At 63.5% G+C, this 57,024-nt stretch carries 48 protein-coding genes, 3 pseudogenes and 1 riboswitch (2 of these 52 only partly in view); of the genes and pseudogenes, 24 read left to right on the forward strand and 27 right to left on the reverse strand.

The genetic code is table 11. From position 1 onward, the window contains the following. Positions 1-849: the 3' portion of a hypothetical protein gene (locus tag HNQ95_RS13915; protein ID WP_154386625.1), read on the forward strand. The gene continues 660 nt to the left of window position 1, outside the view; the window shows 849 of its 1,509 coding nt (coding positions 661-1,509); its start codon lies off the left edge, out of view; the stop codon is at positions 847-849. Between the two features lie 253 nt (positions 850-1,102). Next, positions 1,103-2,041, forward strand: a complete 939-nt coding sequence (locus HNQ95_RS13920) for a homocysteine S-methyltransferase family protein (protein ID WP_182574283.1) — start codon at positions 1,103-1,105, stop codon at positions 2,039-2,041. Positions 2,042-2,049: 8 nt separating this feature from the next. On the opposite strand, the gene HNQ95_RS13925 is transcribed toward HNQ95_RS13920, so the two are convergent. Together HNQ95_RS13925 and HNQ95_RS13930 are read right to left on the reverse strand one after the other, a co-directional pair. Then, positions 2,050-3,864: an ABC-F family ATP-binding cassette domain-containing protein gene (locus tag HNQ95_RS13925; protein ID WP_182574282.1), complete on the reverse strand. Its 1,815-nt coding sequence runs from the start codon at positions 3,862-3,864 to the stop codon at positions 2,050-2,052. Between the two features lie 3 nt (positions 3,865-3,867). Continuing rightward, positions 3,868-4,512 (reverse strand): thiamine diphosphokinase, encoded by a 645-nt coding sequence (locus HNQ95_RS13930; protein WP_067966047.1) that lies wholly within the window; start codon positions 4,510-4,512, stop codon positions 3,868-3,870. Positions 4,513-4,616: 104 nt separating this feature from the next. Then, positions 4,617-4,740, forward strand: a riboswitch (TPP riboswitch). A 44-nt stretch (positions 4,741-4,784) separates the two neighbouring features. On the opposite strand from HNQ95_RS13930, the gene thiB reads away from it, so the two are divergent. From thiB to HNQ95_RS13950, 4 genes and pseudogenes are all read left to right on the forward strand, one after another. Further along, entirely contained in the window at positions 4,785-5,789 is a 1,005-nt protein-coding gene (gene thiB / locus HNQ95_RS13935) for a thiamine ABC transporter substrate binding subunit (protein WP_154386628.1), read from the forward strand. A gap of 247 nt (positions 5,790-6,036) precedes the next feature. Then, positions 6,037-7,653 (forward strand): thiamine/thiamine pyrophosphate ABC transporter permease, encoded by a 1,617-nt coding sequence (gene thiP / locus HNQ95_RS13940; RefSeq protein ID WP_182574281.1) that lies wholly within the window; start codon positions 6,037-6,039, stop codon positions 7,651-7,653. Then, positions 7,650-8,410: pseudogene (thiQ, locus tag HNQ95_RS13945) on the forward strand (thiamine ABC transporter ATP-binding protein). Before thiP ends, thiQ begins: the two are co-directional and overlap by 4 nt. Positions 8,411-8,596: 186 nt before the next feature. Continuing rightward, positions 8,597-10,045, forward strand: a complete 1,449-nt coding sequence (locus tag HNQ95_RS13950) for a M48 family metalloprotease (RefSeq protein ID WP_182574296.1) — start codon at positions 8,597-8,599, stop codon at positions 10,043-10,045. Positions 10,046-10,105: 60 nt separating this feature from the next. Here HNQ95_RS13950 and HNQ95_RS13955 read toward each other — a convergent pair whose 3' ends face one another. Continuing rightward, positions 10,106-10,975, reverse strand: coding sequence for an RNA polymerase factor sigma-32 (locus HNQ95_RS13955; RefSeq protein WP_067956731.1), 870 nt, complete (start codon positions 10,973-10,975; stop codon positions 10,106-10,108). A 250-nt stretch (positions 10,976-11,225) separates the two neighbouring features. Here HNQ95_RS13955 and HNQ95_RS13960 point away from each other — a divergent pair, with 250 nt between their 5' ends. The 3 genes from HNQ95_RS13960 to HNQ95_RS13970 all read left to right on the forward strand — a co-directional run bounded on the left by HNQ95_RS13960 (position 11,226) and on the right by HNQ95_RS13970 (position 13,590). Further along, complete coding sequence (locus tag HNQ95_RS13960) at positions 11,226-11,999, forward strand: amino acid ABC transporter substrate-binding protein (protein WP_154386630.1); 774 nt, start codon at positions 11,226-11,228, stop codon at positions 11,997-11,999. A gap of 140 nt (positions 12,000-12,139) precedes the next feature. After that, on the forward strand, positions 12,140-12,820 hold the full coding sequence (locus HNQ95_RS13965) for an amino acid ABC transporter permease (RefSeq protein ID WP_067956726.1): 681 nt from the start codon (positions 12,140-12,142) through the stop codon (positions 12,818-12,820). Next, positions 12,817-13,590: an amino acid ABC transporter ATP-binding protein gene (locus HNQ95_RS13970; protein WP_182574279.1), complete on the forward strand. Its 774-nt coding sequence runs from the start codon at positions 12,817-12,819 to the stop codon at positions 13,588-13,590. The genes HNQ95_RS13965 and HNQ95_RS13970 overlap by 4 nt, the downstream gene beginning before the upstream one ends. 25 nt (positions 13,591-13,615) lie before the next feature. On the opposite strand, the gene HNQ95_RS13975 is transcribed toward HNQ95_RS13970, so the two are convergent. The 6 genes from HNQ95_RS13975 to HNQ95_RS14000 form a co-directional block, all read right to left on the reverse strand. Then, positions 13,616-14,173 (reverse strand): cysteine hydrolase family protein, encoded by a 558-nt coding sequence (locus HNQ95_RS13975; RefSeq protein WP_067956720.1) that lies wholly within the window; start codon positions 14,171-14,173, stop codon positions 13,616-13,618. Positions 14,174-14,494: 321 nt separating this feature from the next. After that, a complete protein-coding gene (locus tag HNQ95_RS13980; protein WP_067956717.1) occupies positions 14,495-15,079 on the reverse strand; it encodes a CarD family transcriptional regulator in 585 nt (194 codons plus the stop codon). 359 nt (positions 15,080-15,438) lie between these two features. Continuing rightward, on the reverse strand, positions 15,439-15,777 hold the full coding sequence (gene fdxA, locus HNQ95_RS13985; RefSeq protein ID WP_067956714.1) for a ferredoxin FdxA: 339 nt from the start codon (positions 15,775-15,777) through the stop codon (positions 15,439-15,441). Between the two features lie 148 nt (positions 15,778-15,925). Beyond that, positions 15,926-16,309, reverse strand: coding sequence for an RNA-binding S4 domain-containing protein (locus HNQ95_RS13990; protein WP_067956710.1), 384 nt, complete (start codon positions 16,307-16,309; stop codon positions 15,926-15,928). 5 nt (positions 16,310-16,314) lie between these two features. Continuing rightward, positions 16,315-19,563 (reverse strand): helicase-related protein, encoded by a 3,249-nt coding sequence (locus HNQ95_RS13995; protein ID WP_182574278.1) that lies wholly within the window; start codon positions 19,561-19,563, stop codon positions 16,315-16,317. A 135-nt stretch (positions 19,564-19,698) separates the two neighbouring features. Further along, positions 19,699-19,938 (reverse strand): hypothetical protein, encoded by a 240-nt coding sequence (locus tag HNQ95_RS14000; RefSeq protein ID WP_182585797.1) that lies wholly within the window; start codon positions 19,936-19,938, stop codon positions 19,699-19,701. A gap of 366 nt (positions 19,939-20,304) precedes the next feature. Between HNQ95_RS14000 and aqpZ the strand changes: the two genes are divergently transcribed. Beyond that, entirely contained in the window at positions 20,305-20,994 is a 690-nt protein-coding gene (gene aqpZ / locus HNQ95_RS14005) for an aquaporin Z (RefSeq protein ID WP_067956705.1), read from the forward strand. A gap of 72 nt (positions 20,995-21,066) precedes the next feature. Here aqpZ and HNQ95_RS14010 read toward each other — a convergent pair whose 3' ends face one another. After that, a complete protein-coding gene (locus HNQ95_RS14010; RefSeq protein WP_067956702.1) occupies positions 21,067-21,789 on the reverse strand; it encodes a beta-ketoacyl-ACP reductase in 723 nt (240 codons plus the stop codon). Positions 21,790-21,901: 112 nt separating this feature from the next. Next, the gene (locus tag HNQ95_RS14015) at positions 21,902-23,086 is read right to left on the reverse strand and encodes an acetyl-CoA C-acetyltransferase (RefSeq protein WP_067956699.1); all 1,185 of its coding nucleotides are present in this window, start codon (positions 23,084-23,086) and stop codon (positions 21,902-21,904) included. Between the two features lie 294 nt (positions 23,087-23,380). On the opposite strand from HNQ95_RS14015, the gene phaR reads away from it, so the two are divergent. Beyond that, positions 23,381-23,980 (forward strand): polyhydroxyalkanoate synthesis repressor PhaR, encoded by a 600-nt coding sequence (phaR, locus tag HNQ95_RS14020; protein WP_067966042.1) that lies wholly within the window; start codon positions 23,381-23,383, stop codon positions 23,978-23,980. Between the two features lie 342 nt (positions 23,981-24,322). Next, positions 24,323-24,751: a GlcG/HbpS family heme-binding protein gene (locus tag HNQ95_RS14025; protein ID WP_067956696.1), complete on the forward strand. Its 429-nt coding sequence runs from the start codon at positions 24,323-24,325 to the stop codon at positions 24,749-24,751. 32 nt (positions 24,752-24,783) lie between these two features. Here the strand turns inward: HNQ95_RS14025 and HNQ95_RS14030 are convergent, their stop codons facing one another. The 3 genes from HNQ95_RS14030 to mtgA form a co-directional block, all read right to left on the reverse strand. Beyond that, positions 24,784-25,197, reverse strand: coding sequence for a hypothetical protein (locus HNQ95_RS14030; RefSeq protein WP_067956693.1), 414 nt, complete (start codon positions 25,195-25,197; stop codon positions 24,784-24,786). A 171-nt stretch (positions 25,198-25,368) separates the two neighbouring features. Continuing rightward, on the reverse strand, positions 25,369-25,551 hold the full coding sequence (gene rpmF / locus HNQ95_RS14035) for a 50S ribosomal protein L32 (RefSeq protein ID WP_008834724.1): 183 nt from the start codon (positions 25,549-25,551) through the stop codon (positions 25,369-25,371). A 153-nt stretch (positions 25,552-25,704) separates the two neighbouring features. Beyond that, positions 25,705-26,415, reverse strand: a complete 711-nt coding sequence (mtgA, locus tag HNQ95_RS14040; protein WP_182574295.1) for a monofunctional biosynthetic peptidoglycan transglycosylase — start codon at positions 26,413-26,415, stop codon at positions 25,705-25,707. Between the two features lie 128 nt (positions 26,416-26,543). Between mtgA and HNQ95_RS14045 the strand changes: the two genes are divergently transcribed. From HNQ95_RS14045 to HNQ95_RS14060, 4 genes are all read left to right on the forward strand, one after another. After that, positions 26,544-27,461: a polyprenyl synthetase family protein gene (locus HNQ95_RS14045; protein WP_067956690.1), complete on the forward strand. Its 918-nt coding sequence runs from the start codon at positions 26,544-26,546 to the stop codon at positions 27,459-27,461. A gap of 119 nt (positions 27,462-27,580) precedes the next feature. Further along, a complete protein-coding gene (locus tag HNQ95_RS14050; protein WP_182574277.1) occupies positions 27,581-29,908 on the forward strand; it encodes a response regulator in 2,328 nt (775 codons plus the stop codon). A gap of 140 nt (positions 29,909-30,048) precedes the next feature. Further along, positions 30,049-30,234: a hypothetical protein gene (locus HNQ95_RS14055; protein WP_182574276.1), complete on the forward strand. Its 186-nt coding sequence runs from the start codon at positions 30,049-30,051 to the stop codon at positions 30,232-30,234. Between the two features lie 2 nt (positions 30,235-30,236). Next, the gene (locus HNQ95_RS14060; RefSeq protein ID WP_182574275.1) at positions 30,237-30,707 is read left to right on the forward strand and encodes a PTS sugar transporter subunit IIA; all 471 of its coding nucleotides are present in this window, start codon (positions 30,237-30,239) and stop codon (positions 30,705-30,707) included. Positions 30,708-30,719: 12 nt separating this feature from the next. Here HNQ95_RS14060 and HNQ95_RS14065 read toward each other — a convergent pair whose 3' ends face one another. Continuing rightward, positions 30,720-31,574, reverse strand: coding sequence for a transglycosylase SLT domain-containing protein (locus tag HNQ95_RS14065; RefSeq protein ID WP_182574274.1), 855 nt, complete (start codon positions 31,572-31,574; stop codon positions 30,720-30,722). A gap of 2 nt (positions 31,575-31,576) precedes the next feature. Continuing rightward, positions 31,577-32,827, reverse strand: coding sequence for a flavodoxin-dependent (E)-4-hydroxy-3-methylbut-2-enyl-diphosphate synthase (gene ispG, locus HNQ95_RS14070; RefSeq protein WP_182574273.1), 1,251 nt, complete (start codon positions 32,825-32,827; stop codon positions 31,577-31,579). 171 nt (positions 32,828-32,998) lie between these two features. Between ispG and HNQ95_RS14075 the strand changes: the two genes are divergently transcribed. The 6 genes from HNQ95_RS14075 (at position 32,999) to HNQ95_RS14100 (ending at position 40,479) form a co-directional block, all read left to right on the forward strand. Further along, positions 32,999-33,592 (forward strand): hypothetical protein, encoded by a 594-nt coding sequence (locus HNQ95_RS14075; protein WP_182574272.1) that lies wholly within the window; start codon positions 32,999-33,001, stop codon positions 33,590-33,592. A 119-nt stretch (positions 33,593-33,711) separates the two neighbouring features. Continuing rightward, positions 33,712-34,494, forward strand: a complete 783-nt coding sequence (locus tag HNQ95_RS14080; RefSeq protein WP_182574271.1) for a 3-hydroxybutyrate dehydrogenase — start codon at positions 33,712-33,714, stop codon at positions 34,492-34,494. Between the two features lie 45 nt (positions 34,495-34,539). Continuing rightward, the gene (locus HNQ95_RS14085; RefSeq protein ID WP_067956662.1) at positions 34,540-35,670 is read left to right on the forward strand and encodes a patatin-like phospholipase family protein; all 1,131 of its coding nucleotides are present in this window, start codon (positions 34,540-34,542) and stop codon (positions 35,668-35,670) included. Between the two features lie 242 nt (positions 35,671-35,912). Next, positions 35,913-37,046, forward strand: coding sequence for an efflux RND transporter periplasmic adaptor subunit (locus tag HNQ95_RS14090; RefSeq protein WP_182574270.1), 1,134 nt, complete (start codon positions 35,913-35,915; stop codon positions 37,044-37,046). A 2-nt stretch (positions 37,047-37,048) separates the two neighbouring features. Beyond that, positions 37,049-40,222 carry an efflux RND transporter permease subunit gene (locus HNQ95_RS14095; RefSeq protein WP_182574269.1) on the forward strand — a complete coding sequence of 1,058 codons (3,174 nt, stop codon included), beginning with the start codon at positions 37,049-37,051 and terminating at the stop codon, positions 40,220-40,222. 98 nt (positions 40,223-40,320) lie between these two features. Continuing rightward, positions 40,321-40,479: a DUF3309 family protein gene (locus HNQ95_RS14100; RefSeq protein WP_083948446.1), complete on the forward strand. Its 159-nt coding sequence runs from the start codon at positions 40,321-40,323 to the stop codon at positions 40,477-40,479. Positions 40,480-40,908: 429 nt separating this feature from the next. On the opposite strand, the gene HNQ95_RS14105 is transcribed toward HNQ95_RS14100, so the two are convergent. Further along, complete coding sequence (locus tag HNQ95_RS14105) at positions 40,909-41,865, reverse strand: NmrA family NAD(P)-binding protein (protein ID WP_154386639.1); 957 nt, start codon at positions 41,863-41,865, stop codon at positions 40,909-40,911. A 94-nt stretch (positions 41,866-41,959) separates the two neighbouring features. Between HNQ95_RS14105 and HNQ95_RS14110 the strand changes: the two genes are divergently transcribed. After that, positions 41,960-42,853 (forward strand): LysR family transcriptional regulator, encoded by an 894-nt coding sequence (locus tag HNQ95_RS14110; protein ID WP_154386640.1) that lies wholly within the window; start codon positions 41,960-41,962, stop codon positions 42,851-42,853. Here HNQ95_RS14110 and HNQ95_RS14115 read toward each other — a convergent pair. Next, positions 42,832-44,022 (reverse strand): MFS transporter, encoded by a 1,191-nt coding sequence (locus tag HNQ95_RS14115; protein WP_182574268.1) that lies wholly within the window; start codon positions 44,020-44,022, stop codon positions 42,832-42,834. The genes HNQ95_RS14110 and HNQ95_RS14115 overlap by 22 nt on opposite strands. A gap of 377 nt (positions 44,023-44,399) precedes the next feature. Here HNQ95_RS14115 and HNQ95_RS14120 point away from each other — a divergent pair, with 377 nt between their 5' ends. After that, a complete protein-coding gene (locus HNQ95_RS14120; RefSeq protein WP_182574267.1) occupies positions 44,400-45,230 on the forward strand; it encodes an SH3 domain-containing protein in 831 nt (276 codons plus the stop codon). 20 nt (positions 45,231-45,250) lie between these two features. On the opposite strand, the gene pyc is transcribed toward HNQ95_RS14120, so the two are convergent. From pyc to HNQ95_RS14160, 9 genes and pseudogenes are all read right to left on the reverse strand, one after another. Continuing rightward, complete coding sequence (gene pyc / locus HNQ95_RS14125) at positions 45,251-48,709, reverse strand: pyruvate carboxylase (RefSeq protein ID WP_067956648.1); 3,459 nt, start codon at positions 48,707-48,709, stop codon at positions 45,251-45,253. Between the two features lie 191 nt (positions 48,710-48,900). Further along, on the reverse strand, positions 48,901-50,016 hold the full coding sequence (locus HNQ95_RS14130) for a branched-chain amino acid ABC transporter substrate-binding protein (protein WP_067956644.1): 1,116 nt from the start codon (positions 50,014-50,016) through the stop codon (positions 48,901-48,903). A 136-nt stretch (positions 50,017-50,152) separates the two neighbouring features. Beyond that, positions 50,153-50,500: a DUF6867 family protein gene (locus HNQ95_RS14135; RefSeq protein WP_182574266.1), complete on the reverse strand. Its 348-nt coding sequence runs from the start codon at positions 50,498-50,500 to the stop codon at positions 50,153-50,155. Between the two features lie 11 nt (positions 50,501-50,511). Next, positions 50,512-51,240, reverse strand: coding sequence for an ABC transporter ATP-binding protein (locus HNQ95_RS14140; protein WP_067956640.1), 729 nt, complete (start codon positions 51,238-51,240; stop codon positions 50,512-50,514). Further along, positions 51,237-51,491 (reverse strand): annotated as a pseudogene (locus tag HNQ95_RS34170) (helix-hairpin-helix domain-containing protein); the annotation flags it as partial. The gene HNQ95_RS14140 and the pseudogene HNQ95_RS34170, both read right to left, overlap by 4 nt. A gap of 915 nt (positions 51,492-52,406) precedes the next feature. Beyond that, positions 52,407-53,273 (reverse strand): annotated as a pseudogene (locus HNQ95_RS34175) (ABC transporter ATP-binding protein); the annotation flags it as partial. Next, positions 53,273-54,868, reverse strand: coding sequence for a high-affinity branched-chain amino acid ABC transporter permease LivM (gene livM / locus HNQ95_RS14150; protein ID WP_067956637.1), 1,596 nt, complete (start codon positions 54,866-54,868; stop codon positions 53,273-53,275). The pseudogene HNQ95_RS34175 and the gene livM, both read right to left, overlap by 1 nt. Before the next feature lie 4 nt (positions 54,869-54,872). Next, entirely contained in the window at positions 54,873-55,775 is a 903-nt protein-coding gene (locus HNQ95_RS14155) for a branched-chain amino acid ABC transporter permease (protein WP_067956635.1), read from the reverse strand. A 345-nt stretch (positions 55,776-56,120) separates the two neighbouring features. After that, positions 56,121-57,024, reverse strand: partial view of a 4-hydroxyproline epimerase gene (locus HNQ95_RS14160; RefSeq protein ID WP_067956631.1) — the 3' portion only. Its footprint extends 98 nt past the window's final position; only the last 904 of its 1,002 coding nucleotides appear in the window; its start codon lies beyond the right edge, outside the window — the gene reads right to left on this strand; its stop codon occupies positions 56,121-56,123.

Consider the following 57,024-nt stretch of genomic DNA (forward strand, 5'->3'; position numbering starts at 1 on the left):
GCAGCCACTCCTCCGCCCGCCAATGGCGGCCAGGCAGCACAAGCGCCGGCAAGCGACGAGCCCGGCAAGTTCACCCAGCGCATGACCGCGGATGGCAAGGAGGTCGATCCTGGCCCGGCCAGCGGCAGCAACACCGTCGGCGAAGGCACCTCGGTTGCAGCACTGACCCAGCCGGCTCCGGCAACGCCACCGGCGACGCCCGAGACCGCGCCGGCAACCCCTGCCACGCCCGCGACACCCGCCGAGGGAACACCGGCGACGACAACGCCTGCGGCAGGCGAAAACGCACCCGTGGCCGTCGGCCAGAAGGCGATCTTCTACGAAGAGCGCACCAACGTCGCCCAAGGCTCGGCTGAGCCGGGTTCCGTCGTCTGGACGGTGGTACAGGAATCGCCCGGCGGCGACCTGCCGCCCGAGCCTGCCATCCGCGCCGAAGCGACAATCCCCGGCAAGGACATCCAGTTGCGCATGACCATCCGCCGCAACGCCGACAAGACGCTGCCGGCGAGCCATATCCTGGAAATGATCTTCCTGACGCCTCAGGGCTTTGACGGCGGCGGCATCGAGAACATCCTGCGCGTGGCGATGAAGAGCTCGGAACAGGACGCCGGCAATTCGCTGCTCGGCATTCCGGCCAAGATCGCCGACGGCTTCTTCCTCGTAGCGCTCAACGACACCAAGGCCGAGGTCGACGCCAATCTGAACCTCCTGCGTCGGCAGAGCTGGATCGACGTGCCGGTCGTCTACAAGTCGGGCCGCCGCGCGCTGTTCACGCTCGAAAAGGGCATCCCTGGCGACAAGGTGTTCGAAGACGCGATGAAGGCTTGGCAGGCCAAGGAAGCCGGCTGATCTGGAGCTTTCGCTGGCGCGGATGATCATCCTCCGCGTCAGTAGCCTTGGAACGGCGCGCCTGCAGGGCAACTATGACCGCCGCGTGCACGACGACCGAGATGTACCTTTCGGTCCTAACGCCAGAGATTCCAGCCGGCGGCTTAAAGTAGAAACCCCTGAAGTAAGATGTTAGGCTGAAGAACGCGTTCGGCCGCGTCCAGGCTGACGGATATGACCCAGCCGACGGAAAGCCGAACGCCTTCGGTACATCATGTGCGCTGCGACGACAGATCTTCCGCATCTCGGCGCTTCCGTCGCACTCACCGACGGCGGCCTCGAGACAACGTTGGTCTTCCTGGACGGGATGGACCTGCCGTGTTTCGCGGCGTTTCCGCTGTTGCTCGATGCGGCCGGCCGCGACAGGCTCGACGGCTATTTCAGGCGCTTTCTCGATATCGCCGAGCAACACGGGGTGAGCTTCGTGCTGGACACGCCGACATGGCGGGCCAATCCCGACTGGGGCGAGAAGCTGGGCTACTCCCGCACGGCACTTTCGGACATTAATCGTCGCGCCGTCGCCCAGGCGAAAGCGCTGCGGGCGCCTTACGTTGCCCGCGGCATGACGGTGCCGGTCAACGGTGTGGTCGGCCCACGTGGCGACGGCTACCGTCCCGAGATGAAGATGACGCCGGTCGAGGCCTCGGACTATCATCGCGACCAGGTCGTCGCGTTCCGCGACGCCGGAGCCGACATGGTCAGCGCCGTGACCATGAACTACCCCGAGGAAGCGGTCGGCATCGCCTGTGCCGCCATGGGCGAGGGCCTGCCATCGGTGATCTCTTTCACGGTCGAGACTGACGGGCGATTGCCATCGGGCGAAAGCCTGGCGGAAGCGATCGAGATCGTCGATGACGAGACCGACGGCGCGCCCGCCTACTTCATGATCAACTGCGCCCATCCCAGCCATTTCCAGAACGTGCTGGCGGACGCCGGCAGCTGGGTCCAGCGTATTGGCGGCGTGCGGGCAAACGCATCGACAAAAAGCCACGCCGAACTCGATGCCGCAACAGAGCTCGACCCCGGCGATCCTGACGATCTCGCCCGCCGCTATCGCGCAATGCGGGACGGCTTCGGCCACATCAAGGTTCTTGGCGGTTGCTGCGGCACCGACCATCGCCATATCGCGGCGATCTGTGAAGCCTGCCTTTAGGCCCCTGGCTAGCCTTCCAGTTCCTCGCGCAGCATCTCCAGCTCCAGCCATTCCTCTTCGAGAGCGGTCAGCGTCGCGCGCTCCTTGTCGAGCGCGGCTATGGTCTTCTGGAAGCCGTGCGGGTCGCGCTCGTAGAAGGCCGGATCGGCGATCTGGTTTTCCAGCCGCGAGATCGAAGCGGTCACCGCCTCCATCTTCTTGGGCAGGCTTTCGAGCGCGAACTTCTGCTTGAACGACAGCTTTTTCGACGCGGCCTTGGGCGCTTCGGCCTCACTGCGGCCGGCTGAGGCCTGACCACTGGCCGCCTTGCGCGACTTGCGGTCATCGAGCTTGGTGCCTCCGCGCTGGGCCAGCATGTCGGCGTAGCCGCCGGCATACTCGATCCAGCGGCCCTCGCCGTCGGGCGCGATGATGCTGGTGACGGTGCGGTCAAGGAAATCGCGGTCGTGACTGACCAGGATGACGGTGCCGGCGAAACCGGCGACCAGTTCCTGAAGCAGTTCCAGCGTCTCCATGTCGAGATCGTTGGTCGGTTCGTCGAGCACCAGAAGGTTTGCCGGACGCGCCAGCACGCGCGCCAGGATCAGCCGGGCACGTTCGCCGCCGGAGAGTTCGCGCACCGGCGTCCGCGCCTGCTCGGGCTTAAACAGGAAGTCCTTCATGTAGGAGACGACGTGGCGCTGCTCGCCATTGATGACGAGGTTTTCGCCACGGCCATCGGTCAGGTAGCTCGACAGCGTCTCGTTCGGATCGACCGCCTCGCGCTTCTGGTCGAGGGTGGCGATCTCCAGATTGACGCCAAGCCGCACGCTGCCGGCATCGGGCTCCATCTCGCCGGTCAGCATCTTGAGCAAGGTCGTCTTGCCGGCGCCATTGGGGCCGACGAGACCGACGCGATCACCGCGCTGGATGCGGGTCGAGAAACCCTTGACGACTGAAAGCTCGCCAAAGCTCTTGTCGATATTCTTGGTCTCGATGATAAGCTTGCCGGATTCTGCCGCCTCGCTCGCAACCATGGTTGCCACGCCCTCGGCACCGCGATGGCTGCGGAACGTCTGGCGCATCGTCTGCAGCTCGCCGAGACGGCGCATGTTGCGCTTGCGCCGCGCCGTCACGCCATAGCGCAGCCAATGCTCCTCGCGCACGATCTGACGGCCTAACTTGTGCTGCTCGCGCTCCTCTTCCTCCAGGATCTGGTCCCGCCATTCCTCGAAATGGGCAAAGCCGCGGTCGAGCCGGCGCGTCTGGCCGCGATCGAGCCAGACGGTGTTGCGGCTGACGCGCTCGAGGAAACGGCGGTCGTGCGAGATCAGGATCAGCGCCGAGGAGGTGCGGATCAGTTCCTCTTCCAGCCATTCGATGACCGAGAGGTCGAGATGGTTGGTCGGCTCGTCGAGCAGCAGGATGTCGGGCTCGGGCGCCATGACGCGGGCAAGTGCTGCGCGGCGCGCCTCGCCGCCCGACAGGTCGCCCGGAGGCTCCTCGCCGGTCAGGCCGAGATGGTCGAGCAGATAGGTGGCGCGATGCGGATCGTCAGCAGGTCCGAGCCCGGCTTCGACATAGGCGCGGACAGAAGCGAAGCCGTCCATGTCGGGCATCTGCGGCAAGTAGCGGATGGTTGCCGTCGGCTGGCGGAACACCACGCCGTCCTGCGGCTCGATCATGCCCGCCGCGATCTTGAGCAGCGTCGACTTGCCCGAGCCGTTGCGGCCGACAAGCGCGATCTTGTCGCCGGCAGCGGCCGTCAGTGCGGCGCCATCGAGCAGCGGCGTGCCGCCAAAGGTCAGACGGATGCCGTCGAGATTGAGAAGCGGAGGCGCCATGTTTCAGAAATCCGAGGCAGGAAAGGGATGAGCGAGGAGTAGGGCACGGCCGCTGCCGAGCGAAATCCGCAACGGACCCCGCACTTCATTGGAAAGGGTCAGCGACGAACCGAACGGCACGTCGACATTGTCGAGCGGCCACTTGGCGCCCTGTTCGGACAGCCCGGTCAGCTCGGAGAAGGCGAGCACCGAAAACAGCATGCCGTCTTCATAGTCGAAGCCTGCGCTGCCGGGCAGGAGCGGCAAAGCCTCCTGGCGCCCGCTGCTCAGCAGCACCTCGATGCCGGCTTCGGCAAGCCTGAGCGCAAGGGCGAAATGAAGGAAGGCGTGGTCGGCGCGGGCGCCGCCGAAGGCGCCGACAAGCACCAGCGAGGTCGCGCCGAGCCGAAGCGCGGCATCGATGGCCAGTTCACCGTCGGTCCTGTCCTTTTCGGCCGGAAAGGTCGCCCGCGGCAGGTCGGCAAAACGCGGGTCGAGATCTACCGGCACGGAATCGAAGTCGCCGAGCCACAGTTCCGGCATCAGCCCGAGCGTGGCGGCATGGCGGATACCGGCATCTGCCGCAATCACCCTGCTGCCCGCCACCTGGCGGTCGAGGCGCGGGGTGCGGAAAAGCTCGCCGCCGAGAAGTATGGTGAACCGGGTCATGGCATGCGCATTACCAGCCCGGCAGCCGAAACGGAAGGCCGCGACGCGGTCGGTGGCCGGCAAACTACCGCTTGCGTGGCCTGATGCGCGAGCCTATTTGTTGAACCGCTCTAACGGGGTGCCGGTCGCGCAATTGCGTGCCGGCTGAGAGGCATAGGGAACCGTCCCGGCCAACCCGCTGAACCTGATCCGGTTTGTACCGGCGGAGGGATTAGATGCTTCGGACGCCCGGCGCTTCAAATTCCCTTTCAACACCAATGAAGGAGGCGCCGATGCGCTCGTTGATCCTGTCCATGACTTCCGCCCTGGCGCTGGCCACGGTTGCTTTCCCTGCCGCTGCCGAAGGCAAGCTTACCGTCTACACCTATGAAAGCTTCACCTCCGAGTGGGGCCCCGGCCCGCAGGTCAAGAAGGCCTTCGAAGCCGACTGCGCCTGCACTGTCGACTTCGTCTCGGTCGCCGATGGCGTAGCACTGCTCAACCGCGTCAAGCTCGAAGGTGCATCGACCAAGGCCGACATCGTGCTTGGCCTCGACACCAACCTGACAGCCGAAGCCAAGGCCACCGGCCTGTTTGCACCGCATGGTGCCGCCGGCGCCGACGTCAAGGTTCCGGGTGACTGGAAGGACGACACCTTCGTTCCCTACGACTACGGCTACTTCGCCGTCGTCTATGACACCGAGACGCTGAAGAACCCGCCGAAAAGCCTGAAGGAACTTGTCGAGGGCAATCCGGAAGAAAAGATCGCGATCCAGGATCCGCGCACCTCGACGCCGGGCCTCGGCCTGCTGCTCTGGGTCAAGTCGGTCTATGGCGACAAGGCGCCGGAAGCCTGGGCCAAGCTCAAGGGCCGCGTGCTGACCGTCACCCCGGGCTGGAGCGAGGCCTATGGCCTGTTCACCAAGGGCGAGGCGCCGATGGTGCTGTCCTACACCACCTCGCCAGCCTACCACATGGTCGCCGAGAACACCGAGCGTTACCAGGCGGCGTCCTTCGAGGAAGGCCACTACCTGCAGATCGAGGTCGCCGGCATCACCACGACCGGCGCCAAGAACCCGCTGGCCGAAAAGTTCATGGCCTTCATGACCAGCCCAGGCTTCCAGGACGCCGTACCCGAAACCAACTGGATGCTGCCCGCCGGCAAGACCGACAAGCCGCTCAACCCTGCCTTCGACAAGCTGGTGAAGCCGACCAAGACGCTGATCTTCAGCGCCGACGAGGTGGCTGCCAACCGCAAGGCCTGGGTCGACGAGTGGCTCGGCGTGATGAGCAAGTAAGGCTCTGTCGACCTGCCATGGTTGCGCTTGAACATCCCCTTCTGGCCTGCCGGCCATCTCCCCCGCAAGGGGGGAGATTGGTAGTGGAATGGCTCTCGCCAACCCCAGAGGTTGCCGGTGGTGCGTGGGCATCCAAGCCGCTGATCTCCCCCCTTGCGGGGGAGATGGCCGGCAGGCCAGAGGGGGGTGGGACAGAGCGCGACCCATCGCGGCTGCCGCACCTGCGCCTAGCCAATCGCGGCCCTGCATGTCGGTGAGCCGTACAGACCCCCGCATCGCCGCCGGCATCATCGCGCTGGCGGCCATCGGCATCCTGATCGGCGGCGCATTTGCCGGTCTTGGCATCGAGGCCGCACGCAATCCACAAGGTGCTGCCGACGCCTTCGATTCCTATCTCTTCCGCATTGCCCGTTTCACCCTGTGGCAGGCGCTGCTGTCGACCTTGCTGTCGGTTGTGCCGGCGATCTTCGTTGCCCGAGCGCTCGCACGGCATCCCGCCTTTCCCGGCCGCGCGCTGATCCTGCGCCTGTTTGCCGTTCCCCTCGCCTTGCCGGCGATCGTCGCAGCCCTTGGCATCCTGTCGCTCTACGGCCGCGCCGGCTATTTCGCTGAACCGCTGGCGGCGCTGACCGGCGGCACCTGGCCCGGCATCTATGGGCTGTCCGGCATTCTCGTTGCCCATGTCTTCTTCAACCTGCCGCTGGCGACGCGGCTGATTCTGGAGGCGCTGCAGACGGTGCCGGCGGACCAGTGGCGGCTGGCGAGCCAGCTCGGCATGGGCGCACGGTCGAGCTTCCGCATGATCGATTGGCCGGCAATCCGAGCAGCCTTGCCCGGCATTGCGGGCCTCGTTTTCATGCTGTGCATCACCTCCTTCACCATCGTGCTGACGCTCGGCGGCGGCCCGGCCGCAACAACGCTTGAGGTTGCGATCTATCAGGCGTTGCGCTTCGACTTCGACCCCGCGCGCGCAGTCGCCCTGACCCTGCTGCAGATCGCGCTCACGGCAGTTGTGGTTCTGGCGCTGATGCGGCTCGGTGCCAACACGACCGGCGACGCCAATCTGCCGGTGGCCCAGCGCAACTACATCAAGGCAAAGACCGGCGAGAAGGCGCTCAACACCGCCATCATCGTTGTGGCGCTCGTCTTCGTCGGCGGGCCGATGCTGGCGACAATCGTCTCCGGGCTTGAGGCCAATCTCGGCCGCCTCGCCGGCGAAGCGGCGGTGCAGCGTGCGACACTGACCAGCATCGTGCTTGCGACGCTGTCGGCAACACTCGCAACCATGCTTGCGCTGTCCCTCGTCATGGCGCGCCGGGCACTGGCCGGCAGCAGGACAGGCGGCGAAAAGACATTGCTCGAACGCTTCACCGACACCGGCGCCGGCTTCGTATTGGTGGTGCCGCCGATCGTCATCGGTGCCGGCTGGTTCGTGCTGGTGCGGCAGTCGGTCGAGGTGTTTTCGCTGGCGCCATTCATGGTCGTCACCGTCAACGCCGTTATGGCCATGCCATTTGCCGTCCGCGCCGTCCGCCCTGCCTATGACGCGGCCAGCGAACGTCACGAAAGGCTGTGCGCCCAGCTCGGCATCTCAGGCTGGAACAGGCTGCGGTTGATCGACTGGCCGGTGCTCAAGCGCCCGCTTGCAACGGCATTCTCCTTTGCCATGGCGCTGTCGCTCGGCGATCTCGGTGTCATCGCGCTGTTCGGCAGCGACGCGGTGCAGACCTTGCCCTACCTTTTGCTCGCCCGCATGGGCAGCTACCGCACAGATGACGCGGCGGGACTTGCATTGATGCTCGGCCTGTTGTGCCTGGCGTTGACGATGCTCGCCGACCGCCTCGGTAGGGAGACTACGAAATGACCTCGACCAGTGCCGCGGTACGCCTCGACCATGTGGTGTTCAGCTATAGCGACACCATGGTGCGCTTCGACGTGACCTTTGCACCGGGCGAGATCACCGCGATCATGGGACCGAGCGGCGCCGGCAAGTCGACATTGCTCAACCTCGTCGCCGGCTTTGAGATACCGCGCGAAGGCCGCGTGTTGATCGGCGACGTCGACGTGACGATCGCACCGCCATCCGAGCGGCCGGTGTCGATGGTTTTCCAGGAAAACAACCTCTTTGCCCATCTCGACGTCGAGAAGAATGTCGGGCTCGGTCGCTCGCCTGCGCTGCGCCTGGCCACTGCCGACAGGCGGGACGTGGCAACCGCACTGACACGCGTCGGCCTCGCCGGCATGGAGAAGCGCCTGCCCCGCGAACTGTCGGGCGGCGAACGCCAGCGCGTGGCGCTGGCGCGCGTCCTTGTCCGCGACCGGCCGATTCTCCTGCTGGATGAACCCTTTGCCTCGCTTGGACCAGCATTGCGCGAGGATATGCTGGATCTCGTGGCGAGCCTTCATGCAGAACGCGGCATGACCGTGCTTTTCGTGACACACCAGCCCGAAGATGCCCGAAAACTGGCTAAAAACATGGTTTTCGTCGAGGCTGGCACTGTCGCGGCGGCTGGAAAGACTGCGGATTTCTTCACCAATGCTGGACCTGAAGCGTTCAGACACTATATCGGCGGTGAACGGTGATGACGCGATCACGCCGGGTTGCCCGGAAGCGGACATAATTTACAGCCAAATCGCCACATTGGCGGTATCGGCCTTATTGTGTCGGCGAGTCGTCAGTGGCTACGTCCATCTGGTCGGGCCCGCTTCTGCTTTGCCTGCCGCCTAAAGACTTCGAAAGGACGCGAGCTCTGCCCACCTGCCGCGACATGTTGATCGAGACGAGAACGCCCCGCTATGCGCGCCTGATGGTTGCCGTCGCGCTGTCGGCGCTTGTCTCGGGTTGCCAGATACTCAACCCCTCCGATGTCCGCGAGTCAGGCTTCCAGCCGTCCAACAATCCTGTCACCGTCGACAACGTCACCCGCAACGACAAGCTCGCCGAGATCGCCAAGGCGCAGCATCCGCGCATTCTGGCGACCTATGGCGGCGAGTATTCGGATCCCAAGCTTGAGCGCATGGTCGCCAAGGTTGTCGGCAGCTTGACCACCGTGTCGAGCAACCCGAACCAGACCTACCGCATCACTATCCTGAACTCGCCCAACGTCAATGCCTTTGCGCTGCCCGGCGGCTATCTCTACGTGACGCGCGGCCTGCTGGCGCTGGCCAATGATTCGGCCGAGCTTGCCGCCGTCATCTCGCACGAGATGGGCCACGTCACTGCCAACCACGGCATCCAGCGTCAGCAGAAGGAAGCCGAGGAAGTGTTGGCGACCAAGGTCGTCACCGACCTGCTCGGCGAAAGCCCGACCGCCAAGGCAGCGCTGATCCGCGGCAAGCTCCGGCTCGCCCAGTTCTCGCGCAATCAGGAGCTGGAAGCCGACGGCATCGGCATCAAGATGAGCGGCCAGGCCGGCTACGATCCGTTTGCCGCAGGACGCTTCCTGCAGTCGATGGCCGCCTACTCCGACCTGCGCGCGGTCAGCGGCGCCACCGACGCCAGCCTCGACTTCCTGGCGAGCCACCCCAACGCGCCGCAGCGCATCGACCTTGCCCAGCGCCACGCCCGCCAGTTCGGCGCGCCCGGCATCGGCCGCCGCGATCGCGATTCCTTCCTCGCCGGCATCGACGGCCTGCTGTTCGGCGATACGCCCGACGAAGGTTATGTGCGCGGCACCACCTTCATGCACCCCAAGCTCGGCATCTCGTTTGCCGTGCCGCAAGGCTTTGTCATCGACAACACGGCAGCCGCCGTCACAGCGACCGGACCTGACAATACGGCTATCCGCTTCGATGGCGTGGCGATCGACGCCAAGCTGCCACTGACCGACTACGTCAAGAGCGGCTGGGTCGCAGGCCTCGACCCGTCGAGCGTGCGCGCCGATACGATCAACGGCAACGAGGCGGCCTTCGCCCGCGCCAGCGCCGAAGGCTGGCAGTTCGATATCGTCGTGATCCGCAATGGCGCGCAGGTCTATCGCCTGCTGACGGCCGCTCCGACGGCCAGCACCGCGCTGGACCAGATCGCCCGTTCGGTCAGCTCCAGCTTCCGGGTCATGACGGCAGCGGAGAAGGCTGGTCTGAAGCCGTTGCGCATCCGCGTCGTCACCGTCCAGCCCGGCCAGAACATGGGCTCGCTCGCCGCCAGCATGGTCGGCGTCGACCGCAAGCTCGACCTGTTCAGGGTTCTGAATGCGCTGGCGCCCGGCGCCTCGGTCTCCGCCGGCGACAAGGTCAAGATCGTCACCGACCGGTAGCGCATCGGCCCGGAAATCGGGACGTTCGGCAAGCACGATGCAGGTCCAAGAGATCAGCGCTCAGGCGACCTGGAACGCCGAGTTCTTCCGCTCCAGCGCTGATTTCAGCTTTTCCATGGCGCGGGTCTCGATCTGGCGAACCCGCTCCTTCGAGATGCCGAGCGAGGTGCCGAGCTCTTCCAGCGTGGCACCTTCCTCCGTCAGCCGACGTTCTTCGATGATCTGCAGTTCCCTCGCATTGAGCACGGTGAGCGCGTCATGCAGCCATCCCGAGCGGCGCTCGATGTCGATCGCCTCGCCGACCAGCTCGTCCGGCAAGGGATCGTCCGAGACCAGCAGATCCATCCGTTCGCCCGAATCGCCATCGTCGCTGAGCGGCGCATTGAGCGAGGTGTCGGGCACCGACAACCGCATGTCCATCAGCGCGACGTCGGCTTCCGACACGCCAAGGGCTACCGAAATCTCCTGATAGGCTGCGGTGCCGCCGAGCGGGTCGCCGCCCTGGGCGAGCCGGGCGCGCATGCGCCGCAGGTTGAAGAACAGCGACTTCTGCGCCGAACTCGTGCCGCCACGGACGATCGACCAGTTGCGCAGGATATAGTCCTGCATCGAGGCGCGAATCCACCAGGTCGCATAGGTCGAGAAGCGGACCTCACGCTCCGGGTCGAAGCGTGCCGCCGCTTCAAGCAGCCCGACATGGCCTTCCTGGATGAGGTCGCCCATCGGCAGCCCGTAGCGCCGGAACTTGACCGCCATGGCGATGACGAGGCGCATATGGGCGGTGGTGATGCGGTTGAGCGCATCCTGATCGTGCCGCTCTTTCCAGCGGATCGCCAGCTCGAGCTCTTCGCCGCGCTCCAGATAGGGCGCGCGCGACGCCGCCCTCAGCATCATCTGCTCGCCAGACAGGCCTGCCCGATCCATATACATCTTGCGCCCCTTGTCCTGAGAGCAGCCAGACGCGCACCGCAATTGCCGCGCTGCCCCGCAGCGCCATTAACGCGCCGTATCGTCGAATGTTCCGGGGCGGCTGGCGGCCTTCAGTTGCGTAGATTCGCATTCCAGTATTGCGTCGATTTTGAAATTTCATTCCTTATGTCGAGAGCTGGCTTCTGACAGATTGCCGCCAATCACAACTTTCCCGGCCAGCAAGCCGGGCACAAAATCGGGATCACACAAAATGAAGTGGTTTAAGTCGCTGGCCGTTGCCGCAACGATCCAGCTCGCAGCCGTCGCCGCCGGCCATGCCGGTGAAAATCTCAATGAGATCAAGGCAGCCGGCGTATTCAAGATCGGCACCGAGGGCACCTACGCGCCCTTTACCTATCACGACGCATCGGGAGCGCTCGTCGGCTTCGACGTCGAGATCGGCAAGGAAATCGCCAAGCGCCTCGGCGTCAAGGCAGAGTTTCTCGAAGGCAAGTGGGACGGCCTGATCGCCGGCATCGACGCCAAGCGCTATGACGCCGTCATCAACCAGGTCGGCATCACGGAGGCGCGCAAGGCCAAGTACGACTTCTCCGATCCCTACATCGCCTCGAAGGCAGTGCTGATCGTCAGCGGCAAGAATGAGGACATCAAGGGCTTCGCCGACCTCAAGGGCAAAAAGTCGGCCCAGTCGCTGACCAGCAATTTCGGCAAGATCGCCGAGGCCAATGGCGCCGAGCTCGTCGGCACCGATGGCTTCGACCAGTCGATCCAACTGGTGCTGAACGGCCGCGCCGACGCCACCATCAACGACTCGCTATCGTTCTTCGACTTCAAGAAGCACAAGCCCGACGCCGACGTGAAGATCGTCGCCGAAGAGGCCAAGGCCGACTTCTCCGGCGTGATCGTGCGTAAGGGTGAGCCCGAGCTGGTCGAGGCGATCAACAAGGCGCTGGCGGAGATCAAGGCCGACGGCACCTACAAGAAGATTTCCGAGACCTATTTCGGCGCCGACGTCTCGCAGTAACAGCATTGCCCTTCAGGCGGCGCCCGGCGTGGCGGCCGCCTGTAAGGCGCTCATTTTCCACCTCTCATTTTTTCCCATGAACTTGCCCGGAAAATCTGCGATTTTCCGGGCTTGTTTGTTGTGGAGAGGGAGCATTCATCTTGCCACACTGGCTTCAATTGATGCTGGACTCGCTCGGCCCACTGTTGTGGGCCGCGCTCGTTTTCACAGCCCCGCTGACGCTTCTCTCTTTCGCCTTCGGCCTGACCGTGGGGCTGGGCGCAGCCCTTGCCCGCCTGTTCGGGCCTACCTGGCTTTCTGGCATCGTCCGCTTCTACGTCTGGATCATCCGCGGCACGCCACTTCTGGTGCAGCTGTTCCTGATCTTCTACGGCCTGCCCAGCATCGGCATCGTGCTCGACGCCTTTCCGGCGGCACTGATCGGCTTCACCCTCAATGTCGGCGCCTATTCCTCCGAGATCATTCGTGCCGCCATCAGCTCGGTGGCCAAGGGGCAGTGGGAAGCGGCTTACTCTATCGGCATGACATGGTCGCAGGCGATGCGTCGCACAGTCCTGCCGCAGGCGGCCCGCGTCGCCGTGCCACCGCTGTCCAACACCTTCATCTCGCTGGTCAAGGACACCTCGCTGGCTGCCGCCATCACCGTGCCGGAGATGTTCCAGGCAGCCCAGCGCATCGTCGCCACCACTTATGAACCGCTGATCCTCTATGTCGAGGCGGCCATACTCTATCTCGCAATGAGCTCGGTGCTGTCGTCGCTTCAGGTCAGGCTCGAGAAGCGGCTCAACCGTTACGGCGGCTTCCTGGAGGCACGGTCATGATCGGACTGTCCCACATCGTCAAACAATTCGGCGACAATGTCGTGCTCAAGGATGTTTCGGTCGAGATCCGCGAGGGCAGCGTCACCGCCCTCGTCGGGCCTTCCGGCGGCGGCAAGAGCACGCTGCTGCGCTGCATCAACCTGCTGGAAATTCCGACCTCCGGCACTGTGCGCATCGGCGACGACACGCTCGAATTCCGCCCCGGCCACCGCGTCGCCACCAAGGCAATCCAGCAGTTGCGCCGCCAGACAGGCATGGTGTTCCAGAACTTCCAGTTGTTTCCGCATCGCACGGCGATCGAGAACGTCATGGAAGGGCTGGTGACGGTGCTGAAATGGCCAGATGCGAAGGCACGCGAGCGGGCCATGACGCTGCTCGACAAGGTCGGCATGGCGCACAAGCTCGACGCCTGGCCCGCGACCTTATCCGGCGGTCAGCAGCAGCGCGTGGCCATCGCACGCGCGCTGGCGCCGTCGCCCAAGGTGCTGTTGTGCGATGAGCCGACCTCGGCACTCGACCCGGAACTCGCGCAGGAAGTGGTCGACGTGCTCGGCCAGCTGGCGCGCGAGGGCACGACGATGGTGATCGCCACGCACGATCTGCGCCTGGCGTCGAAGATTGCCCATGAGGTGCTGTTCCTGGAAGGGGGCTCGGTGGTTGAAAAGGGCCCTGCCAACGAGGTGTTCGGCAATCCCAGGCACGAGCGCACCAAACGGTTCATCGCGACGATCACGCATCAGCACGACCACGGCAAGGGCGGCGAAGGCTAGATCTCGCTGCCGCCCCAGGCAGTGGTCAGAACGAGATTGCCACGGCCGGGCGGACATCGACCACGGCATCGCCGGCACCAAAACCGTCGAGCGTTTCGTTGTGGTGGGCGATGATGTCAACACGGGTGAGATGGGCCGAATCGGCGGTCGTATGGCAGTCGGCGACGAGCGTGACGTCGTAACCGAGCGACACGGCCCGACGCACAGTCGTGTCGACGCAGAACTGGGTCATGCAGCCGCCGACGACAAGATGCGAGATACCAAGCTCCCCAAGGCGGGCGCCGAGCTCGGTCTCGTGAAACGAGTCCGAGCTCTTCTTGCGAACGAGAAGGTCACCGGCCCGCGGGGCCAGCTCCGGCCGGACTTCCCAACCTTCCGTGCCAACTGCTAGGCGGTGGCCCGCAGGGCCGTCATGCTGGATGACTATGACCGGCACGCCCGCAGAACGCGCTCTGTCCTGGAGATCACGCAGCCTGCCGATGGTATCGTCGAGCGCAGCCTCGAGCAGTGGCTGCCGTTCTGAGGTGCCTTTGCCCCTCAGGATCGCATTCTGCACGTCGATGACAAGAAGTGCGGTGCCCATATGCTGCCTCTCCTGTTGCGAGATTGGCGTCGGATACAGCAAAACCGATCGGCTCAGTAGCGGCTTTCACGCCGAACTGCTCGGCCAGCAGGGCCACCTTCTGGCCTGTCCCATCGGTCGCAGGGTCACGGCAACCGCGGTGACGGTCCAGAAGTGGCGGCATCTCATCCAGCCAGAGCCTCTAGGATATTTGCCAGAAGTGACTTTCAGCCGATTGGCCGCGCAACGCACCATTGTCTGCTGAGACGCACTGCCTCTCGGCAGACAAACAAAAAACCCGGCCAATGGCCGGGTTTTTCATAGCGGATCTTACAAGCCCTATCAGGCAGCTTCTTCCTGCTCGGCGTCGGCTTCTTCGTTGTCAGCCTTGGTGCCGCGCTTCGGACCCTTGTTGAGGTTGGTCTCGATGAGACGGACAGCCTCGGTCTCCGACAGGCGGTTGACCGCTGCCAGTTCGCGCGCCATGCGGTCGAGCGCTGCTTCATAAAGCTGGCGCTCGGAGTAGGACTGCTCCGGCTGGTTGTCGGCGCGATAGAGGTCGCGCACGACCTCGGCGATCGAGATCAGATCACCGGAATTGATCTTCGCATCATATTCCTGGGCGCGGCGCGACCACATGGTGCGCTTGACGCGGGCGCGGCCCTGCACGACCTTCAACGCACGCTCGACATAGTCGGTCTCCGACAGCTTGCGCATGCCGATGGACGTTGCCTTGGCGACCGGCACCTTGAGGCGCATCTTGTCTTTCTGGAAATCGATTACGAACAGCTCGAGCTTGTGTCCCGCCACTTCCTGCTCGTCGATCGATACGATCTGGCCGACGCCGTGCGCCGGGTAGACAATGTACTCGCCAGTCTTGAAACCGTGACGTGCTGCGGATTTCTTCTGCGGGATGGAAGTTGCCATACGCCCTGAACTCCTTCTTGTGACACCGGCCCGCCGAGGCCGGTTGATCGGGACGGTCGCAAAACGCGACCTTCTGCCGCACGACATTCGACCCCCAATCGGAAGAGCCTGGACCGGCAAACCGCAAAACGTTGCGACCGCCGGGCCCAGATTACTCTGGTCCGGATTAGGGTTGTCACCTTTCAGTGAATTAGGCTATGCGCCATAAATCGACGTTGTGTCATCGGCATGTTGGGCTAGCTCTAACACAAAAAGTCGGAAGAATCAAGATTTTGCTGCATACGCGAACAATCTGCCGCGTCAAGAGTCGACGGCGGCTCTCAATCCAACGATCTAGCGCCATTTAGGGCGCGCTACCCTCAGTTGCCTTCGCCAGGCTCGGCTGAAAAGAACTTCTCGAACTTGCCTTCGACGCCGTCAAATTCCTTGGCGTCTGCCGGCGGCTCCTTCTTTGCCGTGATATTCGGCCATTTTTCGGCATATTCGGTGTTGATCTGCAGCCATTTGTCGAGCCCCGATTCAGTGTCAGGCTTGATCGCGTCGGCCGGACATTCCGGTTCGCAGACGCCGCAGTCGATGCACTCGTCGGGATGAATGACGAGCATGTTCTCGCCTTCATAGAAGCAGTCGACCGGACAAACCTCGATGCAATCCATGTATTTGCATTTGATGCAGTTGTCGGTGACGACGTAGGTCATGAAGCAGGCTCCGGGACTTCCCGTAGTTTGTATCTTTCGGGTGAGGTATCCCCTTTGCGGGGTCGTTGCAAGGGCGGCCATTCCGCGCAGAAGCACGTTTGCGGAACGTAATTCTCAACTTCGTTGCCGCCGCTCCAGAGCCTTTGCGTCACTGGTCGCGCAGCCTGTCGGTGGCCCGCCGTTCTTTCTTGGTCGGACGGCCACTGCCAACCTCGCGCAGCGGCGGCCTGGCGTCGGGCGGCGCCTCATCCCTCGGCGTGGGTGCGGGAGAGATGTCGTCGTAGAGCTTGCGTGCTTCTTCGGCCGGCCCGCGACGCTCGCCAGCCAGCAGAATCTTGTAGACCAGGATACGACGATCGAGCGTAATCGTCAGCACGTCGCCTGCCTTGACGATGTCGGAGGCCTGGCTGAGCTTCTGGCCGTTGCACCTGACGCCGCCAGATTGCGCGAGCTTGGCGCCAAGCGAGCGCGACTTGACCGCGCGCGAGAAGAACAGCCACTTGTCGATGCGCTGTCTTCCCTCGCCGGCCAAGGCGCTTACTTCTTGAGCTGGTCGCGCAGCGCGGCGAGCTTGGCGAAGGGCGAATCCGGATCGATGCGCACCGGACGCTCCTCGCGTGGCTTGGGCTGGAAGGCGGGCTTGCCCTTGGGGCCGTTGCGGTCGCCGCCGTGCCTGTCGCCCTGCGGACGCTCATTGCGATTGCGGTGTTCGGGACGCCCACCCTCGCCCTGCGGCTTGCCGCCGGGCTTGCGGTCGAAACGCGGACGGCCGCCATCACGGCCTTCGCCACCCTCGCGCCCGCCACTGCGGTTGCCCTCGCCCTGGCCCTGACGGGCTGCGGGTGCGCCGGCGGCACGCTGCTCGCGCTGGCCGCCGCGTGGGCGATTGTCCTGGCGATGACGCGGGCGCTGCTCGAAGCGGCCCTGACGCCACAAAAGGATCGGCTTGGGTTCTTCGGCAGGCTCCGCGGCGGCAGTTGCCGGCTGGGCTTCGGCTGCAGCAGTCTCGACGGCCGCCGCTTCCGACAGCGTTTCGGCTACAGGTTCTGCGACGGCTTCCACTTCTGCGGCGGGTGCAGCAACTGCCTCGGGTTCGACGGCAGGCTCGGCCGCCACTTCGGCCACGACCTCAGCTGCAACCTCGGCAACAGCTTCCGGCGCCTGCTCGGCATCCGCTTCCTGCGCGTCTTGGGCAAATGCTTCCGTGGAAACCTCGGCGGCCTGGCCGGCAGCGGCAGCTGCCGCTGCGGCCTTGTCGGCCTGCGCCTTGGCCACGGCCTCGCGCGTGGCAGCGTCGATCGTCTCGAGCTTGTCCTTGACCTCGGCAGCCGGCTTCGGCTCGGCGCGATAGCCGAGGCCCTTGAGGATTTCTTCCATGTCGTCGCCGGTTGCGCCGAGGATCGACATCATCTGCGGCGTGACGATGAAGGCGCTGCCGTCATAGGCACCGTCAGGACGCGCACCGATGCCCTGCTTCCAGGCAAGCGCCGGGCGGATCAGATCGGCGAGACGTTCGAGAATGTCGACACGCACGGCGCGGCGGCCAAGATTGCGGAATCCGGCGAGCTTGTAGAAGGTCTTGTCGAAAGCCTGATCGATGACAACAGACGTACGGCCGGCGGCCAACGCATGGACGACATCGCCGAAGCCCGGCTTGTCCTTGCCGTCATTCTTGAGCGCCCAGAGCAGTGTCACCAGGCCGGACGGTGCCGGCTTGATCATCGCCGGTACAAAGACGTGGTAGGCGCCGAAGCGGACGCCGAGACGGCGAAGTGCTGCGCGACCTTCCTGGTCGAGCGACTTCACCTCGTCGGCGATGTCGCGGCGATTGATCAGGCCGAAATTCTCGACCAACTGGAAAGCGATGCCACGACCAATGCCGGAAAGCTGTTCGCCGGCCTTGAGATCGACCAACGGCTTGAGCAGCGACTCAATCTGGAAATTGACGAAACGGTCGGCGCGCGCCGCGACCTTGTCACGGGCCGGGCCCGTCAGTTGCTCGTCGGCGAGCAGCACGACGCGCGGCTTGAGCGCGTCCTCGCCCTCGACCAGCGTGCCGATCGGCGCGCCGATCCAGCGCAGAACGCCGTCGGAGCCAAGCGCGATATCGCCATTGGGCGACGCCGAGAAACGCTCCGCGCGGGCGTCGAATTCTGTGGCGAGCGCCTTCTGCGCTGCCGTGCGCACGGCCTTGGCATCTTCTCCGCCAGCGCTCTGATCTGCGGTGAAACGGAACCCTTGCAGTTCGCCGACATGGTGGCCCTCGACGAGGACAGTTCCGGACGGGCTTATTTCGGCTTCAAGCATAGTGTTTTCTCTAAGGCGGCGCATGAGGACGGAAGTCCTGCGGTCTACAAAGCGTTTCGTCAACCGCTCATGCAGTGCATCCGACAATCTGTCTTCGATGTTTCGCGTTTTTTCTTGCCAGTGTGCCGGATCGGCAAGCCAGCCAGGGCGGTTTGAGACAAAAGTCCAGGTCCGGATCTGTGCGATCCGGTGGGAGAGCGTGTCGATGTCGCCTTCGGTGGAATCGGCGCGGCGCACCTGTTCGGCCATGTAGTTTTCGTCGACATGACCGTTGCGGGCGAGATCGTCATACATCGACGCAATGAGGTCGGCGTGCTGGGCAGGCGCAATCCTGCGATAGTCGGGCAGCGCGCAGGTCTCCCACAAAAGGGCGACACGTTCGCGACCGGTGGCGAGCGAGCGGATGTTTTCGTCACGCGACAGGTGTTCGAGCGCCTGGGCGTCGACCGCAGGCAGCGCCCGCGTCAGGCCCTCGACGGGCGCCACCGTGTCGATCGAGCGCTTGAGCGTGTCGAGGCTTGTGAAGTCGAACGAAGCGGTGCGCCACTGCAGCACCTTCACCGGCTCGAAATCGTGCCCTTCGATCTTCTCGATCAGCTCCTCGTCGAACGGATCGACCTGGCCGGTAACGCCAAAGGTGCCGTCGCGAAGATGACGGCCGGCACGGCCGGCGATCTGGCCAAGCTCGGCGGCGGTCAGCTGGCGATACTGGTAGCCGTCGAACTTGCGGTTCTGGGCAAAGGCAACATGGTCGACATCGAGATTGAGGCCCATGCCGATGGCATCTGTGGCAATCAGGTAGTCGACGTCGCCGGACTGGTAGAGTTCGACCTGGGCGTTGCGGGTGCGTGGGCTGAGCGCGCCGAGCACGACGGCAGCGCCGCCCTGCTGACGGCGGATGAGCTCGGCGATGCCATAGACCTCATCCGCCGAAAAGGCGACGATGGCCGAGCGGCGCGGCAGGCGCGTCAGCTTCTTGGAGCCGGCATAGGCAAGATGCGACAGGCGCGGCCGGGTGACCACCGACACGCCCTTCAAAAGCTTCTGCAGGATGCCGTGCATGGTGGCAGCACCCAGCAGCAGCGTTTCGTGCCTGCCCCGCAGGTGCAGGATGCGGTCGGTGAAGATATGGCCGCGCTCGAGATCGCCGGCGAGCTGTACCTCGTCGATGGCGACGAAGGCGGCATCGGTCTGACGCGGCATCGCCTCGACGGTGCAGACGGAATACTTGGCACCGGCCGGCAGGATCTTCTCCTCGCCGGTCACCAGCGCAACCTTATGGGCACCAACCTTCTCGCAGAGCCGGCCATAGACCTCGCGGGCAAGCAGCCTGAGCGGCAGGCCGATGATGCCGCTTTCATGCGCGACCATGCGCTCGATGGCGAGATGCGTCTTGCCGGTGTTGGTCGGCCCGAGGACCGCTGTCACATCGCGACCCGACAGGATCAGGGGGTCATTCTGCTTGGAGTGAACATTCATTCTAAGGAACCGCCCTCGGCGCCGGGCCCACCCGGCGTTGCGCCGCTTTCACGACGACTGGACACATAGGGATTTGCGAGACGAAGCGAAAGCGGAATGTTCCAGATTTAAGAGTTGGAACGAGTCTGGAACGAATCAGCGACGAATCACTGACTCCGGCAGATTCAGGTTTTGTTCACCCCAACATATAGATTTCGTGCTGGCAAGTCGCACCACATGCAGATTCTCTAAAGTGGCCCGTTTCATGCTTTGGCCCACTGCTGTTAACCTTTGCCGGCCAAGCGCCCGAACGCTCTGGCAAACCCGACGCAAAATAATGATTTTGTTGATGTTTCCTATCTCCGGGTTAACGCTGGAATCGTCGATGAGCGGCATTTCGTTAAGATTTGAACCAAATGCGGAACGAACAGGCGACGAATCACTGATAGGACAAGTTTCCTGATTTGTTCACCGCTAGATGTTGTGTCTTCCCCAACGACTCCACCGATTATCCACCGTGGAGTCACAGGCTTGTCCACAACAGGCTCCCGGGCGCGTTAATCTTTGCGTGCCAAAGCGGCACACCGCTGGTTCGACGAAAATATCTGTGATTGCATTACGTTAAGGGAACCACACCCGTTGAATGCGACAGCGAGGCATGTCTCCATCCGCATGTTGAGTCTGCGCGGCGGGGATTGCCCAGGCGGGGCCTCCGGAAAATGCGGCGCACCACGCAGGCGCACGACATCTGGAGGGAAGATCATGAGCAAACGTCTATTCGCCGAGTTCCTCGGCACATTCTGGCTTGTCTTTGGTGGTTGCGGCAGTGCGGTGCTTGCGGCTGCGTTTCCCGAACTCGGCATCGGCTTTGCCGGCGTAGCCCTGGCATTCGGCCTGACCGTGCTGACCATGGCCTATGCCGTCGGCGGCATCTCGGGCGGCCACTTCAACCCCGCAGTCTCTGTCGGCCTGATGATGGCCGGTCGCTTCGAAGCCAAGAACCTTGTGCCTTATGTCATCGCCCAGCTTGTCGGCGCCATCGTCGCCTCGACGGTGCTCTACCTCATCGTCAGCGGTAAGGCCGACTTTGCCGGTATCGGCGGCTTCGCGACCAACGGCTATGGCGACGCTTCACCCGGCAAATATGGCCTGACCTCGGCATTGATCATCGAGGTCGTTTTGACCTTCATGTTCCTGATGATCATCCTGGGCTCGACCCATGGACGCGTGCCGGCCGGCTTCGCACCGATCGCCATCGGCCTTGCGCTGACGCTTATCCACCTGATCTCGATTCCGGTCACCAACACCTCGGTCAACCCGGCCCGCTCGACCGGACCGGCGCTGTTCGTCGGCGGCATCGCCCTGCAGCAGTTGTGGTTGTTCTGGGTAGCCCCGATCGTCGGCGCGGCGATCGCCGGCATCGTTCACAAGGCGATGTTCGAAAAGGACTGAGCCTCACCGGCCAGACGCGAAAACGGCGCCTTGCGGCGCCGTTTTCTTGTTTCGGGGCAGCAAGCCCGACGGTCAGACGAAATATTGTCCGCCGTTTGCGGACAGGGTCGCGCCCGTGATGAAGCCCGATTGTTCCGATGCCAGGAACACCACGCAGCGCGCGATCTCTTCAGGCTCGCCGAGCCTGCTGACCGGGATCTGGGCGATGATCGATTCCCGCACCTTTTCCGGAACCGCCATCACCATCTCGGTGGCAATGTAGCCGGGACAGATGACATTGACGGTGATGCCGGCGCGGGCGCCTTCCTGGGCCAGCGCCTTGGTGAAGCCGATGTCGCCTGCCTTGGAGGCCGAATAATTGGCCTGGCCGGCCTGGCCCTTCTGGCCGTTGATAGAGGAGATGGTGATGACGCGGCCGAACTTGCGGTCACGCATGCCGCTCCACAGCGGATGGGTCATGTTGAAGGCACCGTTCAGGTTGGTGTCGATGACTTCCTTCCACTGCTCGCGCGTCATCTTGTGGAACATCGAGTCGCGCGTGATGCCGGCGTTGTTGACCAGCACCGAGACGGGGCCGAGGTCAGCCTCGACCTGCTTGATGCCGGCCTCGCAGGCGTCGTAGTCGGCGACCGACCATTTGTAGACCGGAATGCCCGTCTCGGCCTTGAACTTCTGCGCAGCTTCGTCATTGCCGGCGTAGTTGGCCGCAACCGAGTAGCCCGCCTCCTTCAGCGCGATCGAAATAGCAGCACCGATGCCGCGCGATCCTCCGGTAACCAGTGCAACCTTGCTCATGCGTTTCCCCTTTTCTGCTGCTTGATGGACTGCCCTTGCGACAGGCTTTTCCCTTGCGAGAGGCTTTTAGAGACAAAAAGGGCGGCACATCGGCCGCCCTTTTGTTTTCGATTTACATCGCCTCGACACACATCGCGACGCCCATGCCGCCGCCGATGCACAGGGTCGCCAGACCCTTTTTCGCACTGCGCCGGCGCATTTCGTAGACCAGCGTGTTGAAGACGCGGGCGCCGGACGCGCCCACCGGATGGCCGATGGCAATGGCGCCGCCATTGACGTTGACGATCGCCGGATCCCAGCCCATGTCCTTGTTGACCGCGCAGGCCTGTGCGGCGAAAGCCTCGTTGGCTTCGACCAGGTCGAGATCGCCGACCGACCAGCCGGCCTTTTCCAGCGCCTTGCGCGACGCCGGGATCGGGCCGGTGCCCATGATCTGCGGGTCGACGCCGGCTGTCGCCCAGGAAACGATGCGGACCAGCGGGGTGAGGCCGCGGCGTACAGCCTCGGCTTCGGTCATCAGCACGACAGCGGCAGCGCCGTCATTAATGCCGGAGGCATTGCCGGCGGTGACGGAACCTTCCTTGTCGAAGGCAGGCCGCAGCTTGGCAAGCGAATCGAGGGTCGCACCGTGGCGGATGTATTCGTCCTGGTCGACGATGGTGTCGCCCTTCTTGCCCTTGATGGTGACCGGAACGATCTCGTCCTTGAAGCGGCCTGCAACCTGCGCGGCTTCGGCCTTGTTCTGCGAGGCGACGGCGAACTGGTCCTGCTCGTCGCGGGTCAGCTGCCACTGGCGCGCGACGTTCTCGGCGGTGTTGCCCATGTGGTAGCCGTAGAAGGCGTCGGTCAGGCCGTCCTTGATCATCGTGTCGATCATCTTGAAGTCGCCCATCTTCACGCCGCCACGCAGGTGCTGGCAGTGCGGCGCCATCGACATCGATTCCTGGCCGCCGGCGACGATGATCTTGGCGTCGCCGGTAGCAATCTGCTGCATGCCGATGGCAATGGTGCGCAGGCCCGAGCCGCACAGCTGGTTGAGGCCCCAGGCGGTCGCCTCCTGCGGCACACCCGCCGCCATGGCCGCCTGGCGGGCCGGGTTCTGGCCGGCGCCGGCGGCAAGGATCTGGCCGAGGATGACTTCGTCGACTTCCCTGGGGTCGACACCGGCGCGTGCCAGCGCCTCGCGGACCGCGACTGCACCGAGTTCATGGGCCGGGGTGTTGGCGAAGGCACCGTTGAACGAGCCGACCGGCGTTCGAGCGGCGCTGGCGACGACGATGGAGGACGAGGCGGACATGTTTCTCTCCAGACTTCGTTTGACGAATGGTTCTGGCGCCTCGAGACATTGGCGCTCATGACTTTTCTTGCCCGTTCCAGGACCCGAGTCAAACCGGAAAATCAACGGATCGCCGATGCTGCGGCCGCACTGCAGCAATGCTGCGCAGCATTTTTTTTGCCGGCGTTGCCTCGCCTTGCCTTCTCGCAGTGCACAAACCACTTGGATTTGCGATTGCTTTGCGCTTATCCTCGTGGCCGGCGAAATGTTACCGGCTGCTTACACGGCATTCCGGTCTTCCGGGGGAGGATGCTGATGGTTGCCAAAGACACGCCAATCGTAATCAAGAAATACGCCAACCGCCGCCTCTACAACACCGGCACGAGTACTTACGTCACGCTCGAGGACCTGGCCGAAATGGTCAAGAAAGGCGAGGAATTTACCGTGCAGGACGCCAAGACCGGCGAGGATATCACGCACCCGGTTTTGACCCAGATCATCTTCGAACTGGAGAACAAGGACGGCCAGAACATGCTGCCGATCCCGTTCCTCAGGCAGCTGATCTCCTATTACGGCGACCAGATGCAGATGGTCGTGCCGAGCTTCCTCGAACAGTCCATGCTCGCCTTCTCGAAGGAACAGGAACGCTTCCGCGAACAGATGAAGGCGACCTTCGGCAAGGCGCCGATGGACATGATGAAGGGGACCGCGCCGATGAAGGCGCTGGAAGAGCAGACGCGCCGCAACATGGAGCTGTTCCAGAACGCGATGCGCATGTTCACCCCGTTTCCGATGCCCGGCACCGCAGCGCCCGCAGAGCCGGCGAAGAAAGAAACGCCCGAGAAGCCGGACGAGCTCAAGGAACTCAAGGACCAGCTCGCCGCCATGCAGCGCAAGATCGATTCGATGGGGTGAACACCCGGTCCGCCTTGGCGGATTGAAACGTCCGGTGGACGTTTCAAAGGGTGCGAACGCCGGGAAGCTGCCGGAGGCAGCGGGGCCCCGGCAGGGAACTGCGGCACTTAAGGCCGACGGAAAGCCAACTGCTTGGCTTTCCGAGCGTCGAACGCCCGGAGCGACAGCGAAGGGCCGGAGAGACTTGAAGCTTGAGCTCTTCCTTGAACCACCGGCAAGCCAACGCAGCACGCCCCCGCCCCTACCCTTTAGGACGAGAGATTTTCAACCTGACGCAGGGTTTTGCCGGGCGTCGGGAGGGTGTTTGCTAGACGCCCATCGATTTTATCAGGAGGACTGCACATGACCGAACTGACGCTGGCCAAGGCCAACGCCATCATCGACACCGCTTTCGGCCTTGCCGCCGAGCAGAAGTTCAAGCCCCTGGGCGTCGCCGTGCTCGACGCCGGCGGCCACCTCCTGGCCTTCCAGCGCCAGGACGGCTCGCCCTTCATCCGCGCCGAAGTGGCGTCGGGCAAGGCCTATGGCGCGCTTGCCGTCGGCTCGAGCTCGCGCGCACTCGGCGTTGCCGCCGTCGAGCGTCCGCATTTCTTCCAGGGGCTTTCGGCGGTGTCGGGCGGAAAGATCGTACCGGTGCCGGGCGGCGTGTTGATCCGCAACAAGAATGGCGACGTGCTCGGCGCGGTCGGCATTTCGGGCGACACGTCGGACAATGACGAACTGGCGGCCATGGCCGGCATCGAATCGGCCGGCTTCGTCGCCAAGGTCTGACCTATCAAGCGCGCTCCTCGAGGAGCGCGCTTCTACTCGCGCCCAAACGTGACGTCCCGGTTGGCCGAACGGATCGATACCGAGAAGCCAGCCAGCACGTCGAGCAGCGAAATCACCATCAATATGAAGAAGACCGAGCTGGTGGCGCCGCGCACCAGCAGGAATTCGACCAGGAACGCGACAAAGACGAAGGTCGAAAGCAAGTGATCGACGACAGAGGCGCTGCCCGTGCGGGTCGCCTTGACGATCTCGACGAAGAAAAGCAGCAGCGCCACCACGATCAGCAGGTCGCCGAGGGTAAGCGCAAAACTGCCGCCCGACATCATCCCCAACGTGAGGATCTCGGTTGCCCACGGATTGCCGTCGGGGCCGCTGCCGAACAAGCCGGCCACGCCGATGTTGTAGAGGACGAAGGGTATGATCAGAAGGGGAATGCCCGCGAGCATGGACCGGTCTCCGCTTTGCGCTGGCACCTTCTAGAATCCCCGGACGGCCGGGCGTCAAGGAAATTCAGCACCATCATCCGGACATGCAAAAAGAAAGGACCGGCAAGGCCGGTCCTTTCCCAATTTGCTCGCTCGGGTAAAGCCGCTTGGCTTTCCCTCGGGAAAAGCTGCTTAGCTTTCCTTCGGCGTCAGAACCTGGCGACCGCGATACATGCCGGTCTTGAGGTCGATGTGGTGCGGGCGGCGCATTTCGCCGGAATTCTTGTCCTCGACATAGGTCGGGGCCTTCAGCGCGTCGGCCGAGCGGCGCATGCCGCGCTTGGACGGGGAGGTTTTTCGTTTTGGAACAGCCATGGATATACTCCACCAATCGGTCAAATGACCCTGTCCGCCCTCGTGAAAGGGCCGCGCATGGGCCGGAAACTGAGAAAGTTGGCGAGCCTATACACGGCGAACGCAGGCTTGACCAGCCCGAAGCGACTCTTTTTTCAGCCGACAGCCGTCTATCTAGTTCAGGCACTGTACATAGGCGCCTGCCTTGGTGGCGCGGCGCTCGATGACCGATGCGAGCCGCCTCAGCCCGGGTCCAGGCTTGGCTGGATTGCGTGCCGCCGGATTGGGCAAGGTTACCGCCAGAAGCGCTGCCTGGCGCCGCGACAGCTGGCTGGCCGGCTTGCCGAAATAATGCTGCGACGCCGCCTCGACGCCGTAGATGTTGGGGCCCCACTCGGCGATATTGAGATAGATCTCCATGATCCGCCGCTTGGGCATCAGCGCATCGAAATAGATCGCCAGCGGCAGTTCCAGAGCCTTCCGCAGGAACGAGCGGCCATTCCAGAGATAAAGATTCTTCACCGTCTGCATCGGGATGGTCGAAGCACCACGAGTCGATTCCCCGTCGAGCGCATCGCTTATGACACCACGCAACTCACCCAGGTCGACGCCCCTGTGGGCGCAGAATTGCCCGTCCTCGGACATGATGACGGAATGCGCCATGACGGGCGCGATGTCGTCGAGCGGCACCCACTGGCGGTCATAGCCCTGCAGCGTGACGACATCCTTGATCATCAGCGTCGAGATCGGGCGCACGACCGGAGGCAGATAGAGGATGGTCAACACCACCGGCAGCGCGATCATCAGCGCGGCGAGCAGCGCACCGAGCCGCACCCAGCGGCGCAGGCTTCCGCGCGAGAACATCCCGCGTCGCGCTGCTGCCATCTCCAGCCTTTCGGTTTCCGGCTCTATGATCGGTTCCGACAACCCGTCCGCCCTGTCTTGTCAGCCTTTTGGCATAAAGGCGCTTGGCTTCTTGCGCAACGTCTGACTGTCGGCTACCGCTCGCCGCCATGACGATCGACAGCGATATCATGTTCGAAACCTTCCTGCGCATGCGCGCGGAAACAGTCGAAACGCGGTTGCGGCAGTTGCTCGGCGAGAGCCCCCTGTCCGGCGAGATCGCACGGCCCGGGCATCTGATGGCGGCGATGCGCCATGGCGTGCTCAACGGCGGCAAGCGGCTGCGCCCATTCCTGGTGCTGGAGAGTGCTGCCCTGTTCGATGCTGATGGCGAGGCAGCTCTGCGTGTCGCAACTGCGCTCGAATGTGTGCATTGCTATTCGCTGATCCATGACGACCTGCCGGCGATGGACGACGACGACCTGCGCCGCGGCCAACCGACGGTGCACAAGGCTTTCGACGAGGCGACGGCGATCCTCGCCGGCGACGGCCTGTTGACCTTTGCCTTCGACATTATTGCCGACGAGGCGACGCCGTTGCCGGCCGACCGCCGCGCAGCCCTCGTCTTGGCGCTGGCGCGCGCTGCCGGCCCCGGCGGCATGGTCGGCGGCCAGGCACTCGATCTCGACGCCGAACACAACAAACCCGACGAAACAGGCATCATAAAACTGCAAGCGATGAAGACCGGCGCCCTGATCCGCTTCGCCTGCGAGGCCGGCGCCATCGTTGGCGGCGCATCTGCCGACGAGCGTGAAAGACTGGCCGAGTTCGGTTCGGCGATCGGGCTCGCCTTCCAGCTTGCCGACGACCTGCTCGACCTCACCGCCGACGCCGAGACGATGGGCAAGGCAACCGGCAAGGACGCAGCCGCCGGCAAGGCGACGCTGGTTTCACTCCACGGCCCCAACTGGGCCCGCTCCCAGCTTGTTGGCCTGGTCAACCAGGCGCACGACTTGCTGGAGCCCTTCGGCGAACGCGCAATCATGCTCAAAGCTGCCGCAAGTTTCGTCGCAGAGCGCAACAGCTGATCTTTACTGTCAGCCGGCAAGCAACATTTCGCGGACAAGTTGTGCGGGTCAGAAACTCTTAATGTTAATGGTGTCTATTCCGGCTCTGTAAAATTGTGCGTATGTGTTTGGGGTTGCGCATGCCGGAGCACTCGTCCTTCATCCGTTCCATACGGATCCGATATCTTTCGGGTCTCCTGATCTTCGCCCTGACGTCTATCGCCGTCATGCTGGCCTTCAGCCAGGGCAATACTTATCGCCGCGACGTCGATGCCATTGCCGCCGAGCTACAACTGTTCTCACGCGAACTGCGCAATGCCAGCAGCTTCGCCGAGACGACGAACGGTACCTGGCGGCCGGAAACGCAGGAAGCGCTGGCGGCTGCCGCCCGCAACCATGCTCTCAGGCTCGACGCCCGCATCAGCCACCTGGCCAGCTCGATCGACACCGTCCGCCCCAGCCTGTCCGACAAATCCGTGCGCGAACTCGACAGCGCATCCGTCAATGGCGATCTGTTCTGGTCGGCACGCGACATCACCCACAACCTCGGAGCGCTGGCGAGTGCCAAGACCTCCGACGAATGGAGCTATCGCGAGATCCGCAACCAGAACGATCTTTTCGCCCAGCCGATGCTGCTGCGCGCCACGGCCGCCATGGAAAACGAACGCCGTTATGCCGAAGCGCGCAGCGACCGGCTGCTGACCACGGCCGCCGCACTGCTGATCCTGGTCATCGGCGGCGTCGCTGCGTGGGTCTTCCGCCCGATGGAACACGCCATCCGCAAGGCATTCTCCGAAAGTGCCGAGTCGCTGTCGAAGGCCGAAGCGGCCGACCGGGCAAAGTCGGAATTCCTTGCCAATATGAGCCATGAGATCCGGACGCCGATGAACGGTGTCCTCGGCATGGCCGAGCTCTTGGCACGCACCGACCTGACGCCACGCCAGAAGACCTTCACTGAAGTCATCGTGAAATCGGGCAACGCGCTGCTGACGATCATCAACGACGTACTCGACTTCTCCAAGATCAACGCCGGCCAGTTGACGCTCGACCCGGCCCCGTTCCATCTCGGCGAGGCGGTCGAGGATGTCGCGACGCTGATCTCGGCCCGGGTTGCCGAAAAGAACCTCGAGCTCATCGTCCGCGTCGATCCCCGCCTGCCGAGCCATGTCACCGGCGACGTCGGGCGCTTCCGCCAGATCATCACCAACATGCTCGGCAATGCGGTGAAGTTCACCGAGCGCGGCCATGTGCTTGTCGACGTGACCGGCGAGGTCGTCGATGGGACCGTGGCACTCAGCATCCGTGTCGAGGACACCGGCATCGGCATCCCCGCGGACAAGCTGCAGAGCGTGTTCGAGAAATTCGCCCAGGTCGACGGCAGCTCGACGCGTCGCCATGAAGGCACCGGCCTCGGCCTTGCCATCGCGGCCCGCCTTGTCGACCTGATGGGGGGCCGTATCGGCGTCGAAAGCGAGCTGGGCAAGGGTTCGGTGTTCTGGTTCACAGCGATGCTGCCGGTCCATGAAGCGCAACAGGAAAGCAGCGTCGTGCCGGTCGACGTCACCGGCGCGCGCGTGCTGGTCATCGACGACAATCCGGTCAACCGCGAAATCCTGCTGGAGCAGCTGAAGAGCTGGGGTTTCGACTGTGCAGCCGCGGAAAGCGGCGCCATCGGCCTCGCCTTCCTGGACCGCGCCGCCCAGCTCGGCGCCAGCGTCGACTGCGTCATCCTCGACTACCAGATGCCCGGCATGAACGGCGCCGATGTCGCCAAGGCAATCGCCGCCGACAGCCGCATCTCGTCGATCCCGGTGGTGCTGTTAACTTCGGTCGACCAAATCGATTTCTCCCGCATGGTGCTCGATTTCGGCATCGCCGCGCATCTGACCAAGCCCGCCCGCTCGGCAGTGCTGCTCGGCACGGTGATCGCTGCGGTGCAGAAGGCCCGATCGCAGGCCGGCCGCACCGAATTCGTGCGCGAGCCGGTCCGACACACACCTGCATTCACGGTCATCCGCGGCCCTTCCGTCGCACCGGTCGCCCATCACGAGCCGGCAGTGTTGCAATCCAGCGGGCTCGACGTCCTGGTGGCCGAGGACAATGAGGTCAACCAGCTCGTCTTCGGCCAGATTCTATCCGGCCTCGGGCTCAGCCACCGCATCGCCGGCAATGGCCGCACGGCGGTGGAGATGTACCGCACCTTCAAGCCCAAGCTGATCCTGATGGATGTTTCGATGCCGGAGATGAACGGCTACGAGGCGACACGCGCCATCCGCTTGGAGGAAGCGGCCAATGGCAGCCGCACGCCGATCATCGGTGTGACAGCGCATGCGTTGAAGGGCGACCGCGAGAAATGCATTGACGCCGGCATGGACGATTACCTGCCCAAGCCGGTGTCGCCCGACAAGCTCGGCGCCAAGATCGGCACCTGGCTGAGCGAGAGCGCCGAGCTCGTCCAGTCTGCGTGACGACGCAAACTGCCTATGACTTCTTTATTTCTTGGCAGTTCCGCCCGTCTCGAATCCTGATGCGGCTGATTTTACCTTCCTGACGCGACCGGACGACGGCGACCTCGCCGCTCCGGCGTGAACAACAAGGAAGTAAGAAAATGCTTCGTACCCAGATGCCCGACCGGTTCGTCAGTGCACGGACCACAGAGCCCATGCGCCGTGATGCCGCCAATGACGGTAAGCTGGTCAAGGGCCAGACCGAGCCCTTCATGTTCACCCGCCTGTTCTTCGTCACCGGCGTGCTGCTGGGCGGCCTGGCGTTGGCCACCATGCTTTCAAGCTGACAATGGAAATCTCGGACGTGATTTCGGTCGAGGACGTGGTCCTCGACCTCCGGCCGGAGAGCAAGACACGACTGCTCAAAGCGCTTGCGGCGCATGCCGCACGCCGCACCGGCTGTCCGGCCGCCGAGATCAGTTCGACGCTTGCAGCCAGGGAAAAGCTCGGCTCGACCGGGCTTGGCCAAGGCGTTGCCATCCCGCATTCCAGGTTGCGCGGGCTGCAGACGCCCTATGGCGCGTTTGTAAGACTGGCCGCACCCTGTGCCTTCGAGGCTATCGACGACCGGGATGTCGACCTTGTCGTGCTGCTGCTGTTGCCGGAGGCCTCGCCGCAGGAACATCTCAACGTGCTGGCCAAGATCGCCCGTCGGCTGCGCGACGTCGAAGTGGTGGCAAGCCTGCGCAAGGCAGGCGACGCTGCCACCTGTCATCGCTTGCTCACGGACCAGCCGCTCAAGAGCTCGGCAGCCGCCTGAACAGACCGGCCGTCAGCGGTTCCTGACCACGATGCAGGAGCCGCCGATGCTGCGCAGGCTCTGGCAGATCTGGCCTGCTTCGCTGCGGTCGTCGGCGCCGATGCGCACGGCATAGATGCCACGTCGGCCGATTGGCGTACGCACCCGACTTACGACAGGATCATGCGACGACAGCAGCTTCGGAAATCGTCCCTCGAGCCGCTGCCACTGCCTGATCGCCGCCGCGCGGCGGAAATTGCCGGCGACCTGGATGCCCCAGGGTTTCACATGCACGCTGGCCATGGCGACTGTCTGGGACATGATCACCTTCAGGTTCTGGCAGGCGGCGGCAAAAGACATGTTGGGATCGAGCGGCCGGTTCGTGCCGACATGGGCCTTGTCGGCAAAATTGTCGGCCGGCTCGCCCATGATGTCGAGCACATAGTCCTCGGTTTCGAGCGGCAGGAAGCCGCCTGACGACAGCCAGCGCGCGACGCGGTTCTCGCCGGCATTGTAGGCAGCGGCGGCCAGGCCAAGATTGCCGAAGCCGGATTTGAGCTCGCCGAGATAGCGCGCCGACGCCGGGATCGCCTGCTCCATGTCGAACGGATTGGCGAGGCCGCGCATCGCGGCGGTACCGGGCATGAACTGGGCAATGCCTTCCGCACCTGCCGGGCTCACCGCATTCGGATCGAAACGGCTCTCCTTCCAGATCAGTCTTGCGAAGAACTCGCTGGGCAGGCCGTGGCGTCGGGCATGGGTGTCGATGAGCTCGCAGACGCGCGCGGCATGGGTCTTCTTCGGCGACCGTGGCGGATCGGCCAATGCAGGCAGGCACATGGCAAGCGAGACGAGGAAAGCCAGAGCTGCCCTCGACAGGTTGCGCATCCCTATTCGGCTGCCGCCTGGCCGCGGCCGAAACGCTGCTCGATATAATCGGCAACCATCTTTTCGAAATCCGCAGCGATCGCTGGACCGCGCAGCGTCGCGGCCTTCTTGCCGTCGATGAACACAGGCGCCGTCGGCGTCTCGCCGGTGCCAGGCAACGAGATGCCGATGTCGGCATGCTTGGATTCGCCCGGACCATTGACGATGCAGCCCATCACCGCAACCTTCAGCATTTCGACGCCGGGATACTTCTCGCGCCAGACCGGCATGTTCTTGCGCAGATCGTCCTGGATGTTCTGGGCCAGCTCCTGGAACACGGTCGAGGTGGTGCGGCCGCAACCCGGGCATGCGGCAACGATCGGCACGAACTGGCGGAAGCCCATCGTCTGCAGCAGCTCCTGCGACACCTGGACTTCCCTGGTGCGGTCGCCATTGGGCTCAGGCGTCAGCGAGATGCGGATGGTGTCGCCGATGCCCTGCTGCAACAGGATGCCCATCGCCGCCGACGAGGCGACGATGCCTTTCGAGCCCATGCCTGCTTCGGTCAGGCCGAGATGCAGCGCGTGGTTGGAGCGAGCGGCGAGCATTGTGTAGACGGCGATCAGGTCCTGGACGCCGCTGACCTTGGCCGAAAGGATGATGTTTTCACGCGGCAGGCCGATTTCTTCGGCGAGATCCGCCGAGATCAGCGCCGACTGCACGATCGCCTCGTGCATGACCTGGCTGGCGGTGAGCGGCGAGCCGTTCGCCTGGTTCTCGTCCATCAGCCGGGTCAGCAAATCCTGGTCGAGCGAGCCCCAGTTGACGCCGATGCGCACAGGCTTGTCGTGGCGGATCGCCATCTCGACGATGTCGGCAAACTGCTTGTCCTTCTTCTCCTTGAACCCGACATTGCCCGGATTGATGCGGTACTTGGCCAGCGCCTCAGCACAAGCGGGATGGTCGGCAAGCAGCTTGTGGCCGATGTAATGGAAATCGCCGACCAAAGGCACGTTGATGCCAAGGCGGGCGAGACGGTCGCGGATATGCGGAACGGCGGCGGCACTTTCGTCGCGGTCGACGGTGATGCGCACGATTTCGGACCCGGCGCGATGAAGCGCTGCGACCTGGGCGACGGTCTTGTCGATGTCGGCCGTATCGGTGTTGGTCATCGACTGCACGACGACGGGTGCTTCGCCACCAACGATCACGCCGCCGACGCTGACGCCGACCGACTTGCGGCGGGCAAATGGGGACGAAAAATAGCCGGTCATCGACGGCCTTCTTGAAGCTCGAGGTATCCGCGCCTGAGGTGGCGCGCGCTGCGCGCGATGTCAATATCGCAGGTGGTCGCGCCCGCCAAGGGCGGCGTTAACCTGGCAGCAAGCGGAGATGAACAACGGCGTCCAATGCTGTAGTGTGGACCCACATCCATGGGGGATTTCATGGCAGCATCGCTCCGCAGTCCCGTCTTGCCGCTTGTCGCCCTGTCAGCACTGCTAGTTTGCGCCCAAGCCCGCACCCAGGCAATCGAACCCGGCAAGGAGGGTGTACTCGCCAATTTCATCCCCCCTGAAGCCGGCGCACGCGCCTGTTTCGGCCGGATCTACGACGAAGCGCATCTCAAGGCGCATCCGAAGCAGCAGGTGACGGAAATGCAGTTCCGCATCGCCTACTACATTCACGAGCCGGACGCGTTTTACCCCAAGGGCCAGCGCAACTATTATTTCGAGGTCCTGGCCAGACTGCGCGGCCACAAGCAGGCGAAGCCGCTCAGCGCGATGGGCGAATGCAGCCCCAGCGACGACGGCAAGTCGATCTTCTGCGGCGTCGATTGCGACGGCGGCGGCGTGATGGTCAAACGCAGCGTCGGCGGCAAGATAGTGGTCGATCTCGAGGCGCTTGGCCGACTGCGTATGACATCGGATTGCGGCGAGGACGAAGAAGGCGGGGTCGAGTTGTTGTCCGGCGCCGACGACAAGCGCTTCCTGCTGTCGAAGCAGGCCTCATCCGAGTGCCCGGCCTACGACGACTGGTAGGAAAAACTCGGTCCTCACCCCACAATTTCACGAAACTGTGCGACAGCGGTGCTTCTTTTGCGCCGCACAGCACGTATATGTTGCATCGCACCATAAAGATTCCCGAAGGATTTTCCTGCATGACCGCGACCAGGACCGCCATCGTCACCGGCTCGACCTCCGGCATCGGCCTCGCCATCGCCGAGGCTTTTGCCCGCGACGGCATGAACGTCGTCATCAACTCCTTTTCCGATACGCCGGCCGACCATGCCATCGCCGAACGGCTGTCGAAGGAACACAAGGCCGAGGTCGTCTACATCAACGCCGACATGTCCAAGGCGGCCGAATGCCGGGCGCTGGTCGCCAGGGCCGCCGAGGAATTCGGTACCGTCGACGTTCTGGTCAACAATGCCGGCATCCAGCATGTCGCCCCGGTCGAGGACTTCCCTACAGAGAAGTGGGACGCCATCATCGCCATCAACCTGACGTCGGCGTTCCACACCACCGCGGCCGCGATCCCGCTGATGAAGAAGGCCGGCAGCGGCCGCATCATCAACATCGCCTCGGCCCATGGCCTGGTAGCCTCGGCCTACAAGTCTGCCTATGTCTCGGCCAAGCATGGCATTATGGGCCTGACCAAGACGGTGGCGCTGGAACTGGCGCAGTACAAGATCACCTGCAACGCCATCTGCCCCGGCTATGTGCTGACCCCACTGGTCGAGGCGCAGATCCCCGACCAGATGAAGGCGCACAACATGGACCGCGAGACGGTGATCCGCGAGGTCATGCTCGACCGCCAGCCGACCAAGGAATTCGTCACCGTCGAGCAGATCGCAGCGACTGCCGTCTTCCTCGCCTCCCCGGCGGCAAGCCAGATCAACGGCACCCACATCTCGGTCGATGGCGGCTGGACGGCTCAGTAACGCTCCGCCAGGCGGACGAACCCCGACACAAAGGACAATGACGCCATGACTGGAAACGGCACGGCGGAGGAGAACAAGCCGATCAACGTGGCGCTGCAGGGTGGAGGTTCGCACGGAGCCTTCTCCTGGGGCGTGCTCGATCGCCTGCTGGAGGACGGCCGGCTCGACATCAGGGCCATCTCCGGCACCAGCGCCGGCGCGATGAACGCGGTGGCGTTGGCCGACGGCTGGGTCCGCGGCGGTGCCGAGGGAGCACGCGCCAAGCTCGCTGGGTTCTGGCGGGCAGTCGCACGAAAGGGACGCTTCAGCCCGGTGCAGCGTTCGCCATGGGACGTGCTGTGGGGCAATTGGTCGATCGAGAACACCCCCGGCTACATCTGGTTCGACACCATGTCGCGGGTGCTGTCGCCCTATGTCGCCAATCCCCTGAACCTCAACCCGCTGCGGGACGTCGTCGCCGAGGAGATCGACTTCGCCAATGTCCGCGCCTGCAAGGACATCGACCTGTTCATCTCGGCGACCAATGTCGAGACCGGACAGTTGCGTGTGTTCAGCGACGGCGAGATCGACCTCGACACGGTGATGGCCTCGGCCTGTCTGCCACAGATCTTCCAGGCCGTCGAGATCAATGGCGTGCCCTATTGGGACGGCGGCTATGGCGGCAATCCAGCGATCTATCCGTTCTTCAAGGCCAATGAAACGGACGACGTCCTGCTCGTCCAGATCAACCCCGTCATCCGCGAACAGACGCCGAAGACGGCCAACGAAATCCAGAACCGCATCGACGAGATCACCTTCAATGCCGGCCTGCTGCGCGAATTCCGCGCCATCGCCTTCATCAAGGAGCTGATCGCAGCAGGCCGCCTGCCTCATGGTGAGTTCCGCGACATCCGCATGCACCGCATCGACGCCGACGAGGCGTTCAAGGATCTTTCAGCGTCGTCGAAGGTAAATGCCGAGTGGGCGTTCCTCGAATACTTGCGCGACCTTGGCCGCACGGCGGCCAGCGACTGGCTCGAGGACAACTTTGATTCGGTGGGCACGAAGGCCACGCTCGACCTATCCGGGCAGCTCGACGACGGCTTCAAGCCGCTGCATGGCCCCTCGGTCGGGCGCCGCGTCCGCGAGTTTCTGGCCACCAGAACCAAGCCAGCTGCCGTTCGCCAGCACAACTAACCCGCGAAAATCCGCCATTGGGGACAAGCAACCACGGCGTGCTGACACCTCCTGCCAGTTTTGTCAGGATGATGTTTCCATTCTTTTTTATCACTATTTTGTAATCTTCATTTGATGTAGAAGACGCCCTTCCGCCGCTTTGCCCCCGCGGCGGATTGAATGCGGTATTGCGCGCCACCATATCGGGGCGACGCGCCAGGCAAGATGGCGGTAGCCGCAACCGTCCTTAACGGATAACGACAATGTCGAAGATTAGGTTCCATAAGCTTGCAGCCTTGGTCGTGCTCGTGGCATTCGCCGCGTGGATGGGCACTGGCGAATTCTCTTCGGTGGGCAGCGCTCAGACTCAACCCGACAAAAAACCTGCCCAGGCCGCAGAACAACCAAAGGCGCCGCTGCGCACTGTCATGGTTGTCGCGCCGCCACGCGTCGAACACGCCCGCGCCATCCGCATTTCCGGCCAGACCGAAGCAGAAAAGCGCGCAACGCTTGCCACTCGTGCGGCCGGCATCATTGCCGAACTGCCGGTCAAGCAGGGCGACCACATCAAGCAGGGTGACCTGATCCTGATGCTCGACGCCGAAGAGAAGGCCGCAGCCGTCGAAACGGCAAAGGCGGTGCTGTCGCAGCGCAAAGCCGAATGGGAAGCAGCGCAGAAGCTCACCAAGGCAGGCTCTGCAGCCAAGCTGACCGGCGACATTGCATGGTCCAACTACCAGACCGCACAGTCGCAGCTCCAGGCATCCGAAGCCGAGCTGTCGCGCAACCAGGTCAAGGCTCCGTTCAACGGCGTCGTCGATCGTGTTTCTGTGGAGCTCGGCTCCTCGGTCGCGCAAGGCGGCGAGGTTGCCACGATCCTGAGTCTCGATCCGATCCTCGCCAAGGGCGAGATCAGCGAGCGCGACCTGCGCTACGTCAAGATCGGCGATGAGGCCGATGTCAGCCTGATCAACGGCGAAGTGGTCAAGGGCAAGGTTCGCTATATCAGCCGCGACGCCACCGCCAAGACCCGCACCTTCCCGATCGAGATCGCGGTCCCCAACGAGGACAATGCCATCCCGGCCGGCATGACCGCTGAAATCACCGTGCGCGCCAACCCGACCGACGCGGTGGTGTTGCCCCGTTCGGTGGTGACGCTCGGCCAGAACGGCGACCTCGGCATCCGCGCCATCGACGCGGCGTCGAAGGTGGTCTTCTTCCCGATCGACCTGGTCGACGACACCCAGAAGGGTCTCGTCCTCGGTGGCATCCCAGCTGACGCGAAGGTCATCATCGCCGGCCAGGACCTCGTCAAGGAAGGCGACGAAGTGCAGGCCCAGGTCGCCGACGAGGCGGCCCTCAAGAAACTCGCTGAAAGCGCAGCCGGGACGCAGTAAAAATGGATATCGTCAGCCTTGCGATCCGCAATGCGCGACTGACCCTTTCGGTCTTGCTCTTCCTGGTCATCGCGGGGGCGCTTGCCTACCGCGCCGTGCCCAAGGAAGCCGAGCCGGACGTCGCCATTCCGATCATGTATGTCAGCCTGGTGTACAACGGCATTTCGCCTGAAGACGCCGAACGACTGTTGCTGCGCCCTGTCGAATCTCAGCTCAAGAGCCTGAAGGGGCTCAAGGAGATGAAGTCGAACGCCTATCAGGGCGGCGCCAACGTCGTCGTCGAATTCGATCCGTCGGTCGATTTGGGCGACGCGTTGATCGACACGCGCAACAAGGTGCAGGACGCCAAGCGCGACCTCCCCGCGGGCGTCGAAGAACCGACAGTCAACGAGGTGAATCTGTCCGAATTCCCGGTCGTGTTCATCACGCTGTCCGGCGACATTCCGGAACGCGCTCTGACCGCCGCCGCCAAAGACCTGCGCGACCGCATCGAAGAGGTGCCCGGCGTGCTCGAGGCCGAGATCCAGGGATCTCGCGACGAGCTCGTCGAGGCGATCGTCGATCCGGTAAAGCTGTCTTCCTATGGCCTGCAGCTCGACCAGCTCATCCAGGGCGTCGGCGCATCGAACAGTCTCGTCGCCGCCGGTACCATCGAGGGAGCGGAAGGCAAATACGCGGTGAAGGTGCCGTCGCTGATCGAAACGCCGGAGGACGTCGCAAACCTGCCTGTCGTGGCCGGCCCGAACGCTGTCGTCCGAGTTCGCGACGTCGCCACCGTGCGTTCGACCTTCAAGGACGCCGAGACGATCGCCCGCATCGACGGCAGGCCGGCGATCACGCTGGCGGTCAAGAAGCGCATCGGCGCCAATGTCGTCGAGACCATCGAAGGCTCGAAGAAGGTTGCCGAAGAGTTCGTGGCAAAGAGCAAACAGGCGCTGCCCGACCTGCAGGTGACCTACACCCAGGACAAATCGGTTTTCGTCAACCAGCTGCTGAACGACCTGCAGAACCACGTGATGATTGCCGTCATCCTGGTCTTCATCGTCATTCTCTATGCGCTTTCGGGGCGCGCCTCGATGCTGATCGGACTGGCGATCCCGTCTTCGTTCCTGATCGGCATCCTGCTGCTTGCCTTGATGGGCTACACGATCAACATGATCGTGCTGTTCTCGCTCATTCTGGCGGTTGGCATGCTTGTCGACGATGCGATCATCGTCACCGAATATGCCGAGCGCCGCATGTCGGAAGGCATGCCGAAGGCGCAGGCGTTCGAGGAAGCCGCCAAACGCATGGCCGGACCGGTCATTGCGGCGACCCTGACCCGCATCGCGGCGTTTTCGCCGCTGCTGTTCTGGCCAGGCATCGTCGGCGACTTCATGAAGTACCTGCCGATCACGTTGATCGTCACGCTCGCCGCCTCGATGGCCTATGCGTTGATTTTTGCCCCGGCGATCGGCGCAATCATCGGCAAGGCGCCGCTTCATGGCGAGGAAGAAAACCGCGACGGCCTCTACATGGCGATCGTCAAGAAGGCCGTGGCCTTCCCGATCACCGCCATCGTCCTGACGCTGATGCTGCTGGGCGGCGGCCTCTATTCCTACGTCAAGTTCGGCAATGGCGTGGAGTTCTTCCCCTCGGTCGAGCCGGACTACGGCCTGCTTTACGTCCACGCCCGCGGCAACCTCTCGCTTGAGGAAATGGACGCCGCAACACGCATCGCCGAACAGCGCATCATCGGCTGGCCCGGCATCAAGTCGGTACTGACCAAGGTCGGCAAGACACGCGGCGGCGAGGACGTTCCGGAAGACGTCATCGGTGTCATCAACTATGAGTTCATCGACTGGCGCGAGCGCGAATCCGCGCACAAGATCCTCGAAGACCTGCGTGTCGCGATGTCCGGCATTCCGGGCGTCGATGTCGAGGTGCGCGTTCCGGACGCCGGCCCGCCGACCGGCAAGGCCATCCAGGTGCAGCTTTCGGCGACGGACCCGACCGGGCTCAACGACTATGCCAAGCTGGTGGCCGCGACCGTGGCCAAGGTTCCCGGCGTCATCGACCTTTCCGATGGCCTGCCGCCCCCCGGGGTCGACTGGGCGCTTGAGGTCGATCGCTCCAAGGCCGCGCAGTTCGGCATCAGCCCGACCTCTGTCGGAACGGTGGTTCAGCTCGTGACCACGGGCCTGAAACTGACCGACTACCGGCCCGCGGGCACGGACGACGCCGTCGACATCAGGCTGCGTCTGCCGGAGGACCGACGCACGCTGTCGGCGCTCGACGAGTTGCGCATCGAAACGGCACAAGGGTCTGTGCCTATCTCCAACTTCGTCTCACGCAAGCCGGAGCGGACCGCTGGCGTCCTGAAACGTATCGACAGCAAGCGCACCATCACCATCCAGGCCAATGTGGCAGGCGGCTTCCAGGTCGCCGAAGTTCAGGCTGCGGTCGCCAAGGCCGTTGGTGAGATTGCCAAGCCGGGCGTCGACTGGAAGCTCGCCGGGTCGAACGAAGACAGCGCGGAGGCAGCTGCCTTCCTCAGCAATGCGTTCGGCGCCGCGATCTTCCTGATCTTCATCGTGCTTCTGGCGCAGTTCAACAAGTTCACCAGCGTGCTCTTGGTGTTGTCCTGCGTCGTCATGGCGGTGATCGGTGCGCTGCTCGGCATGTTGCTGACCGGTCAGACCTTCGTCATCGTCATGTCGGGCATCGGCTTCATCGCACTGGCCGGCGTGGTGGTGAACAACAACATCGTGCTGATCGACACCTATGATCGGCTGCGCGATGAAGGTTGGAACAAGCTCGACGCGGTGCTGCAGACCTGCCGCGAACGCGCGCGGCCCGTGGTACTGACCGCACTGTCGGCCATCCTTGGCGTCATGCCGATCGCCTTCGGCCTCGGCCTGGAGATCTTCCACCACGAGACGACGATCAACGCCCCGTCGACGCAGTGGTGGATCGCGCTCTCCTCGGCGATCGTCTTCGGCCTGTCGTTCGCCACCGTGCTGACACTGGTGGTGACGCCGGCGATGCTGATGGTGTTCACCCGCGAGAAACGCAAGCCCGGCCAGCGTGGCTGGTTCAGCAAGCTTCTCCACCGGAAGGACAAGGTCGAGGCTAGCGCCACCCCGGCGCCTGGCCCCGACGAACCTGCTGTCGCCTTCCCCAAGGCAGCGGAATAGACTGACCAAGCAAGACCCCATGAAAGGCCGCCCAGGAACAACCGGGCGGCCTTTTGCGTTGCTGCCTCGATGAACCCCAAGAATCCGAGGCATGAACAATGACGATTTCAACCCTGCTCATCATCATCCTGATCCTGATCCTGCTCGGCGCGGTGCCGGCCTGGCCGCACTCGCGCGGATGGGGATATGGCCCATCGGGCATCGTCGGCATCCTGCTCGTGGTGCTCTTGGTGTTGATGCTGATGGGGCGGATCTGACCGTCAGCGGACCAGCCGGCTAAGGCGACTGGAGCAAGCCTGCGCAGGTCGCCAGCCCCTTGCGGTAATCGTGCCGGGCCGGGACGCCCCGGTCCGCAACGCATGCTGGACATCGGTGACATAAGCATTGAAGTCGGACGACGCCTCAAGGCAGACGCCGTACTTTCTGTAGGGGTTGGCGGCCCCGCCCACATCCATGGCCTTCAAAGCCCAGGCCTTCTCCCGCTAGACGAGCCTCTCGATGTCGGCGGCAGTCTGGGCGGCGTCGTCCACCTTCTCGATCAGGCTTTCAAGCACGGCCGACTGGGCGGAGATCGTGTCGGCCACGGCCGGCGCCGTTGCAAGCTGCGAGCAACAAGGCGATACCGGTCAACGCGCTCATCCAACGCAACTATCTCATGCACAGTCACGGCTGGAAGCTGAAAGGCTTCAGGCGGCCGACTTGAGTCTGGAAGGGAGCAAGTCAAGATCGTCGAGCGCGCCCTTCACCGCCTCGTCCAGCGGCGTGTGCGGGATCTCGCCGATGGCGGCTCCCAGCCGCATCGAGACGAGGCGATGCGGTTCGAAGCGCAGATAGGACATCGATACGATCGCCTTCCACATCGGCACGAACGGGCTACCGGCGCGCAGCACCCACCACGGCATGCTGGCGAGCTTGAGCTTGCGGCCTGTCACACGCCCCATTGCCGCCTTGATCTCCAGGTCGGTCAGGGAGTGGCCCGGGAGATTGAAGCTTTCATAGGCGCCGAGAGACTCTCGCCTGTCGGCCAGCGCCACAAACGTTCTGGCGAGATCGGGCAGATAGGCCCAGGCATGAACGAGATCCACGGGGCCAGGCGCGGTGTAGACGCCCTTGGCCAGCTTGGAGGCGATGATCAGGTCGAACCAGGAGCCCGTGCCCTTGCCGCCAAAGAAGTCGCCGGCCCTGAGCAACACAGTCCGAACCCGGCCGGCATCGGCCTCGTTCCGGTACAGCTCTTCTTGCTCTGCGCGGATGCGGCCCTTGTCGGTCGTCGGTCGCTGCGGCGTGTCCTCTGATATGACGGCAGGCATCGGCGAGCCGAAGTTGTAGACGGTACCGGCAACCATGTGCAGCGCGCCATTGGCGTGGCAGGCAGCCATGACGTTTTCGGCCATCGGCAGCACCGAGCTCCAGTCGGTGTAGACGGGACTCAGGCCGTTGAAGACGATGTCCATGCCACGTGTGGCAGCGACAAGCGACTGCCGGTCGAGCGCGTCGGCGGCGAACGCTTCGGCGCCAGCAAGCTCAGCCGGCAGCGTCCCGTCGCGGGTGATGGCCCTCACCTGGTATCCCGCGTCGAGAAAGGCCTTGGCGACGGCGCGGCCAAGCCGGCCGCGGCCACCCAATATTGCGATCTTGGTCATGTCGGTCACTCCTGTTGTGTGACCGCAATGTCGTTCATTCATTTCGGGAAATAAATTGACTGGAAATGGCAACCTGATATTCGTTTTTGTATAGATGCCTGAGCTCGACTGGAACCTCATCCGAAGCTTCGTCGCGGTTGCCGAAACCGGCAGCCTGTCGGCCGCGGCGCGCAAACTGGGCTCCAGCCAGCCGACCCTGGGTCGCCATATCGCCGAGCTCGAGCACGTACTCGACGTCACGCTGTTTCGGCGCGGCCGCCAGGGTTATGTGCTGACCGAGGCCGGTAGCCTGCTGTTCGAGCGGGGCCGTGCCGTCAGCGAACAGGCAACATCATTCGCGCGACTCGCTTTGGGCGCGGTGGAAGCGATCGAAGGCACGGTCCGGATCGCGGCGAGCGAGATGGTTGCCACCCATGTCCTGCCTGTGATGCTGGCACGTCTCGGAATGGAAGAGCCGGGCATCGAGGTCGAGGTCGTCGCGTCCAACCAAGTCGAGAATCTTCTGCGCCGCGACGCCGACATCGCGATCCGCATGGTGCAGCCGGCCCAGAACGAGCTGGTGGCCCGCAAGGTCACCGACATCGTGCTACGGATGTGCGCTGCTACAACCTATCTCAACCGCCGCGGCCGGCTGGGGCATCCGGAGGATCTGCAGCAGCATGACCTGATCGGGTTCGACCGCAGCGACGAGATGATCCGCGGCCTCGAACGCTTTTACCCCGGGATGACGCGGCATGCCTTCCGCTTCCGCTCCGACAACCACATCGTGCTCTGGGAGGCCGTGCGGGCCGGCAACGGCGTGGGTATCGGCCAGTTGCCGCTGATCCACCGCGAGTCGGGGCTGGAGGTCGTCCTGCCTGACCTGCCGCTGCCTGTACTGCCGGTCTGGCTCGCCATGCATCGCGACGTGCGCGCAAGCGTACGTATCCGTCGCGTCGTCGACTTCCTGCATGTAGAGCTGAAGCGTTATTCCGCCGGCGCCGCTTGAGTCATTGCCCTGAAGTCGGCATGGCGGGCGAGCCCGGCCATGACGGATACCACGACCTGCAGGCCGGACAAGGTGACGAAAACAGGCGCAAAGCCCGTATGGCCGGCGACGAAGCCGATCGCCGACGGCGCCACCAGTATGCCTGAATAACCCATCGTGGTGACCACGCTCATGCCGATGTTCGGCACCACGCCGGGCTGGTTTCCGGCGGCGGAGAAGGCGATCGGCACCATGTTGGCGACGCCCAGCCCGCACATGGCGAAGGCGGCGATGGCGATCCAGGGATTGGGCGCAAGGCCTGCAGCCAGCATGCCGGCAGCGGCGACCAGTGCCGAGACGCGCAGGGTGTTGACCGCACCGAAGCGGTTGCGGACACCATCACCCAGGAACCGCATCAGTGCCATGATGCCGGAGAAGGCGGCAAAGGCGAAACCGGCGGTAGCGATGTCGGCGCCAAGTTCCTGCTTGAGGTAGAGCGCCGCCCAGTCGAGCACCGCACCTTCCGGGATCATCGAAAACAGCGCCATGACACCGACGAGATAAATGGCCGCCAGGCGCGGCATACGGAAATGCCGATGCTCATGCGCCACCGGCTTGTCCTCGATCAGATAGCGCAGGGCAAAGGCGGTCATGGCCGCTGCAACGAGCGTGACGAACAAGGCATGCGGCAGATGCCCGAACTGCTGGATGATGATGCCGCCAAGCCCGCCGCCGACGAAGCCGCCAAGGCTCCAGAAGCCGTGCGACGACGACATGATAGCGCGCGACAGCCGCTTTTCCACCGCAACGGCATTGGCGTTCATGGCGACATCCATGGCGCCCGCCGTGGCGCCGAAGATGTACATCGTCACCGCAGTCAGCCAGACATTGGGCGCCAAGGCTACCATCAGCAGTGCAAAGACCAGAATCCAGGCGAAGCCGATGACAACAGGGCGTGAGCCGCGCTTGGTCATCAGGTAACCGGAGAACGGCATCGCCGTCAGCGCGCCGATGCCGAAACCAAGGATCAACAGGCCGAGCACGAACTCGCTGATGCCGAGCCGGGTGACCAGCAACGGAATCTGCGGCGCCCAGCTTCCGGTCATGAAGCCGTTCATGAAAAATGCTGCTGCGACAGCCCATCGGGCCGAAGCGTTGGCGGGTGTCGGGGTGGCGTCTTTGATGCTCATCGAGCGCGACTCCTAACATAGCTGCCTGGCAGCTGAAATCGATTTCAACCTGCCGTGATCGTCGGATTCAAAAAGTGACCGCCAAGCTCGACAGGTCCCGGTGTCGCCACCGCATTTCAAGGCGACTGCTGATTTTTAAATCGATTTAGAAGCCAGTCAAGTCAGCTTCCATGGCAAGCATTGGGCCAGGACGGTAACAAAGGTTAACGATTGCCCGAATTCCGTCGAATAGCTGGGCTAGCAAGGAAGCTTGGAAACTGCGGCGGGACGGGCAACACACTCCACGTTCGCAATCGTTTCGATACATTGCATGCCAAATCGGGTTGGGGGTCGGCTTCGGCATGTCGCCGGGCTGTACCAGTGTGGAGTCTTGTACCATGAATACCCCCGCCTTCCGGCTTGCCGGGATATCAAGCGGCCTCGCCGCCCGTCTGCCCCGGCTGCATCTGTCGAAGCTCGAAATCGGCTTGCTTGGCGCAGCTGCGACGCTGGCGATCGCCATCGTCGCATTCGGGCTCACCGGCAGCGACAAGCCGGACCCGATAGAAACCGCAGCCGTCCTGCCCCCGCGCCTCGAAACCAAGAACCCCGGCACGGAAATCCCCGCCGAGACAGCCAAGCCGATCGCATCGGCCACCGGTCAGACAGCAGCCGCTCCGGTTCCGGCAGTGCCAGCGCCAACACAGGCCCCGCTCCTGTCAGCCCTGGCCTCGGCACCCGCAACCAGCCATTTCGAAAAGCCCCAGGCGACGGCAGCTGCCGGCCCGGACGAGCGAGGCGAGACGGCCACAACGCCATTGACCACGGCCGCCGACCAGGCGCCCGATCCAGCGCCGACCACGGTCATTCCAACGGAAGGATTGCGCGGCTCGATCGACGTCCAGGTGGCGGAGACGGAAACGGAGGTGGCGATGCTCGAGCAGCAGACCGGCATGATAGACGGCGAGACCGGTAATGTTGCCCAGGCGACGACCGGTCCGCTGCCGGAGTTGCGCCCGGCAAAGGTGGTGAAATACGCCAATTTGCGTGACGGACCTGCCGACGAGGCCAAGGTGATCGTCGTCGTTCCGGCCAATGCCGAGATCGAGGCCGAGGTCGACTGCAACTGGTGCACGGTCGTCTACAAAGGCCAGCGCGGCTACATGTATAAAAACCTGATCCGCCGCACCGTGGCGGAAGAAGCAAAGGCAGGTCAGGGGCTGTTCTGAGCCCCCGACCCTGAGCGAGATCAGCCGTAGACGACCAAAAGGTCCTTGGCGTCGATCTGGTCGCCGGCACGCACCAGCACCTCGGCGATGGTGCCGTCGCGTTCGGCATGCAGTGCCGTTTCCATCTTCATGGCTTCGATCGACAGCAGCACGTCGCCGGCCTTGATCGGCTGGCCGGCTGAGACGGCGAGCGTCGAGACGACACCCGGCATCGGCGCACCGACATGGGCGTCGTTGCCCGCCTCGGCCTTGCGCCGTGCCTTGGAGGCGGATGCGCCATGGGCACGGTCCGGCACCTTGACGCGGCGCGGCTGGCCGTTGAGTTCGAAGAACACCGTCACCATGCCCTTCTCGTCGACGTCGCCGACAGCGAGGCAACGGATGACCAGCGTCTTGCCCTTTTCGATATCGACGAAAACCTCGTCCTCCGGCTTCATGCCGTAGAAATAGACCGGCGTCGGCAGCACGCTGACCGGACCGTAGGTGTCCTGGGCGCCGACGAAGTCGGTGAACACCTTCGGGTACATCAGCCAGGAGGCAAACTCGTCCTCGGACAGCTTGCGCCCGAGCTTGCTCTCGATTTCCTTGCGGTTGGCCTTGAGATCGGCCGGCTTGAGCAGCGAACCGGGGCGCGTGGTGATCGGTGTCTCGCCCTTCAGCACCTTTTTCTGCAGTGCCGCCGGCCAGCCGCCCGGCGACTGGCCGAGATCGCCGCGCAGCATCGACACCACCGAGTCCGGGAAGGCAATGTCCTTGGCCGGGTTCTCGACGTCGGCGACGGTCAGCTCCTGGCTGACCATCATCAGTGCCATGTCGCCGACGACCTTGGACGACGGCGTCACCTTGACGATGTCGCCGAACATCAGGTTGACGTCGTGATAAGCCTGCGCCACCTCGTGCCAGCGGGTCTCGAGGCCGAGCGAGCGGGCCTGTTCCTTCAGGTTGGTGAACTGGCCACCCGGCATCTCATGCAGATAGACCTCCGAAGCGGGTCCCTTCAGGTCGCTCTCGAAGGCGGCATACTGGTTGCGCACGGCTTCCCAGTAGAACGAGATGCGGCGGATCCATTCGGGCGCCAGGCCCGGGTCGCGATCCGAACCACGCAGTGCCTCGACGATCGAGCCCAGGCACGGCTGCGAGGTGTTGCCTGAGAAGGCATCCATGGCCGCGTCGATGGCATCGACGCCGCTTTCGACCGCCGCCAGCACGGTTGCCGCCGACAGGCCCGACGTGTCGTGGGTGTGGAAATGGATCGGCAGGTCGGTGGCCTCACGCAGCGCCTTGAACAGCACGCGCGCCGCAGCCGGCTTGAGCAGGCCCGCCATGTCCTTGACGGCGATGATGTGCGCGCCGGCCGCTTCCAGCTCCTTGGCGAGGCCGACATAATACTTCAGGTCGTACTTCGCCCTGTTCGGGTCGAGGATGTCACCGGTGTAGCAGATCGCCGCTTCGCAGAGCTTGCCCTCGGCACCGACCGCATCCATCGACACGCGCATGTTCTCGACCCAGTTGAGGCAGTCGAAGACGCGGAACAGGTCGACGCCACCTGATGCAGCCTGGCGAACGAAATGCTGGACGACGTTGTCGGGATAGTTGGTGTAGCCGACGCCGTTGGCGCCGCGCAGCAGCATCTGCAGCAGGATGTTGGGCGCCGCCTGACGGACTTTCGATAGCCGCTCCCACGGGTCTTCGGTCAGGAAGCGCATGGCGACGTCGAAGGTGGCACCGCCCCAGCATTCGAGCGACAGCAGCTGCGGCAGCGCGCGCGCATAGGTACCGGCAATCTTGGCGATGTCATGGGTGCGCACCCGCGTCGCCAGAAGCGACTGGTGGCCGTCACGCATCGTCGTGTCGGTGATCAGTACCTGCTTCTGCGCCCGCATCCAGGCCGCGAACTTCTCCGGGCCAAGCTGGTCGAGCATCTGCCTGGTGCCGTCGGGGATCGGGCCAGTGAACCACGGCACGACGGGTGCTGCGGCCTCTGGATTGGGCGCGGCGCGGCCACGCGTCTCCGGGTGGCCGTTGACGGTGACGTCGGCGAGGTAGTTGAGCAGCTTGGTGGCGCGGTCCTGGCGCTTGACCTGCGCGAACAGCTCGGGCGTCGAGTCGATGAACCTGGTGGTGTAGGAATTATCGCGGAACGACGGGTGCGTGATGATCGCTTCGAGGAAGGTCAGGTTGGTCGCCACGCCGCGAATGCGGAACTCGCGCAGCGCCCGATGCATGCGCGCGATCGCCTCGACCGGGTTCGGCGCCCAGGCGGTGACCTTTTCCAGCAGCGGATCGTAGAAACGGGTGATGACCGCGCCTGAATAGGCCGTGCCGCCGTCGAGGCGGATGCCGAAACCGGTGGCGCCGCGATAGGCGGTGATGCGGCCATAGTCGGGAATAAAGTTCTGCTCCGGGTCCTCGGTCGTGATGCGGCACTGCAAGGCATGGCCGTTGAGGCGGATGTCTGCCTGGACGGGCACGCCCGATTCCGGCGTGCCTATGGCGAAGCCGTCGAGGATGTGGATCTGTGCCTTGACGATGTCGATGCCGGTCACCTGCTCGGTGACGGTATGTTCAACCTGGATGCGCGGGTTGACCTCGATGAAGTAGAACTTGCCGGTGTCGGCATCCTGCAGGAACTCGACAGTGCCCGCGCCGATATAGGCGGTGTCGCGGGCGAGCTTGAGGGCATAACCGCACAGCTCCTGGCGCAGCTCCTCGCTGAGGTAAGGTGCTGGTGCGCGCTCGACGACCTTCTGGTTGCGGCGCTGGATCGAGCAGTCGCGCTCGAACAGGTGCACGGCGTTGCCATGGGTGTCACCCAGCACCTGCACCTCGACGTGGCGAGCGCGTTCGATCAGCTTTTCAAGATAGACCTCGTCCTTGCCGAACGCCGCCTTGGCCTCGCGCTTGCCTTCGGTCACCTCGCGGATAAGGTCGGCCTCGCTGCGGATGGCGCGCATGCCACGACCGCCGCCACCCCATGAGGCCTTGAGCATGACGGGATAGCCAACCTCGGCGGCGAGCCTCTTCACCTCGTCCATGTCGTCGGGCAGAGGGTCGGTCGCCGGGATCACCGGCACACCGACTTCAATGGCAAGGTTGCGCGCCGCCACCTTGTTGCCAAGCCGGCGCATGGTCTCGGGCTTCGGCCCGATGAAGGTGATGCCATTGGCAGCACAGGCGTCAGCGAACTCGGGGCTCTCCGACAACAGACCATAGCCGGGATGGATGGCATCGGCACCCGACAGCCTGGCGACGCGGATGATCTCCTCGATCGACAGGTAGCTTTCGATCGGTCCCATGTCCTTGGTGAGATGGGGACCACGGCCGACCTGGTAGCTTTCGTCGGCCTTGAAGCGATGCAGCGAATATTTGTCCTCTTCGGCCCAGATCGCCACGGTTTTGAGCCCCAGCTCATTGGCCGCGCGGAAGACGCGGATGGCGATTTCGGATCGGTTGGCGACGAGGATCTTGCTGATCGGCACGAATACGCTCCAGGGAACCGGATATTTAAGAGGCGGCGAATGATTAGCGGGAAAATGCTGCGGTGCAACCGAAAACACACATTGCTAAATCGATTTAATTTCCGTTGGGTCAGACCGGCATTTTTCCACGGCACAAAAAAATGCCCGACGCTTTCGCGCCGGGCATCTCACATCAGCAGACCCTGCTGAAATTACTTCTGCGGCTTGTAGGTGTACTTGCCGTCGTCGCCCTTCACCCATTCATACATGATGTAGCCGGGCAGCTTCGGGTCGCCCTTCTCGTCGAAGCCCATGTCGCCAAGCACGGTCGGGAAGGTGTTCGCCTTCATTGCCTTCGCCACTTCCTGCGGATCGACCGAACCGGCCTTCTTGGCAGCTTCGGCGATGACCTGCATCGCTGCGTAGGAGTAGAGGGTGTAAGCCTCGGGGTTGAAGCCGGCGGCACGGAACTTTTCGACCAGCGCGTTGTTCGTCGGGTTCAGCGTCGGATCGGGACCGAAGGTGTTGAGGGTACCGGCAACAGCGTCGCCAGCGATCGAGGCGAGTTCGTTCGAGACGATGCCATCGCCCGAAACCAGCTTCGCCTTGAGGCCCTGGTCAGCCGTCTGGCGGATGATCAGGCCGGCTTCGGTGTGTAGGCCGCCCCAATAGATGATGGTGACGCCGGCTTCCTTCATCTTGCCGATGAGTGCCGAGAAATCCTTGTCGCCGATGTTGACGCCTTCGTACATGACCTCGGTCAGGCCGGCAGCGTTCATCGCCTTCTTGGTTTCGTCAGCCAGACCCTGGCCGTAAGGCGTCTTGTCGTGGATCACCGCGATCTTGGCGTCCTTGAACTTCTCAGCCAGATATGCACCGGCGATGGCGCCCTGCTGGTCGTCACGGCCGCAGGTGCGGAAGGTGTTCCACAGGCCGCGCTCGGTGAACTGCGGGTTGGTCGCAGCCGGGGTGATTTCGAGGATGCCGTTCTCGGCGTAGACTTCCGAAGCCGGAATCGAGACGCCCGAGTTGAAGTGACCGACCACGAACTTGACGCCGTCAGCGACGAACTTGTTGGCGACCGAGATGCCCTGCTTCGGATCGGAAACGTCGTCGCCGACAACCAGCTTGATCTGCTCGCCGTTGATGCCGCCCGCGGCGTTGATGTCGGCAACCGCCTGCTCGGCGCCCTTCTGGAGCTGCGCTCCGAAGGCTGCGTTCGGGCCGGTGATCGGGCCAGCGACGCCAACAATGATATCGGCCCATGCGCTGCCGCTGAACGCCACAAGCGCGGTCAGTGCAACAGCCGACAAAAGTGACTTTTTCATTGAAACACTCCCATTAGTTGAGTGGGCGTGGATGTTCTTTCATGCGATGCCCACCCATATCGCAGAAAGGTGAGTTTGCCGATTTTCCGGCAGTTGTCACGCCGATTCATTGGCGAATCGGCGCGTTAGAACCCCCTCAAGACTTGGCGCGCCAAGAAAGCGGCGAGGCCTTTTCATAGAGCCAGTGATATTGCTTCACCATCTGATTGGTGCGGGTGTATTTGTAACCAAGCGTTGCAAAAACCAGCAATATGACGGTGTCGACGATATAGTACTGCAGCGAGAACATGGTGCCCTCGAACAGCGCGTGGTGGATGAAGCGTACGCCGAGCCCAAGCCCCAGAATGTACAACACGAGCAGCGCGTAGCTGCGCCAGGTCTGGGCACAGGCGCGTCCGGTCATCCAGGCCGCCCATCCACCCAGCAGGCAGCTGACGAACAGGAACTGCCAGATCGAGGCTTCCTCGTAGAGAATGCCGTGCATGATGGTGTCTCCTAGTGACGGCCGCCTTCGAGATAGGCTGCGCGAACCTCGGGATCGGCGAGCAGATCCTTGCCGGTGCCGCTCATCGTGACGACGCCGTTGACCATGACGTAGCCGCGCGTCGCCAGCTTGAGCGCGCCGAAGGCGTTCTGCTCGACAAGGAACACGGTCAGCCCTTGGGTGCGGTTGAGCTCGCGGATGGCGTCGAAGATCTGCTTCACGATCAGCGGCGCCAGACCGAGCGAAGGCTCGTCGAGCAGCAGCAGCTTGGGTCGAGCCATCAGCGCGCGGCCGATCGACAGCATCTGCTGCTCTCCGCCGGAAAGCGTGCCGCCGCGCTGGCCGATGCGCTCCTTGAGACGTGGAAACAGCGTGAACACCTTCTCGACGTCCTCATCATAGTATTTGAGGTTGTCGAGGCTTGCGCCCATCTGAAGATTTTCCATCACCGTCATGCGCGGGAAGATGCGCCGGCCCTCGGGCGATTGCGCGATGCGCAACCTCGCGATCTCGTGCGTCGGCATGTCGGTGATGTCGGTTCCGGCGAAGGTGATGGTGCCGCGGCGCGCCCTTGGCGTACCGAAGATGGTCATCATCAGCGTTGACTTGCCAGCGCCGTTGGCGCCGATCAGCGCGACGATCTCGCCTTCATTGACAGCGACGTCGACGCCGCTGAGGGCGCGGATGTTGCCGTAGTAGGTCTCGACACCTTTGATGTCGAGCAAGGTCTTAGCCGTCACTTGCCACCTCCGCGCTTGGCTTTCGCCGGCTTGGCCGCTTCACGCGCCAGCGCCTTGGCCTGCCCCACCCAGTCTTCCCGTTCGATGCGGCCGTCAAAGGCGAGATAGGCCTCGGCCGCCGCGATGTCCGACTTCTTCCACGCCGCCACCTGGTCGAAATGGAAGATACCGTGCTCGTTGAGCTTCTTTTCGTTGACCGGCCCGATGCCCTTGATCGCGATGAGCCGGTCGGCAACGCCGCCACGCGGAGCGGCAAGTACGTTGGAGATGGTCTTCGGAGCTGAGGGCTTCGCGGCGGCAGGTTTGGACGCCGCCGGCTTGGCGGCAGTCGGTTTGGGCGTTGACGCCGCAGGTTTGGCAGCCGGCTTGGCCGCAGCCTTCGCAGCCGGCTTGGCGGGCGCCTTTGTCGCAGCCGTTGATGACGGTTTTGCTGGCGTCTTCGTTTCGGCTTTGGCGACCGCTGGCTTGGCAGCCGGGGCAGGCTTGGCGCTGCCCTTTGGTGCCGGCGTGGCCGTGACTGCAGACTTTACGACCTTTGCTGTCTTGGTAGCAGGATTCGCGGCTGGTGTCGCCCTGGCAGCCGGTTTCGCCGGCGGCGTGGCCGTGCTGGTCGACTTCGCAGCGTTCGTGGCTTTGGCAACCGGCTTGGCCGATACAGCGGCTGGCTTGGCTGCCGGAGCAGCCTTCGCCGGGGCCTTGGTCGTTGTCTTGGCAGCAGCCTTCGGCGCATCCCCCCTGGCGACTTGCTTTGCAGGTGCCGGCGCTGCCTTGGCCGCGGGCTTGACCGCCTCTTTCACGACCGCAGGCCTGCTTGCCCTGGCCGCAGGCTTCGTCTCAGCCTTTGCCGCTAACTTGGCAGCAACAGCAGCGGATGCCTTGCCGGCTGCCGCCTTGGGCGCAGGCTTGACCGGCGCAGACATCAACCCCGCGGCTGGTGCAGCCGCAGGCTTGGCCTTCGTCGCCTTTCCGGCGGGAGCCATCTGGCTTGCAGACGCGGCGGCTGCCCTTGCAGCCTGCACTTCAACCTGACTGGCTTTCGATGCGCCCTTGGAGACCGAGACGACTTCGCCATGATCATCGCTGTGGCCAATGGTGTCGCTCACCGGTCCGGCCATCATCGACGAAGACGAACCAGGTCCATGGGCCGGATCCGGCATGCCTTCGAGCTCTTCGATGACCTGCTCGTCGCCAACCTCGACCAGAACGTTGGATACCTCTTCGTCGTCGACGCCGAGATAGGCGGCAATGACCTTCGGATCCGTCCTGACCGACATCGGGTCGCCATCGGAAATCTTGCGGCCGTATTCCAGCACCACGACGTGGTCGGAAATCTGCATGACCACCGACATGTCGTGCTCGATGAGCAGGATCGACGTGCCGGTGTTGTCCTTGATGTCGTTGAGCAGCGTATTGAGTGCCAGCGACTCTTTAGGGTTGAGGCCGGCCGCCGGTTCGTCGAGGCAAAGCAGCTCTGGTCCGGTACACATGGCGCGCGCAATCTCGAGGCGGCGTTGTGCGCCATAGGGAAGGTCGCCCGCCGGATCGTCGGCACGGTCGAGCAGTTCGGCCTTTTCGAGCCAATGCTTGGCAAGCTCGACTGATTCAGCCGACGCCCTGCGGTAGCCGCCAAGGCCGACCAGGCCCATGACGGTAAATCCGGAGGCCTTCATCAGCTTGTTGTGCTGGGCAACCAGAAGATTCTCGAGCAGCGTCATGCCCGAAAACAGCCGGATGTTCTGGAAGGTACGCGCGACCTTGGCCTTGGCCGTGATCTGGAAGTCCGGCATGCGCTCGAGCAGGAATTCCCCGCCTTCGCGGCCGTTGAACCGGATCATGCCTTCGGTCGGCTTGTAGAAGCCCGTAATGCAGTTGAAGACCGTGGTCTTGCCGGCACCGTTCGGGCCGATCAGCGCGGTGATTTCCCCGCGCTTGGCCTCAAAGGACAGGTCGCCGATGGCGACAAGGCCACCGAATTTCATCGACAGATGCTCGACCTGCAGGATCGGCTTGCTCATGGATGCGCTCGCGTTCATCAGCCGTGTCCTTCCTTGGTGAAGGAACTGGAGACAGCTTTTCGTTCATGCAGGAAGGCCGTGGGTTCGCGGCTGCCGACGAAACCTCGCGGCTTCCACAGCATCACGATGACCATCGCCATGCCAAACAGCAGCATGCGGTAAAGCTCAGGCGTGAAGTCCGGCCCGAAAACGTGCTTGAGGAACTCCATCTCGCGCAGGATCTCGGTGCCGCCGATCATCACCGCGGCCGCGACCGCGATGCCGACCAGCGACCCCATGCCGCCGAGCACCACGATAGCCAGGATGATCGCCGATTCCAGGAAGACGAAGGATTCAGGCGACACGAAGCCCTGGCGCGCGGCGAAGAACGAGCCGGCGAAACCGCCGAACATGGCGCCTGTCGCAAAGGCGGTGAGCTTAGTGGTGGTGGTGTTGATGCCGAGCGAACGGCAGGCGATCTCGTCCTCGCGCAGCGCTTCCCAGGCGCGGCCGACCGGCATGCGGCGCAGGCGTATGGTGACGAAGGCAGTCAGCAGCGCCAGGCCAAGGATGAGGTAGTAGAGGAAGATCTTGTAGTAGGCGCCGGACTGGGCGATGCCGAGCACCTTGGCGATGTAGTTGGGATCGGAGACGTTGAACGACATCAGCCCGAAGAAGCTGACCTTCGGGATGCCGGAGATGCCGGCAGCACCGTTGGTGACTTCGCGCCAGTTGATCAGCACGAGGCGGATGATCTCACCAAAGGCGAGCGTGACGATCGCCAGATAGTCGCCTCGAAGCCGCAGAACCGGGAAGCCGAGGATGACGCCCCAGAAGGCGGCCATGATGCCGGCCACCGGCAGCAGGATCCAGAACGACCAGCCGAGCTGCGTTGCCAAAAGCGCGTAGGCATAGGCGCCGACGGCGTAGAAAGCGACGTAGCCGAGATCGAGCAGCCCGGCGAGACCGACGACGATGTTCAGGCCCCAGGCCAGCATGACGTAGATCAGGATCTGGATGCCGAAATTGTCGACCCACTTGAGCGAACCCTGGAAGCCGCCAGCCATCGAACCCGTCAAGAGCGCCAGGATCAGGACGACAACGATTGGATAGGCGATCAGGACGCCGACGCCGAGGGCCGAAAAGTGGTTATGGATGAAGGCGCGGAAGTAGAACAGCACCGAGGCCAGCGCATAGATGATCGCCAGCGCGCGGAAGAAGCGCAGGTAACCAGCCAGGCCGGAACCGAAAATCCCGTCAAGCGAGCCGGCGAACAACAGAAGCACCGCCGCGACGACCAGCGCCCCAATGAAGTAGGGCAAGCGGAAGAACCGCGTCGCCACGCTGTCTGGCAGCAGCCCGCTGGCGACATCGACGATCTTCTGTCGCGCCATGAATGGCTGCGCATAGGCGACGTAGAGGAAGCGGCCGAGCATGACCAGACCGACGACGATGGTAAGCAGGCCCCAGCGCGGAACGAGGACCAGTTCGTTGCTGATGTTCTGGTCGGTCTTGAGGCCGATGAAGAGGAAGAAAAGGCCAAACGCGATGATACCCGCATAGAAGGCCTCGCGAAGGCCGTGCTGCAATGGGCTGGCGGTCTCTTCGCGTGAAGCTTGGGCGATATTGGCCATGTTGTCAGACCTTCTCGACTTCGGGCCGGCCAAGGATGCCGGAGGGCAGGAAGATGAGCACGATGGCGAGGATCGAGAACGCTGCAACGTCCTTGTAGTCGATCGAGAAGTAGGCCGACCACATGCTTTCGATGAAGCCGATCATCAGGCCGCCAATGACAGCTCCCGGCAACGAGCCGATGCCGCCAAGCACCGCCGCCGTGAAGGCTTTGACCCCGGGCACGAAACCGTCGGAGAAGGCAACGACACCGTAATACATGAGGAACAGGGTACCGGCGACGGCGGCAAGGGCTGCACCCATGATGAAGGTGATGGAGATGGTGCGGTCGACGTCGATGCCGAGCAAAGCTGCCATCTTGCGGTCCTGCTCGCAGGCACGCTGGGCGCGGCCGAGCGAGGTCTTGTTGACGAGGTACCAGAACAAAGCGAGCAGCAGGGCGGTGACCACGACGATGATGATCTGCTTCAGCGAAATCGAGATGCCGCCGATATCGTAGACCTGGCTGACCATTGGCGGGATCGGCTTGTTGCGCGGACCCTGGGTGACCTGAACGAAATTGGACAGCGCGATCGACATGCCGATGGCGGTGATCAGCGGCGCTAGGCGGAACGATCCGCGCAGCGGCCGATAGGCCACCTTTTCGATCGTCCAGTTGTAGAGGCTGGTCAGGAGCATCGCCACGACCATCATGATCAGCAGGGCGATGACGACCGGCACCGAATAGAACATGGCGCCCAGGATCAGGAACACGATCAGGGCTGTAAACGCCCCGAGCATGAAGATGTCGCCATGGGCGAAATTGATCATGCCGATGATGCCGTAGACCATCGTATAGCCGATCGCGATCAGGCCATAGATGGACCCCAGCGTCAGCCCATTGACCAGCTGCTGGACGAAATATTGCATATGGATGCGGCTCCCCTGGAATGTCGCGCGATGCACGCATTCCTTTTGATATTTCCCCTAGTCCTAAAGTTTCGAGCCTGGATTGCAACGTGATTCTTCAACCCGTTGCGGCTTGCCGGACAGCGTTTTCCGCCGCCTCTGTTTTTTGTTGTCCAGGCCCTGGACTATCGCGAAACCTATCATTGGCTCAACGCAATGTCTTTGCCGTTTCCGGTGATTTTGCGCGCCATTATCGAAGAATGTAGCGCCAAGATACGTAACAGCAACAGGTTCTTGCGTCTTGCCGATGGTCTCTTTCCTATGAATGTCTAGACATATTGGCTGCTCCAGCTCCCTGCCATACGACTATTTGACTATGAACCCATGCGCGAACGGATCGCGATCGTCGATGAAGATGGTGTTCAATCCGGTCATCCGCGCCCACCCCCCGATCGAGGGAATGATCGCCTTCTTGCCGGCCACTTCGACCTCGCGCTCGACCCGCCCCTTGAACAGCGAACCGATGATCGATTCGTGCACGAAATCGTCACCCGCCCTGAGCTTGTCCTTGCCGTGAAGCTGCGCCATGCGCGCCGAGGTGCCGGTGCCGCAAGGCGAGCGGTCGATCGCCTTGTCGCCATAGAAGACCGCGTTGCGGGCATGCGCTTCGGCATGCTTCGGCGCACCCGTCCACAGCATGTGCGACAGCCGGTCGATGCCGGGATTTTCAGGATGCACAAACTGGTATTTTTCGTTCAGCCGCTGCCGCACGACAGGGCTCCAGGCGATGAAATCGCCGGCGGTGTAGTCGGCCATGTCGCGGTAGTTTTCCTGCGGCTCGACGATGGCGTAGAAATTTCCGCCATAAGCGACGTCGACCCTGATCTCGCCGAGTACAGGGCATTCGACCGAAAGCCCTTCGGCATAAAGGAAGGACGGCACGTTGGTGATGCGCACTTCCTCGACATAATCGCCGACCTGCCTGTACTCGGCAATCACGAGGCCGGCCGGCGTGTCGAGGCGCAGCGTGCCCGGCGTCTTCGGCTTGATCAGCCCGTGCTCGATCGCCATCGTCACCGTGCCGATCGTGCCGTGGCCGCACATCGGCAGGCAGCCCGACGTCTCGATGAACAGGATGGCGACATCGCAATCCTCGCGCGTCGGCGGATAGAGGATCGAGCCCGACATCACGTCATGGCCGCGCGGCTCGAACATCAGCCCGGTGCGGATCCAGTCGTATTCGGCAAGGAAATGCGCCCGACGTTCCATC

Source organism: Aminobacter ciceronei, assembly GCF_014138625.1.
Classification (GTDB): domain Bacteria; phylum Pseudomonadota; class Alphaproteobacteria; order Rhizobiales; family Rhizobiaceae; genus Aminobacter; species Aminobacter ciceronei.

Bases quoted from the DNA above. Each gene is read 5' to 3' on its own strand.
- HNQ95_RS13920 (WP_182574283.1), top strand. From the start codon at position 1,103: ATGTGCGCTGCGACGACAGATCTTCCGCATCTCGGCGCTTCCGTCGCA.
- HNQ95_RS13925 (WP_182574282.1), bottom strand. From the start codon at position 3,864: ATGGCGCCTCCGCTTCTCAATCTCGACGGCATCCGTCTGACCTTTGGC.
- HNQ95_RS13930 (WP_067966047.1), bottom strand. From the start codon at position 4,512: ATGACCCGGTTCACCATACTTCTCGGCGGCGAGCTTTTCCGCACCCCG.
- thiB (WP_154386628.1), top strand. From the start codon at position 4,785: ATGCGCTCGTTGATCCTGTCCATGACTTCCGCCCTGGCGCTGGCCACG.
- thiP (WP_182574281.1), top strand. From the start codon at position 6,037: ATGTCGGTGAGCCGTACAGACCCCCGCATCGCCGCCGGCATCATCGCG.
- HNQ95_RS13950 (WP_182574296.1), top strand. From the start codon at position 8,597: ATGGTTGCCGTCGCGCTGTCGGCGCTTGTCTCGGGTTGCCAGATACTC.
- HNQ95_RS13955 (WP_067956731.1), bottom strand. From the start codon at position 10,975: ATGTATATGGATCGGGCAGGCCTGTCTGGCGAGCAGATGATGCTGAGG.
- HNQ95_RS13960 (WP_154386630.1), top strand. From the start codon at position 11,226: ATGAAGTGGTTTAAGTCGCTGGCCGTTGCCGCAACGATCCAGCTCGCA.
- HNQ95_RS13970 (WP_182574279.1), top strand. From the start codon at position 12,817: ATGATCGGACTGTCCCACATCGTCAAACAATTCGGCGACAATGTCGTG.
- HNQ95_RS13975 (WP_067956720.1), bottom strand. From the start codon at position 14,173: ATGGGCACCGCACTTCTTGTCATCGACGTGCAGAATGCGATCCTGAGG.
- HNQ95_RS13980 (WP_067956717.1), bottom strand. From the start codon at position 15,079: ATGGCAACTTCCATCCCGCAGAAGAAATCCGCAGCACGTCACGGTTTC.
- fdxA (WP_067956714.1), bottom strand. From the start codon at position 15,777: ATGACCTACGTCGTCACCGACAACTGCATCAAATGCAAATACATGGAT.
- HNQ95_RS13995 (WP_182574278.1), bottom strand. From the start codon at position 19,563: ATGAATGTTCACTCCAAGCAGAATGACCCCCTGATCCTGTCGGGTCGC.
- HNQ95_RS14000 (WP_182585797.1), bottom strand. From the start codon at position 19,938: ATGCCGCTCATCGACGATTCCAGCGTTAACCCGGAGATAGGAAACATC.
- aqpZ (WP_067956705.1), top strand. From the start codon at position 20,305: ATGAGCAAACGTCTATTCGCCGAGTTCCTCGGCACATTCTGGCTTGTC.
- HNQ95_RS14010 (WP_067956702.1), bottom strand. From the start codon at position 21,789: ATGAGCAAGGTTGCACTGGTTACCGGAGGATCGCGCGGCATCGGTGCT.
- HNQ95_RS14015 (WP_067956699.1), bottom strand. From the start codon at position 23,086: ATGTCCGCCTCGTCCTCCATCGTCGTCGCCAGCGCCGCTCGAACGCCG.
- phaR (WP_067966042.1), top strand. From the start codon at position 23,381: ATGGTTGCCAAAGACACGCCAATCGTAATCAAGAAATACGCCAACCGC.
- HNQ95_RS14025 (WP_067956696.1), top strand. From the start codon at position 24,323: ATGACCGAACTGACGCTGGCCAAGGCCAACGCCATCATCGACACCGCT.
- HNQ95_RS14030 (WP_067956693.1), bottom strand. From the start codon at position 25,197: ATGCTCGCGGGCATTCCCCTTCTGATCATACCCTTCGTCCTCTACAAC.
- rpmF (WP_008834724.1), bottom strand. From the start codon at position 25,551: ATGGCTGTTCCAAAACGAAAAACCTCCCCGTCCAAGCGCGGCATGCGC.
- mtgA (WP_182574295.1), bottom strand. From the start codon at position 26,415: ATGGCAGCAGCGCGACGCGGGATGTTCTCGCGCGGAAGCCTGCGCCGC.
- HNQ95_RS14045 (WP_067956690.1), top strand. From the start codon at position 26,544: ATGACGATCGACAGCGATATCATGTTCGAAACCTTCCTGCGCATGCGC.
- HNQ95_RS14050 (WP_182574277.1), top strand. From the start codon at position 27,581: ATGCCGGAGCACTCGTCCTTCATCCGTTCCATACGGATCCGATATCTT.
- HNQ95_RS14055 (WP_182574276.1), top strand. From the start codon at position 30,049: ATGCTTCGTACCCAGATGCCCGACCGGTTCGTCAGTGCACGGACCACA.
- HNQ95_RS14060 (WP_182574275.1), top strand. From the start codon at position 30,237: ATGGAAATCTCGGACGTGATTTCGGTCGAGGACGTGGTCCTCGACCTC.
- HNQ95_RS14065 (WP_182574274.1), bottom strand. From the start codon at position 31,574: ATGCGCAACCTGTCGAGGGCAGCTCTGGCTTTCCTCGTCTCGCTTGCC.
- ispG (WP_182574273.1), bottom strand. From the start codon at position 32,827: ATGACCGGCTATTTTTCGTCCCCATTTGCCCGCCGCAAGTCGGTCGGC.
- HNQ95_RS14075 (WP_182574272.1), top strand. From the start codon at position 32,999: ATGGCAGCATCGCTCCGCAGTCCCGTCTTGCCGCTTGTCGCCCTGTCA.
- HNQ95_RS14080 (WP_182574271.1), top strand. From the start codon at position 33,712: ATGACCGCGACCAGGACCGCCATCGTCACCGGCTCGACCTCCGGCATC.
- HNQ95_RS14085 (WP_067956662.1), top strand. From the start codon at position 34,540: ATGACTGGAAACGGCACGGCGGAGGAGAACAAGCCGATCAACGTGGCG.
- HNQ95_RS14090 (WP_182574270.1), top strand. From the start codon at position 35,913: ATGTCGAAGATTAGGTTCCATAAGCTTGCAGCCTTGGTCGTGCTCGTG.
- HNQ95_RS14095 (WP_182574269.1), top strand. From the start codon at position 37,049: ATGGATATCGTCAGCCTTGCGATCCGCAATGCGCGACTGACCCTTTCG.
- HNQ95_RS14100 (WP_083948446.1), top strand. From the start codon at position 40,321: ATGACGATTTCAACCCTGCTCATCATCATCCTGATCCTGATCCTGCTC.
- HNQ95_RS14105 (WP_154386639.1), bottom strand. From the start codon at position 41,865: ATGACCAAGATCGCAATATTGGGTGGCCGCGGCCGGCTTGGCCGCGCC.
- HNQ95_RS14110 (WP_154386640.1), top strand. From the start codon at position 41,960: ATGCCTGAGCTCGACTGGAACCTCATCCGAAGCTTCGTCGCGGTTGCC.
- HNQ95_RS14115 (WP_182574268.1), bottom strand. From the start codon at position 44,022: ATGAGCATCAAAGACGCCACCCCGACACCCGCCAACGCTTCGGCCCGA.
- HNQ95_RS14120 (WP_182574267.1), top strand. From the start codon at position 44,400: ATGAATACCCCCGCCTTCCGGCTTGCCGGGATATCAAGCGGCCTCGCC.
- HNQ95_RS14130 (WP_067956644.1), bottom strand. From the start codon at position 50,016: ATGAAAAAGTCACTTTTGTCGGCTGTTGCACTGACCGCGCTTGTGGCG.
- HNQ95_RS14135 (WP_182574266.1), bottom strand. From the start codon at position 50,500: ATGCACGGCATTCTCTACGAGGAAGCCTCGATCTGGCAGTTCCTGTTC.
- livM (WP_067956637.1), bottom strand. From the start codon at position 54,868: ATGGCCAATATCGCCCAAGCTTCACGCGAAGAGACCGCCAGCCCATTG.
- HNQ95_RS14155 (WP_067956635.1), bottom strand. From the start codon at position 55,775: ATGCAATATTTCGTCCAGCAGCTGGTCAATGGGCTGACGCTGGGGTCC.